The organism is Dehalococcoidia bacterium (genome assembly GCA_035310145.1).
Taxonomy (GTDB): Bacteria; Chloroflexota; Dehalococcoidia; order CAUJGQ01; family CAUJGQ01; genus CALFMN01.
Genome location: DATGEL010000080.1, coordinates 1 through 55,010 on the forward strand (window position 1 = coordinate 1; position 55,010 = coordinate 55,010).

Genomic DNA, 55,010 nt, shown 5'->3' on the forward strand with positions numbered 1-55,010 from the left:
CATGATCACCAGCGCCAGCGCGATCGAGCCGTAGACCGCGCCGCTGCTCAGGCCATTGATCAGTTGTTGCTGGTCGAAGACCACATCGGCGCCGCTCAGCGCCAGGGTGATCGCCCCGGCGTACAGCACGAGCATGAGCAGGACGAGCCGCCGCACCGGCGTGCCAAACGATCGCAGCCGCACAGGCTCCCTGCCCCGCTTTTCCGACATCCACGATGCCGCGTCCCCCAATCATGCGGCGAATGCGGCCATCAAGGGCAAGGCACGATGCATCGGCGCCAGATCGAGCAGGAGTCAGAATTGCCGACGCGCGAAGGCGATCGGCCGCGGGCGGGCCGCATGGCCTCACCCCCGGCCCCTCTCCATCGTATGGAGAGGGGAGCTTTGGATCGGAGCTGTGGAGCCGCTGCGCCTCGCCCTCAGCTCTGAGGCCGCGCGCCATGATCTCCCCTTCCCCACGCAGTAAGGAGCGGGGCAAGAGGAATGACTCCGGGCTGGGGCCCGGCCTCAGTCCGCCGCGGCGATGGCCGGATCGGCCTGCCTGGCTCGCTCGACCTCCTGCGCCAGCGTGGCGTGGCCCACGCGCTCGCAGAAGTCACCGAAGCCCTCGCTGCCGTGCCGTTCGATGCGGAACTTTTCGAACAGCGGGCGCAGCGTCGCGGCGACCTTCCGTGGCGGCACCAGCTCGGCCACAAGGCCGTTCAGGCGCGTGCCCTCGGGGTTGCCGCCCACGTAGACGTTGTAGGCGCCGCCCGTGCGCCCCACCAGGCCGATATCCGCCACCCAGGGCCGGGCGCAGCCGTTCGGACAGCCGGTCATGCGGATGCTGAGCGGCTCGGCGCCCAGGCCGAGGTGAATCAGCAGCTCCTCCACGTCGTCCACCACGGCGGGCAGGGCACGCTCGGCGTCGGCGATGGCCAGGCCGCAGGTGGGCAGCGCCGGACAGGCCATGGCCGCGCGGCGGGCCGGCAGCGGCGGCTTTACGCTCACGCCGTGCTCTGCCAGCAACGCCAGCAGCGGGTGCTCGTCCTCGCGGCGGATACTGGTCAGCAGCACGTTCTGCTGCGGCGTGAAGCGCAGATCGAGGTTGAAGCGTTGCACGGCCCGGCGGAGGGCCGTGCGCAGGTGCGCGTGCTCATCGTCGCGGATGCGGCCGTTCTCCACATAGAGGCCAAGGAAGAACCGGCCATCCGGCTGCTCGCCGCGCTCGAGGTGGTCGGCGATGCCGGTGATCGGCGGGTTCACCGGCCTGGCAGGGGTCTTGCCCAGCCGCTTGCCCAGCTCCTCGCGGAACGCCTCGACGCCCCACTCGTCGATCAGGTACTTGAGCCGGGCGCGCTTGCGGTCGGAGCGGTTGCCGAAGTCGCGCTGGATGGCGACCACGGCTTCCACCGCGGCGAACAGCTCATCCGCCGGCACGAAGGCGATCGGGCTCGCCAGGCGCGGGTAGGTCGTGCGCACGCCGAAGGACATGCCCAGCCCGCCACCGGCCAACAGGTCCCAGCCGCGCAACCGCCCGCGCTCCAGCACCGCCAGCAGGCCCAGGTCGTTGGTGTGCACGTCGATGCAGTTGTCGTGCGGCAGCGCCAGGCCGATCTTGAACTTGCGCGGCAGATAGGCGGCGCCGTAGAACGGCTCCTGCTCGGCGGCATCGGCAGCGTCGGCGGCAGCCGCATATGGCTCGCCGTCCAAAAACAGCTCGGCGTAGGCGCGGGTGCGCGGCAGAAAGTGGTCGCTGAGCGCGCGCGCCGTCTCCAGCAGCCGCAGCCGCTGGTTTTCGGCCGTCGGCGCCGGGCAGCAGACGACGTTACGCACCACGTCGCCGCAGGCGCCGAGCGTCGTCAGCAGCGCGTCGTTGATCTCACGCAGCGTGCGGCGCAGGTTGCGCTTCAGCACGCCGTGCAACTGGATGTCCTGCCGCGTGGTGATGCGCAGGCTGCCGTTGGCGTAGCGCCCGGCCAGCCGGTCGAGCTCCAGATACGCGGCGCCGCTGATCGCGCCGGCGGGCAGCTTGGTGCGCACCATGAACATGTGCTGCCTGCCGCCCTCGCCGGCGTGGCGCAGCTCGGCGCGGCGGTCGCGGTCGTCCTGCTGGTAGACGCCGTGGAACTTCAGCAGGCTGGCGGCGGGGCCGCCGAGCGCGTCGCCCTCGCGTGCCAGCTCGTCGGCGAGCGAGCCGCGCAGGGCATTGCTGCTGGTCTTGATCTGCTCAACTTTGGACGGTGCGCCGGCGACCGCCCGACCCGAGTCTGCCATGATGCCCTCCCGGCCTGTTCCGCAGCTCGCTATCTTGATTGAGTAAGTCAACTATATCAAGATTACGGGCGGAAGCAAGGCCAGGCCAGGGCACAGGGCGCAGCCCCGCGGGAGCGCGTGCCTCGGGCCGTCGCATCTGCCGACGCGACCGACCTCGCCTTCAGCCCCGACGCTCCCGATGGCGCTCTCCCCTTGACCGGTCATCGGGTGCCACGGGATGGACCGGGGCTGGAGGTCTCAGGCGCGGCGCGGGCCGCGTGCCGCATCGACCACGTAGCCGCCGTCTACCGTGATCGCCTGACCGGTGACGAACGAGGACTCGTCGCTCGCCAGCCAGAGCGCGGCCTGGGCGATGTCGAGCGGCTGGCCGGCGCGCCGGATGGGCTGGATCTGCGCCATGCCCGCCACCCGCACCTCGCGCGGGATCGTATTCTGGAAGCGCGGGTTGTCCAGCACCAGCGGCGTGGCGATGCCGCCGGGACAGATGCAGTTGGCGCGGATGTTCTGCTCGGCGTACTCCACGGCCAGCACCCTGGTGAGCTGGATCACGCCGCCCTTCGCCGCGCTGTAGGCGCCCAGCGTGGCGAAGCCGAGCAGCCCTGCGATCGAGGCGGTGGAGATAATCGAGCCGCCGCCGCGCTCCAGCAGGTACGGCAGGCAGTGCTTCATGCCGAGCCAGACGCCCTTCAGATCGATGGCGATGATGCGGTCGAAGTCCTCCTCGCCGGCGTCGCCGATGCGGCCCTCGTTGAAACCGATACCCGCGTTGTTGTAAACCACGTCGATGCCGCCGTACAGTTCGGCGGCACGGCGGAACATCGCCTGCACGTCCTCGCCGGCGGAGACGTCGGTGTGCAGGTAGGCCGCCCTGCCGCCGCCGGCGGCGATCTCGCGCGCCACCGCCTCGCCCTTCTCGTCCTGCAGGTCGGCGATCAGCACCGCCGCGCCTTCCTGCGCGAACAGCCGCGCCGTCGCCTCACCCATACCGGACGCGGCGCCCGTGATCACCGCGACCTTTCCCGCCAGGCGTGTCATCGTGGTACTCCTTCGTGACTGACTTGTCGGGCCGAGCGTCCGCGCGGCGCGTCCCGTGATTCTTATCGCGCTCTCAGCTTTCCCTCAACCGGCCCTCACCTTCGCGCTGTGAGATGTGCTCAGGGCAACGCGCGCCGCCGGCTGCTCGTGTTGAACTAGAGAGGGAAGCAGTCCGCCGGCAACCCGACCTCCGAGGGGAAACCGCCCGTCATGGATCTGTTTATCGTTCTCGTCGCCGTCGCGCTGTTCGCGACCATGTTGATGCCGCTGCCGGCGCCCGCCGCGCTGGCGGTCGTGCTCTGGGCGCTGGACTGCGGCGTGCCGCTGCCGCTCGTGCTCGCGCTCTACCTGGCGCAGGACGTGCTCTCCTACCTGGCGATCCAGCGGCTGCTGCCCGCGCTTACCCGCCGGCACCGTTCGCTCAGCGGCATCGTGGCGCGGGGTGCGCCGGCGTGGCTGCGCCGGCGCCTGAGCGGCGGCGTGCATGGCACGGCAAGCAGTCGCGCCGGCCTCTTCTCCGCGTCGCTGGTCAGCTTCTACGCGGGCGCAGCGCTGGCGACGCTGCACAACGGCGCCGCTCTGCGCTCCGCGGCCGTCGTGATCGCGGCGGACGTGCTCAAGTGGGCGAACGGGCTGGCGCTGGCGCTGGGCCTGGCCCACGCGCTGCCCGGCTCGCCCTGGACCACATTGGCCGCATCGGCCGCGGGGCTGGCACTGATCCCCGTGCTGCGCGCCCTGCCGCGCAGGCAGCGGCCGGCGCCGGCGTTGGCACCGGTTCGCGTGCAGTGAGCGTAGCCCCGTGATTCGCGGCTCGCGGCGGTGACAGCCCCGGCGGCGTGTGCGAAGATCGCTGCATGCGCATCGACGAATCGCTCACGCCCGGCAATCCGTCGTTTTCGATGGAGTTCTACACGCCGCAGACGCCCGCGGGCTGGCGCACGCTGTGGCGCACGCTCGAGACGCTGCGCGAGTTTCGCCCGCGCTACGTCTCCGTCACCTACGGCGCCGGCGGCTCGCAGCGCGGCGCCACCTTCGACGCCGTGGCGCGGATCAAGCGCGAATACGGCATCGAGGCGATGGCGCACGTCACCTGCCTCAGCCATACGCGCGATGAGCTGCGCGCGATTTTCCAGAAACTGCGCGACGACGGCATCGAGAACGTGATCGCCCTGCGCGGCGACCGGCCGCGCGATCTGCCCGACTTCCAACCTCCCGTCGACGGCCTGCCGCACGCCACGGAGATGATGCGCTTCATCCGCGAGGAGGGCTACGACTTCTGCCTGGCGGGCGCGGCCTATCCGGAGATGCACCCGGAGAGCCCCGACCGCGCCACGGACCTGGCGCACACGCGCCTGAAGGTCGCGGCCGGCGCCACGCTGCTGATCACGCAGCTCTTCTTCGACAACGCCTTCTACTTCGACTTTATGGAGCGGGTGCGCCGCGCCGGCATTGACGTGCCGGTGATTCCCGGCATCATGCCGATCGTCGATATCGCCCAGATCCGCCGCATTACCCAGGGCTGCGGCGCCACGATCCCGGCGCGGCTGGAGAACGAGCTGCAGCGCTGCGACACGCCCGAGGCGGCGCTGGCGCTCGGCGTGCGCTGGGCGACGATGCAGTGCGTGGAGCTGCTGGAGCGCGGGGCGCCGGGCATCCACTTCTACACGCTGAACCGCAGCCCCGCCACGCGCCTGGTGCTCGAAGCCCTGGGGTAGGAGTGCCGGCCGCGGCGTTCGGCCCTCATCCTCTCGTCTCTCCTTCGTTGGTTGGAGATGCCGTTCCACGGCATGGCGGTCCTGGCGGGAAGGAGACGATCCAGCCTGGAGCGTTCCGATCTCCGTACGGTTAACCCGACGGCGTTCGAGCCGCGCCGAGCTGAGTCTCCCCTCTCCCAGGATTGGGAGAGGGGCCGAGGGTGAGGGCCGAGAGGCCGGCGACGAAGTTCGGCACCACGGCGCTCGCTTCGCTCAGGTCGATCGTGCGCAACTCGGCGGCCAGTGCGGTGACATCCTGCCCCGCGGCCGCGAGCTCGGCCGCATCGTGCTCGGCGATGGCGGCCAGCACGGCGCCGCTGATCTCGGGGTGGAACTGCACGCCCAGCACGCTGCCATGCGCGAAGGACTGCACACCGTGGTCGCTCTCGGCCAGCAGCGCGGCGCCGGGCGGCAGCTCGCTCACCACGTCGTAATGACCCTGCGCGCCGCGGAAGACGTGCGGCAGACCGGCGAAGAGCGTGGGATGAGCGCGGCCCGCGTCCGTCAGGCGCAGCTCGCAAAAGCCGAACTCGCGCCCCAAAGGGTTGCGCACGACCGCGCCGCCCAGCGCCGAGGCGAGGATCTGGTGACCGAAGCAGATGCCCAGCACCGGGAAACCGGCAGCGTGCAGCCCGCGCAGGTACGCCTCCAGCCGCAGCATCCACGGCGCCCGTTCGTATACCGCCGCCAGGGAGCCGGGCACGATCGCGGCGACGAAGCCGGCCGTTTTCGGCAGCGGCGAGCGGCCGTCGTACGCGGGCACCCCGACAAGCTCGCTGTCAGGCAGCAGGCGACGCAGCCAGCCCGTGCCGTTCGACTCGGCGCCGAGCCAGCTCACGGGCGGCATCGTCTCCAGCACGAGGATGCGCCGGCGGCCGCTTTCTGAGGCCGGCGCATCGAGTTCGCGGCCCGGTTTCGCTGGTGCCGTCATCCAGTGTGATCCTCCATTTCTCGTCGTCGTGCTGATCTCGACCGGGGCCGGCGTCAGTCGTCCGGCTCGATCGTGCTGGTCAGGCCGAACTGCTCGAGCCGCTCGCGGTAGAACTCGGCGCGCTCTTTCGGCGTGACGATCACCAGTGCCACGCCCTCGCTGTGCGCCTCGAACATGATCGCCGTGGCCTCGTCCGGCGTCAGGCTTTGCACGGTCAGCAGCAGCGCGTAGACGACGTGCTCCATCGAGTTGTAGTCGTCGTTGTGCAGCATCACCCGCCACGGCGGCAGCAGCACCGTGGTGGTGGTGGTGCGCTCTTCGATATCCGGTGTGCTGACCGCCGCAGGACGCATCGTTGCCGCCTCCGGCCTCACGCGGGCCGCTCTGCTTCGGCACCATTCTACCGTGTGGAGCGTCGGGCGAAGCGTGCAGGCGGGGACGGGCGCTGGTACAGTACGGCCTGAAGCGGTCGCGCGGGCGGCCGCCCCCGGCCCGCGCCAACTCTGCTGAAAGAGGTCTCAGGATGTCCGCTGCCGCTCGTCCGATTCATTTCGGCGTCTCGCTGCCGCAGATCAGCCGTAGCTGGGAGGAGACGCGCCATGCCGCCGAGACCTTCGAGCGGCTCGGCTACGACTCGGTCTGGCTGAACGACCATCTCTACGGCGTGCCGCGGCCGGACATCCCGATCCTCGAATGCTGGACCACGCTCACCGCCGTGGGCGCGGTCACCGAGCGGGTGCAGCTCGGCACGGTTGTCTCGCCGCCGGGCTTCCGCAACCCGGCGCTGCTGGCCAAGATCGTGGCCACGCTCGACCAGATTACGAACGGCCGCGTGATCCTCGGCATGGGCGCCGGCTGGTTCGCGCAGGAGTTCCGCGGCTACGGCTTTCCTTTCCCGGAGACGAAGGCGCGGCTGGAGCAGCTCGCGGAGGCGGCGGAGATCAGCAAGCGCGCCTGGACCGAGCCCGGGCTCAGCTTCCAGGGCAAGCACTTCCAGACCGAAAACCTGATCCTCGCTCCCGCGCCGGTGCACCAGCCGCACCCGCCCATCCTGATCGGCGGCGGCGGCGAGAAAGTCCTGCTGCGCATTGCCGCGCGCTGGGCGGACATCTGGAACAACCCCGCGGCGCAGCAGACGCGGCTGGAGCAGAAGATCGACATCCTCAAGCGGCACTGCGCCGCCGTCGGCCGCGACCCGGCCGCGATCACCATCTCGCAGCAGTGCCTCGTGCTGATCGCGCGCAACGAGGACGAAGCCGGGTCCATGATCGAGCGAGCGACGAAGCTGTTCGGCGGGCACATGGGCGACGTGCACGGCCCGCTGGCGATCGCGGGCACGCCGGAGACGGTGGCGGCGCGCATCCAGCGTCACATCGACCTCGGCTGCACGATGTTCGTGATGGAGTTCTTCGGCCGCGACACGCGCGAGCCGGCGCAGCTCTTCGCCGAGACGGTGCTGCCGCGCTTCCGCGAGGGCGCCGGCAGCCGTGCGCCCGCGGCCGCCCGCGGCGCCTAACCCTGATTCGGCTTGCGCCGAGTCTGTCCCTTCCCGACGCTGGCAGGGACGCCTGGAGCGCTCCCGCTGTCGTGCGAGGGCAGCGGATCCTGGTGTCCTTGCAGGACGCGCGGCGCAAGCGTCGGAGGCCTCCAGTAACAGCCATCGCCTGCGAGGTCGGGGTAGGCGCAGCGGGTGAGCGTGGGCACGTCGTTCGCGCGAACAATACGGTACGATCGAAGCGGGCGGGCCGCGAACAGGTCCGCTCGTGGAGACAGGGCGTGTTCCTCGTAGGTCAGACCGGCCGCCTGCTGGACCTCGGCACGGCGGCCTTTCGCATCTTCTTCGGCTACATGGCGCTGCGCTGGCGCCGGCGGTACCTGCACCAGACTATCCCGCCCGAACGCTGGTCGCGGCAGCACGCGCTGGCGGCGGGCCTGCTCTACGGCGCCGCCGTTCGCCGCCAGGGGCTGCTGATCAAGCTCGGCCAGCTGATCGCGGCGCGGCCCGACATCTTTCCCAGCGAATATGTGCGCGAGCTGTCGCGCCTGCACGACCGTGTGCCGCCGCGCAGCTACGCGGAGATCGCGCCGGTGCTGCGGCGCGGCCTCGGCACGGCGCCGCAACGCGTGTTCAAGAACTTCGACCGCACGCCGCTCGCCGCGGCCTCGCTGGCGCAGGTGCACCGCGCCGTCTTGCAGGACGGGCAGGAGGTCGCGGTCAAGATCCAGTACCCGGGCATCGAGTCGGTGGTGAAGGCCGACCTCTTCGGGCTGAACGTCGTCAAGTGGGCGCTGGCGCGGCTGCTGCCCGAGCTGAACATCGGCGAGATCGTCGATGACCTGCGCGCCTCGATTCCGCAGGAGCTCGACTTCGTGCACGAGGGCCGCAACGCCGAGCGCGTGGCCCGCAACTTCGCCGGCAAGCCGGGCGTGATCGTGCCGCGCATCGTCTGGGAGCACAGCTCGCGCCGCGTGCTGGTGATGGAGTTCATCCGCGGCATCAAGATCACCGAAACGGAGAAGCTGCGCGAGGCGAAGATCGATCTGAAGGCGCTCTGCCGGCTCTTCCTTGGCATCTACTTCGATCAGATCATGGTGCACGGTTTCTTTAACGCCGACCCGCATCCCGGCAACCTGCTGGTCGTGCCGCGGAGTGGCGGCGAGGCGGAGATTACCCTGCTCGATTTCGGCCTGGTGAAGGAGCTGACGCCCCGGTTCCGCGTGGGCTCGGCCTATCTTTGCCGCGCGATCCTCACCTTCGACCCGATCGCCACGCGCGAGGCGTACCACCGCATGGGCGTGCGCACGCGCGACGACTCGCTGCAGACCTACGTCACCCTGGGCACACTCTTCCTCGGCTTGCCGGAACACATCCGCGGCGAGAAGAGCCTGTTCGACCAGCAGTCGTGGGAGCAGAGCGGCATCGACGTGCGGGCGATGTACCGCGCCGACCCCGTGATCAGCCTGCCGCCGGAGCTGCTGCTCGTTGGCCGGGCGATCACACTGATGGGCGGCGTGATGTTCGCCCTCGACATGTGGGCCGACATGTGGTCGATGATCCTCGACTACAGCAATCGCGTGATCGCTGAGTACGAGGCGGAGCGCGTCGCCTGACCCGTTCGACGCTCGCGCGGGCGGGCAGGCTGGTAAGATCGGCGTATGTGGGAGAGCGACGGACCCTACACGCCGGACGAGCTACGGGCGATGCGCCGCCTGATCGTCGCGTCCGGCATCGGCATCGCGGAGTGGGTGCAGCGCACGCGGCGCTCGGCCGAGTTCGTGCGCTCGCTCAGCGCCGAGCAGGCCGAGGTGATTACCACCGAGGCGCTGGCCGTTGCCGCCGAGCCGGACGACCTCGGCGGCGCGGTGGAGATGGCCGAGGCGATCGCCGTCTTCGCCGGCGTGGCGCCGGCGGAGCGGCAGAAGACGCTCTGGCGCCTGCTGCTGGAGTTCCGGCACCGCCATTATCCGCGGTCATGCGATGAATAACCGGGCTGGGTGGAGACGATGGCGAGTGACGCGGCCGGCGACGCGAACGGCGGCGGAGCGCCCGGCATGCTGCCCTGGCAGCGCCGCCTGAGCGAGCACCTGGCGGGCCTGAGCGCGGCGCAAACTGAAGCGTTGCACGCCGACGCCGTCAGCCGGCTCGACCGCGCCGCGCGCGCCCGGCCGCTGACGCTGGCAGAAACGGCGACGCTCAGCGCCCTGGCCGCCTATCTGGCGCCGCGTGTCGCGCGGCGCAGCGACGGCAAGCCCGCGATCGATGAAGCGGTGCTCTTCGGCCTGATGGCGGGCTACCAGCTGGCGATCGGCGAACAGTCGCCGCTGGAGCCCGACCCCTTCGCCTGACCTGCCCGCGTCGGCGCGAGCGTGCGTGGTGATTGCCGTGTCCGCTACTGCAGCGAGGCGTGCAGATCACCGCCCAGCACCGGCTGGCGCTGACCGTTGTCCGGCGTCGCCTGCAGCACGACGCTGAGGTGATAGCCCGCGCCCACGTTCCAGCGCGTCATATCGATCGCGCGGAAGGCGGAGCCGGAGCCGTCCGGCGTGAGGGCGCCGCCGTCCCACTTGTTGTCACCAGACGTAAACCAGATGTGATACTGCTGCCCCGCGGCGGCCGGCGGCAGGTGCTGCACCAGCACCACGCACTGCTTCTTCTCCGGGTTCCAGATCACGCCGCCGGTTGCCGTGGCGTTCTGCGCGGGGTCGAGCTCGCTGGTGACCGTGCCCTGGGAGGCCAGCAAGGTCAGCGCCGTCTGCGAGACGGGCAGAAAGCCCTGCGGCTGGCTGCGCGCCAGCGCCTGCTGGTGCTTCACGTCCGAGAGCTGGCCCTGCAACGAGAGCGACCACGCCGCCAGCCCGACCAGCGCCAGCAGCAGCGCCGCCGCCGCCAGCGCCGGCAGACGCGGCCCGCCGGCCAACACTCGCCGCCAGCGGCTGATCGGCACGGGCGCCCGACCATGCTCCGCGGCTGGCGGCGATCCAGACGGTGCGGCCGTTCGCGGCGGCGCGAACTCGCGCACGTTGTTTGCCGGTGCGGGCGACTGTGAGGCGCTGCCTGCCGTCTCCGCTGCCGGACCGGGCCTGCGAGCAAAGCCGGCGGCATCGACGCCCGCAGCCTCGGCGCCGACCGCGGCGAGCACGCGATCGCGCAGCGCCGCCGGGGCGCGCCTCGCCGGGGCGCTCAGCGGCAGACGCTCGACCACGGCGCGGGCAAGCCGCAGCTCCCGCGCGCAGGCCGCGCAGCCGGCAACGTGCTGCTCCGCCGCCGCCGTCTCCTCGGGAGAGAGGGCGCCCAGCGCCAGCGCCTCGACGTTTTCGCGAAACTCCTCGCAGGTCATAGGACGCCTGTGCTCTCTGTCTCCACTCCAAGTGCAAAGCGCAGCTTGCGCATGCCCAGCCGCACGCGCGTCTTGATCGTGCCCAGCGGCGTGCGCAACTGCTCCGCGATCTCCTGCTGCGTCAGGCCGCCGAAATAGGCCAGCTCGATCGCCTCGCGCTGCTCGACCGGCAGTTGCTGCAACGCCGCGCGGATTTCGCTCCGCTCCGACGAGAGCACGGCCAGCCGCGCCGGGTCGGCCGCGTTCTCGTCCACCGGGTCGTCGGCGCCCTCGGCGGGCGGCGACTCGTGCAGCCGCCGCCGCCCGCGCGAGCGGACTTCATCGACGGCGCGGTTGCGGGCCACGCTCAGCAGCCAGGACATGAACCGCCCTCGATCCGCGTCAAAGCTGGCGGGGAAGCGCCAGAAGCGCAGGAAGACGTCCTGCACCACATCCTGCGCCGCCGCCGGATCGGCCAGCACGCGCATCGCCACACCGTAGACGAGGTCGGCGTAGCGATCGTAGACGATGCGGAAGGCGATCTCGTTGCGCGCAGCAATGAGCGCGGCCAACTCCTCGTCCGTCCGCTCAAGGTCAGACACACCTGCACCCGTTCTCTCGACGCTGACCGACCCACGGCCAGGGCAGAGCAGAACGCGGCGTCCTGTCGGTAATACGCTGCAAAACGCCGCACGGATTGGCCGCGCCTGCCGGGCGCGCGACGCGACCGCCTCATTGTAGCAGCGTAGCAACGTAGCAGCCGCGCCACTCCCGGTTTCACAGTCTTTTAGCACCGCATTAACCGCCGGAGCCTAGGAGCGTGGCAGCGGCCGGCGTAGCGTGAAATGCAGAGAACCGCGCAGTCCGAAGGAGAGCATCTGTCGTGAATCATGCACGCTTCGCCGCGCTGGCACTGGCCGGCGTGGCCCTCGCGGCGTCGGTGGCCTGCACCGGCAAAGCCAAACCGGCCGCGACCAACAACGCCAACACCGCCGCCCCGGCGGCCGCGGCCAGCCCGGCCGCAAGCAGCGTCCGCGGCGCCGCGAGCACTGTCGCCGCCGGCTCATCCAGCAGTGCAGCGGCCGCTGCGACAGCCGCGCCGTCCTCGAGCGGCGCCGCGTCCGCCGCCAGCCCAACCCTGACCACGGCAACCAGTCCGGTGGTGAGCAGCGGCTCGACCACCGACGTGGTGAACGCGCTGCGCCCCAGCGTCGTGCGTATCCGCACCGAAGCCTCGCAGATCGGGCCGTTCGGCTCGATCGGCAACGCCTCGGGCACGGGCACCGGCATGATCCTCGACACCGACGGCCACGTGCTCACCAATAACCACGTCGTTACCCTGGGCAGCAACACGCCCGCGAACAAGATCATGGTGGATCTGGCCGACGGCGAATCGGTGCCGGCCACGATCGTGGGCCGCGAGCCGTCGGCCGACCTCGCGGTGCTCAAGATCAGCGCCAAGAGCCTGACGCCGGTGAAGTTCGCCGATCCGAAGTCGCTGCAGGTCGGGCAGGACGTGATCGCAATCGGCTACGCGCTCGACCTCGGCTCGACGCCGTCGGTGACCAAGGGCGTAATCAGCGCCCTCAACCGCCAGATCGATGAGACGCTGCAGGGCGGCAACGGCAGCCCCTTCGGCGGTGGCACGCCCAACATCGTCGGCGGCGCGATCCAGACCGACGCGGCGATCAACCCCGGCAACAGCGGGGGCCCGCTCGTTAACATGCAGGGCGAAGTCGTCGGCGTGAACACGGCGGGCATCTTCCGCAGCGACAACGGCGAGCCCGTCTCCGGCATCAACTTCGCCGTCTCGGTCGACACGGTGCTGCCGGTGACGAAGGCGCTGATCAGCGGCGGCAAGGTCGACCGCGGCTTCCTGGGTGTGAACCTGGTGCCGATCACGCCCAACGAGGCGCAGGCGAACAACCTCGCGGTGAACGACGGCGCCGGCGTGGCCAGCGTGGTGAGCGGCTCGCCCGCCGACCAGGCCGGGCTCAAGGCGGGGGACGTGATCGTGAAGCTGGGCAGCCGCGACATCCGCAGCGTTGGCGACATCCAGCAAGCGCTGATCGAGAACGGCCCCGGCAAGAAGGTCACGGTCGAGTTCTACCGCGGCAAGGACAAGCAGAGCGTGGACGTGACGCTGGGCTCGCGCCCCACGACCAGCCAGGGCGGCTAGCGACCAGCGCGGCACGCGGCAGCGGCCCCACCCTCCGCGATACCTGTGGAGGAAGGGGCCGCTGCCGCGCGCCGTGTCGCCTACCCCTCCCGCGCCGGACTGCTCGGACCTTCCCTTTCCACAGGGGAGGGCGGCCCGAGAGCTTTCGACAGCCCTCGAATGGCCCATTCATGTCGGGCCAGAGCGCAGCGCAACGGTTGCAGATGGGCGCACTGCGCCCAGGTCAAACGGAGACTTCGCACGCAGCCGCGGCGTTCTGCAGATTGCCGCTCCGCGGCGATGTTGAATCAAGGCGGGGGAGGCCCGGCCGCGCGTGCGCGTCTGCTACGCTGCCAGCGATGGGCCTGCGCCGCTCCCTTGCCGCCGCTTCGCCGATCTTCGGCAGCTCCGCGCCGCTCTGGACGGCGGCGTTGCCCGCCGTCGCCTTCGTGGCGGCCACGCTGCAACTCGCGCTTTCCGCCGTCGATCCGGACTACTGGTGGCACCTGACCACCGGCCGCTGGATCCTGGACCACAGCCGCATTCCCACCACCGACCCGTTCTCCTTCACGCACGCCGGCCAGAACTGGTACGCCCACGAGTGGCTCTCGGAGCTGGCGCTGGCGCTGGCGGACAAGATCGCCGGCTACAGCGGCGGCATCCTGCTCACGGCGGTGATCGTGGCGGCGGGCGCCTGGCTGCTGGGCCGCGCCGCGCGTTACTACGGCGCCACGTCGCTTGAGGCGTTTCTGCTGGTCTGCGGCGGCAGCTTCTTCATCCTGCCCAACATCGCCGTGCGGCCGCAGGTCTTCGGCTGGGCGCTGTTCGCGCTGGTGCTGCACGAGCTGGCGGCGCACGACAGCGGCGTCCGGCCCCGCCTCTGGCAGCTCGCGCCGATCTTCCTGCTCTGGATTAATGTGCATCTTTCGGCGCTGATGGGCGGCGGCGCCGTGGCGCTCTACGTGCTGCACCGTGCCCTGCGCTGGTGGTTCAGCCGCGGCTCCGAGCGCGGCTGCGAGTGGCGGCGCCTGCGCCACGCCTTCCTCGCCGCCGCGCTCGCGGCGCTTGCGCTCTGCCTCAATCCGCGCGGGCCGGCGCTGATCTGGTTCTCCCGCACCTATCTCAACCCCCATGCCGTGCGCCTGCGCTACATTGGCGAGTGGCAGCGGCCCAGCTTCTCCGGCGATGACCGCTGGCTGTTCGCGGCGGCGGCGGGCATCGTCGTGCTCACCCTCTTGACCGCGCTCTGGCAGCGGCGGCTGTGGCCCGGCGTGCTGGCGCTGGTTTTCGCCGCCTCGGCGCTGCGGGCCACGCGCTACGGGCCGCTGTTCGGCATCGTCGCCATCCCCGCCGCGGGCTGGGTGGTGGCGCGCTTCCGTCTGCGCCGCGGTCTTCCCGTCGCGCGGCCGGCGCCGCGCATCCTCTGGGCGGGGCTGGCGCTGTGCACGTTGCCGGCGATCTGGGCCGGCGCCTGGCTGCGCGGCCCGTCGCAGTTCCGCCGTGTCCCCGACGCGCACGTCGGCGGCTACCCCGTGGATGCCGCAGCCTGGGTGCAGCAACACCGACCCCGCCCGCGGCTGTTCAACGAGTACGGGTGGGGCGGCTTTTTGATCTACACGTTCGCCCCTGATCGCGCTGTCTACATGGACGGACGCGAGGAGATGTACGGCGAGCGCTTCTTCGACCACTTCGTGCGCACGATCGACGCCGAGCCGGGCTGGCAGCAAACGCTGCGCGATGCGAAGATCGATGCGGCGATCCTGGCGCCGGGCGGGGCGCTGGCAACGGCGATGGACAACGATCCCGGCTGGCGCCGCACCTATGGCGATGCCGTCGCCGTGGTCTACGTCCCGTCAGACACCACCGCGAAGCGGCCCTGAGTGAGTGACGGGAACGGACGCGTGGTCGATGACACGCCGGGGCGCTCGCCAGCGGATCTGGCGAAGCGCTTCCTGGTCTTCGCGGAGAACGAGTGCCGCGGCCGCTCGCCGCTGTACGAGCGGCTGAGCGTCGCCATCGCCGGGGATGAGGATCTGCTGCGGCTGGCGGCGGCCGCGCGCGAGCGCCAGCCCGTGCCAAACCTGCTCTTCGGCGCGGTGCAGCTCCTGCTGCTGAAGGGCGAAGGGCCGGAGCTGGCTCGCTTCTACCGCACGCTGGGCAGCGACCAGCCGCCGGAGATCGACCCGTTTCCAGCGTTCCGCGCCTTCTGCCTTGGACACGCGGACGCGATCGCCGCGATCCTGCGCGTGTGCATCGTGCAGACGGCGCACGCGCGGCGCTGCGCCCTGCTGCTGCCGGCCTTCGCGCTGGTCAGCCGCGGCTTCGGGGGCCGGCCGCTGGCGTTGATCGAGGTCGGCGCCAGCGCGGGGCTGAACCTGGTCTGGGATCGCTACGGCTACAAATATTCGAACGGGCGGCGCTGCGGCGATCCCGCCGCGGCCATGCAGCTCACCTGCGAGCTGCGCGGCCCACTGGCGCCGCCGCTGCCGGATGCATTGCCGGAGGTCGGCTGGCGTCTGGGCCTCGACCTCAACCCCATCGACCTCGGCGATCCGGAGGAGTCGCTGTGGCTGCGGGCGCTGATCTGGCCAGACGAGCCGGGGCGAGCCGAGTTGCTGCGCCAGGCGATCGCCGCCGCGTCCGGCGCCGGGCTTCCCCGTATAATCGCCGGCGACGCGCTGAAGACGCTGCCCGCCGCGCTGGCCGAGGCGCCGCGCGAGCTGCCGCTGTGCGTCTACCACAGCTTCACGCTCAACCAGTTCTCCGGGGACGCCCGCCGCGAGTTCAACGCCCTGCTCGCGGCGGCGGCACGCACGCGCGACCTCGCGGTCGTTTCGCTGGAAGCGCTGACACGGCTCACCCCGATCCCCGAGCTCACCCTGCGGCTGCCAGCGGACTCAGAACCGCGTCCGCTGGCGCACTGCGATCCGCACGGCGCCTGGCTGGAGTGGGCTGATTCCGACAGCGCCGTTCCCCGCGATACGGGAGCAGGAGCATGACCATGGACACCGCAAAGCGCGACGCCCTGATCGGCACGCCGCACACCGCCGTGCTGGCGACGCAATGGACGCGAGGCCGCGTGCACACGGCGCCGGTCTGGTATCTGTATGAAGACGGCGTGTTCAAAATCATCACGGAGCGCGGCTCGCAGAAGCACCGCAACGCCGTGCGCGCCGGCCGCGCCACGATCTGCGTGGACGAGCGCGACGGCCGCTTCGCCTACGTGATGGCCGAGGGGCCGGTGCGCGTGGTCGATCCGGTCTCCTTCGAGCAGCGGCTGGCGCTGCACCGGCACTACCGCGGCGAAGAAGGCGCCCACCGTGCCGTCGACGGCGGCGGCCATGAGAAGATGGTGATGCTGGTGGTCACGCCGGAGCGCTGGATCGGCTGGGGACTCTAAGCGCCGCTCAGCGGGTCGGTGAAGCTTCTGCGGCCCAGCCGGCGCGGCGCGGCAGCAGCGCGGCGAGCGGCAGGCACATCACCACGGCGATCAGGGCGAAGCCGGTGAAGGCCGGCGCGTAGCCGTGGCCGTTGTCGTAGAGCGCCCCGGCGATCACAGGACCGAGCACCAGCCCCGGTTGCAGCAGCAGGAAGAAGACGCCCTGAATGCGGCCCAGCGCCGCCGGGTCGAAGTCGCGCGCAAACAGCATCACCGCGAGGATGCGGATATTGCCGGCGCCGAGCCCGAAGGCGAGCACGAACAGCAGGAGCACGGGCAGCGACTGCGGCGCCAGCGCAAAGGCGAGCAGGCCGGCCGCCTGCAACGTGAAGCTGACGATCGCCAGCAGCAGCGGGTCGAAGGAGTCGGCCAGCCAGCCGCAGCCCAGCCGGCCGCCCGCGCCGAGCACGTTCACGGCCGTCACCGCCGTCACGGCCAGCGAGTCGGCCAGGCCCGCGTCTTTCAGGCGCGGCAGCATCAGCAGCAGCGCCGCCTGGTTGCCGGCCTGCACGCCGCAGGCCGCGATCGTGATCCACCAGAAGCGCCGGCTGCGCAGCGCCGCGCTCAGGGCGCCGCCACCCGTGCGAACGGCGCCTGAGGACGCCGTCCGCCAGCGTCCGGCGCGGGCAGGGCGCTCGCGCCGGGCGCCCGCGGCCGATTCTTCGCGGCCGAGCGGCAGCAGGCCGAGGTCTTCCGGCCGGTGCCGCAGCAGGGCGCAGGCGGGCAGGCTGACGATGAGCATGACAACGCCGGCGATCGCGAAGGCCGTGCGCCAGCCCGCGGCATCGACCACCGGCTTCCACACGGGCACGAGAAAGGCGCCGATCGAGCCGCCGCCGAGGATCAGCCCGATCGCCAGGCCGCGCCGGCGCTCGAACCAGAGGGCGGCGGCAGCCGGCCCCGTGCCCGAGGCCCAGATCCCGTAGCCGATCGAGACCAACGCCCACGCGGCCAGAAAGCCGCCCAGGGAGCTGGTGCGGCTGAGCGCCAGCAGCCCCAGTCCGCCGCAGAAGCTCGCCAGAATCAGCATGCGCCGCGGGCCGGAGCGGTCGAACCAGGCGCCGACCAGTGGCGCCACCACGCCTGTCAGCACGTTGGTGAGCGAGAAGATGAAGGCCAGCAGCGCCGCGCTCCAGCCGAAGGCATGGCGCACGGGGGTGAAGAACACGGTGAGGCCGTAGATCAGCGTGCCGGCCCAGTAAATGTTGAGCACGACGAAGCCAAGCACGATCCACCAGCCGTAGAACACGTGCCGGCTCGTCATCGTCTGGCTCTGCTCCGCCTGGCCCACGCATGCTGCCGCCGAGGGCAGGCAGCGCCGCGGCCAACGCTGCTAGCATGGGTGCACATCAGCCCCTACTGTAGCAGCCGTCGTGCCGTCGTAATGAGAGAAAGGACGCGGGCATGCGCTATCTGCCGATCGAGGAACACGGCGTGATCGGCGATATGCACACCGCCGCGCTGGTCGGCGTCGACGGCACGATCGACTGGCTGCCGTTCCCGCACTTCGATTCGCCCAGCGTCTTCGCCTCGATCCTGGACGCGAAGCAGGGCGGCTACTTCCGCATCTCGCCCGTCAACGACGGCGTGCGCTGCAAGCAGCTCTATCATCCGGACACCAACGTGCTGATCACGCGCTTCCTCTCACCCGACGGCGTGGGCGAGCTGGTGGATTTCATGCCGGTCCACACGTCGACGGCGACGGCGCGGCGGCATCTGCTGGTGCGCCGCGTCACCGTCGTACGCGGCAGCGTCCGTTTCCGCCTCGAATGCCGTCCGGCCTTCAACTACGCGCGCACCGAGCACACCTTGCGGCTGCACAAGGGCAGCGGCGCCTCCTTCCACACCGACGATCTCTCGCTTGGCCTGGCCACGGCGGTGCCGCTGCACCGCCGTGGTCCCCATGTATTCGCCGAGTTCACGCTGGAAGCCGGCCAATCGGCCAGCTTCGCCCTGCAACGCCTCGTCAAGGGTCACGAGGCCGCCGGTCCGCTGCTGTCGGACGACGAGTACGCGCACTTGTATCAGCAGACCGTCGGCTACTGGCGCACCTGGCTCTCGCGCTGCACCTACCGCGGCCGCTGGCAGGAGATGGTGCGCCGCTCGGCCCTGGCGCTGAAGCTGCTGACCTATCAGCCGACCGGCGCACTGGTCGCCGCGCCCACGACCAGCCTGCCCGAATCGATCGGCCACGGGCGCAACTGGGACTACCGCCACACCTGGATCCGCGACGCCAGCTTCACGCTCTACGCCCTGCTGCGCATCGGCTTCACCGACGAGGCCGAGCGCTTCATGGAGTGGGTCGGCGCCCGCTGCGCCGAGCTCAAACGGGACGGCTCGCTGCAGATCATGTACGGCATCGACGGCCGCCACGATCTGCAAGAGGAAACGCTCGACCACCTCGAAGGCTACCGCGGCTCGAAGCCCGTGCGCGTGGGCAACGGCGCGGCCCGCCAGTTGCAGCTCGACATCTACGGCGAGCTGATGGACAGCGTCTTTCTCTACAACCGCGACGCCGTGCCGATCTCGATCGACTTTTGGCACAACCTGCGCCGTCTGCTCGACTGGCTCTGCGACAACTGGCGGCAGCCCGACGACGGCATGTGGGAAGTGCGCGGCGGCCCGCAGCAGTTCACCTATTCGAAGATGATGTGCTGGGTGGCCTACGAGCGGGCGATGCGCATCGCCCAGCACCGCAGCCTGCCCGCCGACTGGGAGCGCTGGCGGCAGACGCGCGATGCGATCTTCGAGCAGGTGCTGCACGAGGGCTGGGACAAGCAACTGAAGGCGTTCACCCAGCACTACGGCAGCGCCGCGGTCGATGCCAGCCTGCTGCTGATGCCCGTGGTCAAGTTTCTCGGCCCCACCGATCCGCGCGTGCTGGGCACCTTGGACGCGGTGCTGGGCCAGCTGGTCTCCGACAGCCTCGTCTACCGCTACGACCCGCGCCGCGCCGCCAGCGACGGGCTGGAGGGGCAGGAAGGGACGTTCTGCATTTGCACCTTCTGGCTGGTCGAGGCGCTGACGCGCGCGGGCCGGCTCGACGACGCCCGGCTGGTGCTGGAGAAAATGTTCACCTACGCCAACCACCTCGGCCTCTACGCCGAGCAGATCGGCCCCTCCGGCGAGTCGCTGGGCAATTTTCCCCAGGCGCTCACCCATCTCTCGCTGATCACCGCGGCCTACAACCTGAACGCGGCGCTGGACCGCACGCGCGGGCGCCAGGGCGCGGAGCAGGAGAGCTGGACACAGGGATAGCAGCCGGGCGCCGCCTACGCCTCACCCGCCAGCAGGTCGCGGCCATCCGCCTGCGCCGGCGGCTCGATGCCCAGCAGCGCCGCCAGCGTGGGCGCCAGATCGATCGCGCGGGCGCCGGGCAGCCGCAGCCCTGCCGGCACGCCGGGGCCGGCCAGCAGCAGCGGTGGGCGCATGTTGACGTTCAGCCGCTCGTCGATCGCGTCCGGCAGGTAGCCGTGCTGGCCGAGCAGCGGCGAGGGGGCGATCAGCTCATGCGCGTCGGGCGCGTCGAACTGGTGCGGCGGCGCGGCGAAGACGACGACATCGCCGCTGCGGCCGGCAAAGCGCATCGTCGCCGGGCCGCACGAAGTCGGAATCGCTCCCGTCTCCTCGAAGCCGTAGACCGCGTCGATCGCACGCTCACCGTTGCCGTTCAGCGCCAGGAAGGCCGCCTTGATGCGCTCGCAGGTTGAGGCGTACGCGGCCGCGGGCACCACGCCGCCCGGCTCGCGCCCGGCCAAATTGACGTAGACGTTGCAGGTGCCGCCGGCCCAGAAGGCGACGGCGCGGCTCTGCGGCAGCGGCTGGCCAGCGGCGTCCGCGACCAGCAGGCCAGCGCGCTCCAGCACCAGATTGGCGTTGATCGAGCGCCAGGCGGCGCCGAAACCGTGGTCGGCGCTGACCGCAACCAGCGCGTCGTCCGGCATCTGCTCGAGCAGGAAGCCGAGCAGCCGGTCGGCTCCCGCGTAGGCCGCGCGCAGGTAGCGTTCATAGCGCGCCGCCTGCGCCGGGTCGTAGCCGGGGTAGGCCGGCGTGACGCAGGCCATGAACTGGTGTGAGAACTCGTCGGTGACGGGCGCCCCGGCGAAGAGCAGATCCGGCTGATACGCTTCGATCGCATGGCGGTAGACGGCCTCGACGTTGGCGTAGAACATCAACCCCTGCTCGACGTAGGTCTCGGCGTCGACCAGGCCGGCCTCGATCGGGCCGTGATCGGCCGTCTCCGGCACGGCGAAGACCTCGCTCGCCAGCAGATCTTCGAGGTCCGGCCGGCTGGCCCGCGCCCGTGAGATCGTGGTGAAGGCGAGCCAGCACTGCGCCAGGTCCGGCGCCAGCGCGATCAGCTTGAAGTGCAAGCCGGCCAGCCGCCCGTCGCTGAGACGCACACGCACCGGCGCCCACTCGCCCGGCCGCAGCGTGGCGACTTCGCTCATGCCGTCGCGCCGTTCGGCGATCAGCACGCGGTCGTAGCCGGTGGCGCTCGTCGCGTAGACATAGGCATGGTAGACGCGGTCCGGATTCTCCGCGGGCCGCGTGCTGGCGATGGTGAGCTCGGCCTCGCGCGGCGGCAGCGTGCTCGGCGGCGCGTTCCGCCAGCCCGTGGCGGGCGGGAAGTCGCTGCGCAGGTCCGCCAGTCCTAGCCGCGCCGCGATCTCCGAGCGGTAGCCCGGCGGGTCGTGCCGCAGCAGGGCGCCGCGGGCGGAATAGAAGGTGCGGAAGTCGATCACCGGGCCGGCACAGGTCGCGGGCAAAGTGCCCGGCCACTCGACGCAGGCGACGCTCAGGCCCTGCCGCTCCGCCGCCTGGGCCAGCGTCTCCGCCTGCAACAGCCGGGCATCGAAGCCGGAGGACGCCTCGGTGATCGGCGTGTCGGTGGCGTGGAAGACGTTGTTGATTGCGCCGCTGGTGCCGGACCAGGCGCCCGTCTGCAGCGTGGCCCAGCCGGCGCCCGTGTTGGTGGGCAGCGCCGGCAGGCAGCCGCCGGCGCCGCTGACGCCGCGCGCCAGCAGCCGCTGAAACACCGGCATGGCGCCCGCGGCAACGTAACGCGCCATCAGGTCGTGGCGCATCCCGTCTGAGGCGAAGAACAGCAGGCGGCGGGGACGGTCGGCCTGGGTGCTCATCTCGAAGAGTATACGACGGCCGGCTGCCGGCGCTGCTTCGCGCACACCATCGAAGCTACGACTCGGAAGGCGCCGCCTCCGCGGCGGGCGCCTCCGCCTCGGCCGGCGGCGCCTCGGCGGCGGCCTCCTCGACTTCCTCTTCCGCGGCCGCCTGGCGCGTGACGCTGGCAACGAGCAAGTCGGGGTCGGCCAGCAGCGTGACGTTGGCAGGCACGGGCAGGTCGCGGACGTGGATCTGCGAGTCGAAGCCGGTCATGCCCGAGATGTCGGCGGCGATGTGCTGCGGGATATCGCCCGGCAGGCACTCGACATCAACCCGATCCAGCGCCTGCACCACGAGGCCGTCGAGATCGGCGACCGGGGCGCTGCCGCTGAGGACAACCGGCACGGCGACGGACATCTTCTCCGTCATCGAGACCTGCTGGAAGGCGACGTGCTTCAGCTGGCCCGTCAGCGCGAAGCGCTGGATCTCGCGCACCACGGCCGTGCGCGGCGCGCTCTCGCCGTCCACCGTGATCGCGACCAGCCCTGTGTGGCCGGCGGCGTGCACCACATGCCTCAGCTCGCGTTCGCCGGCCTGCACCGGCGTGGACTGCTGGCCGCGGCCGTAGACGTTGCAGGGCACGAGCCCTGCGCGGCGCAACCGGCTGACTTTCTTGCCGAGCACAGTGCGCGGCTGCGCGGCGAGTTCGGTCGTAGCCATGACGGTGAAGGCTCCTTCAGGCCGGGCGCGGCGCCGCGGCGAGCGCAGACAACAGGGCCGGTGCCTGCAAATGGGCGTACTACAACGTGGGCGCGAAGCCCCACACACTGGCGGATCGTAGCAACGGCCCGCGTATTGCGTCAATTTCGCGCCTTCCGCACGCTCGAGCTGTGCGAACCGCCGACTTCGACTACGAGCTGCCGCCCGAGCTGATCGCCCAGACCGCCGCCGAGCCGCGCGACGCCTCGCGGCTGCTGGTGCTGCCCGCCGAGGGCGAGGCCGAGCACCGCGTCTTCCGCGACCTGCCCGGCTATCTGCGCCCCGGCGATGCGCTGGTGCTCAACGACACGCGCGTGATCATGGCGCGGCTGCGCGGGCGCCTGCTGCCCGGCCGCGGCGGCGTGGAAGCGTTGCTGCTGCGCGATCTCGGCGACGGGCGCTGGGAGGCGCTGGTGCGGCCAGGTCGACGCTTGCGGCCGGGGCGCGAGGTTGACTTCGACGGCCTGCGCGGCACGGTAGACGAGGCGCGCGGCGAGGGCTTCGCCGTGCTGCGCTTTCCGCCGGGCACGGATCCGACCGCGCACGGCGCCCTGCCGCTGCCCCACTACATCCACGAGCTGCCGGCCGACCCGGAGCGCTACCAGACCGTCTACGCCCGCGCGCCCGGCAGCGCCGCCGCGCCCACGGCCGGCCTGCACTTCACGCCGGCGTTGCTCGACCAGCTTCGCGGGCGCGGCGTCGGCGTGCACTTCCTCACGCTGCACGTCGGGCCGGGCACCTTCCGGCCCGTCTCGGTCGACGATCCGGCCAGGCACCCGATGCACGAGGAGTGGTTCACGATCGCGGAAGAAACGGCGGCGGCGCTGAACGCGGCACGGGCGTCCGGCGGGCGCATCGTGGCGGTGGGCACGACCGTGGTGCGCACATTGGAGCAGGTGGCGGCCGACACGCCCGACGGCGCCCTGCGCGGCGCCCGCGGCTGGACACGGCTGCTGATCCTGCCGGGCTACCGGTTCAGAGCGATCGACGCGCTGATCACTAACTTCCACCTGCCGCGTTCGACGCTGCTGATGCTCGTCTCCGCCTTCGCGGGGCGCGAACGGGTGCTGGCCGCCTACGCCGAGGCCGTGCGCCGGCGCTACCGCTTCTACTCCTTCGGCGACGCGATGCTGCTCTTCCCAGCACGCGGCGGCGAGCCGGCGATGCGCTGACGCTCGCTACGCCGGCAGCGGCGCGGGCACGGCGGCGCCGAGCACACTCTCGCACCAGGCGGCCACGCGCAGCAGCGCCTCATCCGCCCGCGGCCGGCCGACGAGCTGCAGGCCCAGCGGCAGGCCCTGGGCGTCGCGGCCGCCGGGCAGCGCGATCGCCGGCGGGCCGAACATCGTCCAGGGCGCGTTGAACGACGGGTCGCCGGTGAAGTCGAGCCCTTCAGGCGCCGGGCCGGCCGCCGCGGGCACGAGCAGGGCATCGAAGCGCTGAAGCAGCGGCAGCGTGCGCTGCAGCAGGTCGGCGCGCACGCGCTGCGCCTCCAGATAGGCCGTGGCGGGCAGCAGCAGCCCCGTCTCCACCAGGGCGCGCAGGCGCGGCGGATACTCGGGCAGGTGTTCGCCGTAGGTGCGGCTGTGAAAGGCGGCGGCCTCGGCGGCCATGATCACGTGGTGCGCCTCCAGCGTCAGTTCAAACTCCGCCGGCAGCGCCGCCTCCTCCACCCGCGCCCCGGCGCTCGCCAGGCGCCGCGCCGCCGCGGCCAGCATCGACTCCATCTCAGCGTGCAGGCGGTTGGGGAAAAGGCGCGGCACGACGCCAAGCTGCGGCGCGGTGTCCGGCCTGCCGCCCTCCGGCTCGGCCACCCACTCGGGACGCGTCATCACGTCGAGCAGCAGCGCCGCGTCGGCCACGGTGCGGGTCAGCGGCCCCAGCGTATCGAGCGACCAGGCGAAGGGGATCACGCCCTTGCGGCTGATGCGGCCGAAGCTCGGCTTGAAGCCGACGACACCGCAGAACGAGGCCGGCCGCAGCACTGAGCCGGCCGTTTGCGTGCCCAGCGCGGCTGGCGCCATCGCCGCGGCCACGGCAGCCGCCGAGCCGCTGCTGGAGCCGGCCGGCGTATGTGCCGGGTTCCAGGGATTCACCGTCTCGGCCGGATCGCCCATGGCGAAGGTCGTGGTCGCGGTCTTGCCCAGGATCAGCGCCCCGGCCTTGCGCAGCGCCGCCACCGAGGCCGCATCGCGCGCCGCGGGTGGCGCGTCCGCGAGAAAGGCGGCGTTGGCGCGCGTGGGCAGGCCGGACACGTCGTAGATGTCCTTCACGCCGACCGGCACACCGTGCAGGGGGCCGCGGAAGGCGCCGGCCCGCGCCTCACGGTCGAGCAGGGCGGCCTCGGCCTCCACGGCCACGCGGTCGATCGCCACCCACGCTTTCAGGCGGCCGTCAAACGCGTCGATCCGTTCGAGCGCCGCCGCGGCGATCTCGCCGGGCGAGACGGCGCCCTCGTGCACCAGGCGGCTGAGCTGGGTGGCGCTGTGCGAGAGCAGGCTCGAGGTCGTGGTCATCGCCCGCCTTCCTCTCCCCGGCCCTCCCCCGATCCCTCGGCGGAGAGAGTAGGCGGCTCAACGCCCGGATCGAGCGCATAGCCACGCAGGGCGGCGCAGGCGCGGGCCGTGCGCTCGACGCTCGGGCGCAGCGCGACGGCGCGGGCCTGGCCGTAGGCGGCCCGGGCGGCGGCGAGCAGCGAAGGCAGGGAGGCGCGGTCGGCAGCAGGCAGCTCGTTCATGGCCTGCACTCTACCACGGGCGCGCCTGGGGCCGGAGACGCGGCTCACTCGATCGCGCGCATCTCGCCGCCCGCGGCCCAGCACGCCGCCAGCGCCGCGAGTCCGAGCAGCCCGCTGCCGGTGACGGCCGCGACCGGACCGCTCGCTTCGGCGATCGCGCCCAGGGCGAACATCGCCAGCGGCAGCGTGCCGATCGCCATGCTGAGCACACCCATCACGCGGCCGCGCACGTGCTCCTCGGAGACGGAGAGCACCAGCGTCGCCTGCATCGTCGAGAACCCCGACATCCCGACACCGGCCACGATCAGCGCCCCGAACGCCATTGGATACATCGTGGCCAGGGCGAAAACGATCAACGCCGACAAAGCGATGCCGACACCGCCGGCGTAGAGCCGCACGCGCCAGGCGCGCCGGTCTGCCGCCGCGATCAGGCAGGCGCCCAGCAGCGAGCCGCCGCCCGCGGCGCTGCCCAGCACGCCCGTCCAGAAGGCGTTGACCCCGAGTCCCTTCGCGAAAACGGGCACCAGCGGCAGGTAGGTGAAGTAGAAGACGTTCATCACCACGGAGATGGAGAGCAGACCGAGCAGAGCGCGGTGGCGCGCGGTGTAACGCAAGCCCTCCGCCAGTTGCGCCCGCAGCGCCGCCCGCGCCGGCGCGACGCGGGCGCGCGCCGGCACGCGCACGCCGATCAGGCAAACCGCCGCGAGCGCGCAGCAGAGGCCGCTGGCACAGAAGGCCACGCCGCTGCCGGCCACGTTGATGATCGCGCCGCCGAGCAAGTTGCCGATCAACGTGCCGCTGGTCTGGTTGATCGCTTCGAGAGCGAAGGCGTTGCCGAGCAGTTCGGCGCCGGTGAGATCGCCGATCAGGGCGCGGCGGCAGGTGAGGTCGGCGACGCCGCCCAGGCCCATCAACACCATCGCCAGGTAGATCTGCCAGGGCTGCGAGCGCCCGGCCACGACCACGACACCGATGACCAAAGCGACCGCGACCAGCAGCCAGAACTGCAGGCGCAGCACGCGCAGGCGGTCGAAGCGATCGGCCACCACACCGCCGGCCAACCCACCCACGAACAGTGGTGCGAAGTAGGCGGCGCCGACGAGCTGCACCAGCAGCGTCGAGCCGCTCTGGTGATAGACGAGATAACTGCCGGTGAACAGGCTCAGCCAGCGCGCCGTGTTCCAGAAGAAGCCGCTGACGAAGAAGCGTGGATAGGTGGGCAACGCCAGGGCGCGCAGGGCGCCGTCCCGCCGTGCGGTTTCGGCAAGCGGTTGCGCGGTGCTGCGGATCGAGGCCATCCTGCCCAGCATGCCGGCCGCCGGCCCGAGCGTGCAACGGGAATGGTTTCGCCGCCGGGCGCGATCGACGTCAGCGTGCCGGCGTGGCCGCGGGCGGCGGCGAAAGCGCCAGGATCGTGACCTCGACTTTGGCCGGCGTCACGCCGTCCTTCTCCAGCCCGACCGGCAGCGCGACCTTCGGCTCCAGGCTGTAGCTTCCGGGCGAGAGGCCGCTCAGATCCACCGTCGCAGTGATCTGCCTGGCGATGTCGTCCGGCTTCAAGGCGAGGATCTGCGGCAACGGCCCAGAGAAGGCCACCGTCACCGTCGTGTTCTGCGTCTGCACCTGCGTGCCGGGCGCGGCATTGACGAACCTCGGCGCCACCAGCACCGAGCTCGAACCGCGGATCGGCTGGACGGAAACGGTGGCCGTCACCGTCGTCGCGTCCACGACCGTCACGCCGGCGGGCGGTTTCAGCGCGACGACGCGCTTCACGTCGCCCGTGGCGCCCTCCACCTCGAGCGTGTCGGTCGCGATCGTCGTGACGCTGTTGAGCACGTCGAGCGTGCCCTGGATCGTCACACTCGGCGGATCGGAGGCGACGCCCACGACCTGGTAGCCGGGCGCGGGCTTGCCGTGCGTCTGCACGCCGACGTACGCCTCCTGCGAGAAGACCGCGCGCCGGATGGCGACGTGGATCGTCGCGGTTGCCGGCTGCACGGTCGGCCCGCTGACCGTGCGGCCGTCGCTGCTGCGCGCGATCAGCGGCACGGTGACCGTGGTGGAGACCGAGAGGCCGGTCAGATGCAGATCGGCGTACACACTGTCCACTGCGTCCACGTTCTGCTTGAGGCCGACGACCTGCGCCTGCGCGGGGTCGGAGGTGGGCGCCGAGGCCAGCTCGAAGCCGACGGGTAATGAATCGACCTGGTTGATGCGGATCGGCACCGTTTGCTGCGCTTCCGGCTGCAGCGTGACGAAGACGGTCTGCGGATCGACTTCGGCGCGCACGCCTCGGCGTTTCACGTTGGCGTGCACGGGCACGAGAAATGTCTCGCTGGTGCCGTCGGTGCGCGTGGGCTGGGAAACGCCGGCCATGTCGGCGAACAGGTCGATGTTGTTCGTCTGCACCGCCTGCACGTCGGAGTTGGCGCCGATCAGCGTCAAATTGATCTGGTTGGGGCTGATGCTCGTCGGGATGAAGCCCTTGGGCGCGTTGTGCAGCTGTCCCTGGTCGGTGGCGAGCTGCAAGGACGGGAAGGGGCGCCGCGTTGTGGGGTTCTCCTCGTTGGTGACGTAGACCCAGAGCACCGTCGCCAGCGCCAGCGAGAGCAGCATCAGCGGCGAGTTGACCAGCAGCGTGCGGCCCGCGCGTCTCCCGTCCTGCCGAAACCAGTGCCAGATCCGCTCAGCCCACGCCACCGCCGCTGCCACCCCGTTGCAGGTCTTCCACCGTCTCGCCCGGCCGGATCAGCCGCAGCGTCGCGCCCTCCGTTTGGCCGGCGTGCTGCTGCAAGACGCTGCGCAGCCGGTCGGCGCCGAGCCCCGGCAGCAACTGGCCGTTGAAGGCGACGGAGATCGCGCCCGTCTCCTCGGAGACGACGATCACCACCGCGTCCGTCTGCTCGCTGATGCCCAGCGCCGCGCGGTGGCGCGTGCCCAGGTGCCCCGGCATCACCGCTTCGGACGGCGGCAGGATGCAGCGCGCGGCGGCGATGCGGTTGTCGCGCACGATCACCGCGCCGTCGTGCAGCGGCGAGTTGCGCCAGAAGATGTTGATCAGCAGGTCCTTGGTCGGCACGGCGTCCACCGTGGCGCCGGAGCGCAAGAAGTCGTCCAACCCCGTCTCGCGCTCGATCACGATCAGGGCGCCGAGGCGGCGCGCCGACATCTCGATCGCCGCCTCGGAAAGTGTCGTCAGCACGGGCGCGGAGGCGCGGCGGTGGCGGCGGGCGGCGACGCGCGAGCGACCGAGGCGCTCCAACGCCCGGCGAATCTCCGGCTGGAAGACGATCGGCACGGCGACGAGCAGCGCCGGCAGGGAGTTGCGCAGCACCCAGTCCACCGCGTGCAACTGGCTGCCGAACAGGCTGGTGAGCGCCACGCCGCCGGCGACGATCACGGCGGCGCCCTTGACCATGGACATACCGGAGGCGCCCTTGAGCCAGACGAGCGCGGCGTAGATCACGATCGCGATCAGCAGGATGTCGAGCACGTTGAGCGCGTCGATCCGGCGCAACGTGTCGATGAAGGTCTGAATCGACTGCGGAGCCTGCGGCATCGTTCGCTGTCTTGCTGGCCCGGCCAAGCCGGCCTAGCGCATGAACGCCTCGTCGCGCACGCCGCCCAGCATCAGCGCGAGCAGGGCCTGCTCGGAGTGCAGCCGGTTCTCCGCCTGATCGAAGACGATCGAGCCGGGCGACTCCATCACGTCGTCGCTGATCTCCTCGCCGCGGTGCGCGGGCAGGTCGTGCATGATCAGCACGCCGGCGGGGGCGCGGGAGACCAGCTCCATATCCACAGTGTACGGCGCGAAGACCTCCCGGCGAATGGCCGTCTCGCGCTCCTGGCCCATGCTGATCCAGACATCGGTGTAGATGATCTGTGCCTCGCGCACCGCCTCGGCGGGCTCTGCGACCTGGCGGATCGTGCCGCCGGAGGCGGCGGCGAAGACTTCGGCGCGGGCCAGTGGCTCGGCCGGCACCTCGTAGCCCTCCGGGCAGGCGAGGGCGACATTCAGCCCGGCCATGGCGCAGGCCTGCACCAGCGAGGCGGCGACGTTGTTGCCGTCGCCGATGTAGGCGAGCTGCACGCCTTTCAGCTCGCCGGTGTGCTCGCGGATCGTCATCAGGTCGGCCAGCGCCTGGCAGGGATGCTCGGTGTCGGAGAGGGCGTTGATCACGGGCACGGTGGCGTACTGCGCCAGCTCTTCGACCGTGGCCTGCGCCATCGTGCGGGCGGCGATGATGTCGTACATGCGGCTGAGCACGCGGGCCACGTCTTTGACCGGCTCGCGCACGCCGAGGCCGACCTCGGCGCCGGAGAAGTAGGTGACGTCGCCGCCGAGCCGCTTCATGCCGACCTCGAAGCCGGCCTTGGTACGCGTGGAGGGCTTCTCGAAGAGGAGCGCGAGCTGGCGGCCGTCCAGCAGCCGGCCGGGACGGGCGCGCTTGAACTCCGTCGCCACGTCGAGGATGCGCAGCAGGTCGCGTACGTCCAGATCGCCCACGGTCAGCAGATGGCGGCCGCGCATCGTCACCCCCGCGTCCTCCGGGTAGGTGCGAGATCCATGGACAGCATGAAGCGCGCCGCTCGCGCAGCGGCCAGCCGATTGTAGCACGGGCGGGCGGCGGGTTGAGGGCGCGGGGCGCAGGTCGTGGGGAAGAGTTGGCGAGAGCCGGACAGTCCTCCGTTCCCATACCGTTCCCGTTTGCGTACTAACGCGGAACCGGATACCGCTTGACAGGAAACGCGCGGGAGGGGTAGCGTTCCCGGCACTGGCCCGAGCCAAAACCGCTGCGGAACTTTGCCGTGGGCCGTTCGCGTCGGCGCCTGGTGTTGATCCTCGCCGCGAGCACGGCCCTGCCCTTCGGCGCCGCGGTGGCCGTCTCGTCCGCCCAGTAGAGCCCGCCGGCGCCCAGCACCGCGCACCGCGCCCCCACCGTGCCGCCGCAGGTCTTGCCCTACCATCTACCTCCGCATGACCTTACGCCGGCGCCCCGCGAGCACGTGCCCGCCAGGAACGCGCGCCCCCACTCGCTGCCAGACCGCACGGGCCCGTAACGCCGCCCGCCGCGAGGTGTTGCATGCCGTCCCTGCCCGGCCGCCCGGCCAGGTTCCTGCTCCAGATCGTCGCGGCGCTGGGCCTCGCGCTGGGCCTTGCCGCCGCGCTGGCGGCTTTGCCCGCCGTGGGGCAAAGCGGGGCGCCGGGCGTGCCGACTATGGTCTCGCCCGCCGAGGGCTCGCAGGGCAACAGCCTCACCGCCACCATGTCCTGGCAGCAGCCCAGCGGCGCCGTGGCCGGCAGCACCGTCTACAGCGTGCTGCTGGTCGACGCCGTCACCGGGCAGTGGCTGGCGATCCAGAGCACGACCGCCCTCAGCTACGGCTTCGCCAGCACCGAGGGGCTGCAGTACGGACGGGAATACTACTGGACCCTGCAGGCCTGCAATGGCGGCAACTGCAGCGCCTGGGCCCGCGTCTGGGGCATCTGGACGCAGACACCGCCGGGGGCGCCCGGCTTCCCGCCGCTGACCACGCCCGCCGTGGGCGCCACGGCGACCGGCACCACCCCCACGCTCGCCTGGACCGCCCCCGGCGGCAGCACCAGCGGCAGCACGACCTACGCCGTTGGCTTGATCGACGCCGCCACCGGCGCCCCGCTCGCCGCCCTGCAGCCCACGACGGCGACCAGCATCGCCGTGCCGCCGGGCGAGAACCTGGCGCTGGGCCACACCTACGACTGGAACGTGACCGCCTGCAACGGGGCGCTCTGCTCCGGCTACGGCCCCTGGTCCTGGTTCGCCACCTCGTCTGCCCCTGGACAGGCGCTGCAACTCTCCCCCGCGAACAACAGCACGAACGTCAATCCGAGCGGCTATCCACTCCTCTCCTGGAACCAGCCCGCCGGCGCGATCTACGGCAGCACGACCTACACCGTGAGCGTCTGGGATCCGTACGGCGACCCGAACGGCCACCTGCTGGCGGACCTCGCCGCCGGCACGGCGCTCAGCGTCGCCATTCCGCCCGGCGAGGGGCTGCTCTACGGCCAAGACTACTACTGGAACGTCAACGCCTGCACCGGCAGCAGTTGCTCCGGCTACAACAACACCTGGTGGAAGTTTACGACGGCGCCGCAGCCTCCGGCCTCGGCAAGCCTGGCCGCGCAGCAGAGTGTGCCCAACGGCGACTTCGGCGGCAGTCCGCCCACGAGCTGGACCACGCCGGTCGTCGCCTGGACCAGCACGGCGCCCACCCAGCAGGATCCCAACACCTGGACGCTGACGCAAACCACGCCGATGACGATCACCTTCCCCAGCACGTGCAGCGGCGGCGGCTCGTGCGCCCTGTTCCACATCGGCTACACATTCCCCTCGGCCGCGGCGGCGCTGTTCGTGAACTGGGTGGTAGGAGGGAGCGCGACGCAAGCGTATGCCGACTACGGCATGAACTACGGCAGCTACGGCACGTGGCTGGAGGCGGTCTTCGGCATCCCTTCGACGGCGGCCTCGCCCGGCTCCGTGCAGATCGCCCTCTCCAGCGGCGCGCAGATCGCCTATCTCGAGCGCACCGATGTGCCCAGCGCGCATGCGATCCCGCGCGTGGGGCTCGCGGCCGAGGCGCGCTTCCCCAAGGTGACCTCGGCCTTCGCCGGCGCCGGTGTGGATACGGTCACCGGCGCGTTTGGCGACGCCGCGGCCGATCTCAGCCTCGCCGGGCTGAGCGGTCCGCTGGGCTTCAGCCGCGCCTACCACAGCCAGGCGCTGATCGCGCCGATGGCCACGGGTACGCTGCCGGCGCCGCTGGGCAACCGCTGGACCCACAACTGGCAGGCGAGCCTGATGCTGCTGAACGCCGGCGGGGCGATCGTACGCACGCCGGGCGGCGGCGCCTACAGCTTCAGCGGCAGCGGCCCCTACACGCCGCCCAAAGGGGTGGGCGCGAGCCTGGTGAGCGGCGGGGCGGGGGTGCTGGTGCTCACCACCGCCGACCAAATGCAGTATGTCTTCAGCAACGTCGGCGCCGGCGGCGGCGTGGTCAGCGGCGCGGCGCCGCCCTGGCCGCTGACCGCGGTCAAGGACCGTAACGGCAACACCACCGCGCTCAGCTATGATGGGCAGGGGCGGCTGACGACGATTGCCGATGCCAACGGCCGTTCGCTCAGCCTCAGCTACCAGCCGGGCTCGCCGCTGATCCAGACTGTCTCGGACAATGCCGGGCGCACGGTGAGCTTCGGCTACACGGCCACCAGCGCGGGAGGCGACGACCTCACCAGCGTGACCAACGTGCTGGGCGGCGTCACGCACTACACCTACACCACCCCGGCGAACGGCGACTGGCTCGCACAGATCACCGACCCGCTGGGCCACGTCGTGCTGACCAACAGCTACGACGGCAGCGCCCGCGTGGCCACGCAACAGGACGGGGCCGGCGGCACGATCACCTACCATTACCAGACGCCAAACGCGGGCATCACGCAGGTGGTGGACCAGCGCGGCCAGAGCTGGACCTACTATTTCAACGCGGCGCTGTGCACCACGGACGTGGTCAGCCCGGCGGGGGTGCGGGCGAGCTGGACGTACGACAGCGACAACAACGCGATGAGCAGCGCCAACACGCAGAGCGTGACCGGCGCCTACACGTATGACACGAGAGGCAACCGGCTGACGAGCGAGGACGCGCTCGATTACATCACGACCTCCACCTACGACAGCTTCAACGACGTGTTGACGGTCACCGACCCGAAGCACGGCGTGACGACCAACACGTTCAACGCCTACGGCAACCTAACCAGCACAAGGAACGCGGGCGGCAACACCACCAGCTATACCGTCAACAGCCTGGGGCAGGTCACCGCCGTGACCACGGCCCGCGGCTTCACCACCCAGTTCGGCTACACCAATAGCTATCACGACCGCACGACGGTGACCGACCCCTGGAATCTGGTCACGAGCACGGGCTACGACGCCGTCGGGCGCGTCACCAGTGTCACCGACCCGCTCAACCACACCACCTCCTACAGCTACACGCTCGGCAGCGGCGAGACCGACAAGGTGATCGACGCGCTGGGCGACACGACGACCACCACGCTGAACGCGGCGGGCCAGACGGCAAGCGTGCAGGACCCGGACGGCCACACCACCAGCTACGCCTACGAGGGCCGCGGCCTGTTGCACACGGTGACCGACGCCCGCGGCGGCGTGACGACCTACGGCTACGACGCCGGCGGCAACCGCACGAGTGTGCAGGACGCCAACGGCTCCACGACGAGCTACACGTTCAACGCCGACGGCCAGGCGCTCACGGTGACGGACCCGCTCGCCCGCACGCTGCTGACCTTCAGCTACGACACGGTTGGCCGCACGGCGACGCGGCGGGATGGCCGCGGCCTGACCACGAGCTACGGCTACGATGCCCGCAACCTGCTGACGAGTGTGCAGTACGCCAGCGGCGCGGCGAACGTCGCCTACGGGTACGACGCGCTCGGCAACCGGACGTCGATGGCGGACAGCACGGGCACCACGAGCTACCAGTACGACGCGCTGAGCCGCCTGACCAGCGTCACCTTCCCCGGCAACCGCACCGTGCAGGACGCCTACGATGCCGACAACAACCGCACGACGATCTACTACAGCGGCAGCCAGCGCCCCGTCAGTTACACCTACGACCAGTTCGACCGGCTGAGCACGGTGACCGACTGGACCGGCGCCGTCTTCAGCTACTACTGGGACAACGCCGGGCGCTCGCTGGGCGTGGTGCTGCCTTCGAGCACGGGCATCGCCAGCACGCTCGCCTACGACAACGCCAACCGCGTGACCGGCATCTGCTGGTACCGTAACTCGACCTGTCTGACCGCGGCGAACTATACTCTCGACGCCGCCGGCAACCGCACGAACAAAACGCTCACGGGCAGCTACTTGCCGGCCGCCTCGACGGGCACCGAATCCTACACGCTGGACCCGCTGAACCGTCTCACCAGCGCGGCGTATCCCAACGGCGGCGGCACGACGAGCTACAGCTACGACGCCGTGGGCAACCGCCTGAGCCTGACGACCGCCGCGGGCACCACAAGCTACGCCTACGACCACGCGGACCAACTGCTGAGCGTCACGCCGCCGGGCCAGGGCGCCATCAGCTACGCCTACGACCCAAACGGCAACCAGACGGCGCGCGGCGCCGACAGCTTCAGCTGGGACGCGGAGAACCGGCTGACGGCGGCGACGGTGGCCGGGCAGGGCGAGACGAACACCTATAACGGCGACGGGCTGCGCCAGAGCCGCACGGCGGGCGGCAACACCAAGAGCTTCGTCTGGGATGTTGGCAACACCCTGCCGGTGCTGCTGGACGACGGCAGCCAGTACGTCTACGGCCTCGGCCTCATCAGCCGCGTCATCGGCAACCAGACCTATTACTACCTGACGGACGGCCTGGGCTCGACGCTGGCCGTGGTGGACAGTGCCGGCACCTTGCAGCAGAGCTACGCCTACGACGTCTTCGGCGCGGTGACCAGCCAGAGCAGCAGCCTGGGCAGCGAGCCGCAGTTCGCCGGGCAAGAGACCGACCCGGACGGGCTGCAATATCTCCGCGCCCGCTTCTACGACCCCGCCACCGGGCGGTTCTTGAGCCGCGACCCCAGTCCCGGATGCGTGTTTGACCCAGCGCACGTCCAACCGTATGTCTACGCCGGCGACGACCCGGTCGGCGCGGTGGATCCGTCCGGCCTGTGCCAGGTATCCCTTGGCCATAGGCCGTTGAGAGGCGTCGCCTACGAACCTACGGCAGAAGTCTCACACCTGGCGGTCCGGCTGTATGACCCGACCACGAAGACGACAACATATTGTGAAGGTTACGCCGATAACGGGCCCTCAGGCGTGATCGCTGGAAATCCTGGCAATGTCTACGGGCAATGCGGCGGCCGCCTTACGTCGCCCGTGAGCGAATGGCAGGCTCTAGGGCCAGACGACGGAGGATCCTGCGATGCGCAGCTAGACGCCATCAATGCGTACTATCGTGAACTTCGTGCCGCAAATGTACCGTACGACGTGCTCAACGCCAACAGCAATACCGTAGCGTACTACACGCTGATCTCGATCGGAATTAGCCCGCCAGACCTCGGCGCTCTCTTCCCTCCTGGCACTCCTATACTCATTCCAGGCCCACTCGGGCCAATACCGCTTGGAGGGAGCCCGTCGGTCATAGCGCCTGGTTATGCGCCGACTCCGACATTCGCGCCTGGAAGGGTGACGCCGATGTGTGCCCCTGACCCGTACTGCGGGATGCCCATTGCGCAGTCGCCCTGATCATGCAGCAAGTTTTGCTCGTGCTGTTCTGGAAACTTACCGTATTGATTGCTCTGATTGTGGCCGCGTTAGGCCCAGCAGGTGCAGCGGCTTGCTATGCGCTGTCCCGGTACAGAGAAGGCAGACTCTGGCGACACCAGCGAGTCCTGGTGACGATTGCGGCTTGCTGGTGTGTCTGCATAGCCGGGTGTTGGCTGTTCCTCTGGTGGCTCGCGTCCGATCTCTGAGCGTTCTTGAAAAGTCGCGCCGGCCAAATCAATGCCGGAGGGACGCCGAGAACCGCCCGACCGCGGCCACGGTGGGCGGGCGGCCCAACGACTACCTCACGGACGGCCTCGGCTCCGCGATCGCGGAAGTCATCAGCACGGGCACGAACGTGCTGAGCCGGCAGTACGACGTCGTCGGCGCGGTGCTGAGCACCATCGGCAGCCTCACCGACGAGCGCCAGTTCGCCGCCGGCGAGCAGGCGGACCCCACCGGGCTCACCTACCTGCGCGCCGTCAGCTCGCCCGGGGCGACACCGGCGTGGGCTGCAGGCGGGTGACGCGCACTTTGCGGATGCGCCGGCCGGTGACGGAGAGCACGCGCAGGCGCAGGCCGTCCACGTCCACCGTGTCGTTCGGCGCCGGGATCTTGCCCAGCCGGTTGATGATCAGGCCGCCCACGGTGTCGAAGTCGCCCTCCGCGACCTCCACGTCGAACAGCTCTTTCAGCACGTAGACGTTGGCGCTCGCGTCCACCACCGCGTCGTCGTCGCCGGCGCGCACCCAGCTCGGCTCGCCGTGGTCGTACTCGTCCTCGATCTCGCCGATGATCTCCTCCACCAGGTCTTCGATCGTCAGCAGCCCCGCCGTGCCGCCGTACTCGTCCACCACGATGGCGATGTGGATCTTGCGCGCCCGCAGCTCCTTCAGCAGCTCGTCCACCGGCTTCGATTCGGGCACGAACACCGCCTCGCGCGCCAGCGTGCGCAGGGGCACCTCGCCGCCCCCGCGCGAGAGGTGCGCCAGCAGGTCTTTGGCGTAGATCACGCCGATGATGTTGTCGATCGTGCCGTCGTACAGCGGAATGCGGCTCAGCCCCTTCTCGGCCACCAGCGCGGCCACGGCGGCGATCGTGGCGCTCACGCCCACGCCGATGATGTCGATGCGCGGCACCATGATCTCGCGCGCCGTCGTGTCCTCCAGCTCGATCACGGCGCGGATCATCTCGCGCTCTTCGGCCTCGATGCCGCCTTCGCTCTCCTCGCGCTCCACCAGGCGCAGCAGCTCCTCGTCGCCCTCCTGCGGCTGCGGCGCCGGGCGCAAGGGCGGCAGCTTCAGCAGGGCGCGGCCGGGCAGATCGGCCAGCATACCGGGCAGATAGAACAGCAGGCGCAGGGCATTGACCAGCGGACTGAGCACGGGCAGCCAGCGCTCGGGGTTGCGGGTGATCAGCACGCGCGGCACGCCCTCGATCAGGCAGGCGGCGGCGATCGCCAGCACACCCGTGGCCACAACAGGCTCGGCCGAGACGCCCGTGCGCCGCACCACCAGCGCTACCGCCGCCGCTACGCCGATCACGAGCCAAACCGTGCGCGCGACGATCAGCGCGGCGGTCAGCCGTTCACGCTCGAGCACGAACTGGCTGGTGCCTTCCGGCCGCGGCTGGCGCGGGGCAGGCGGGCGTGTGCGGCTGCGCAGGGCGATGAGGCCGGCCGCCTGGGCCGCGGCCGTGAGGAAGAGCGCGAGGGCGGCGCCGGCTACCAGGCACGCGCCCAACCAACTGTCTGCGTCCAAAGCGGACGGATCACCTTACGAACGGCGCCGGAAGTAGCAGCATCCGGCCGCCAAAATTGACGGTTCCATTCTACCGGCTCGGAAGGTGGCCGGTCAAGATACATCGGAGCCGCATTGCTTACATAGTGACCGCCTCGCCGCGCCGACACGCGGGAAGCCAACCGGCACATGCTATACTCTGAAAACCTTGCAGCTACCACCTATCCGGACGGCTCGCTCGTGATGGTAAATCCGGGCGAAACCGCATACATCGAGGCCTTTCCGTGTCCAGCGGACTCAGCGACGACGTTCGTGCCCAGTTTCTGCGCTTCTTTGAAGATCGCGGGCACCGCAGGGTCGCGTCGGCGGGCCTCGTGCCGATCGACGACCCCACGCTGCTCTTCACCAGCGCCGGCATGGTGCCGTTCAAGCCGTACTTCATGGGCCGCGCCGTGCCGCCGGCGCCGCGCCTGACCACCGCGCAGCGCTGCTTCCGCACCACGGACATCGACTCCGTGGGCGACATCAGCCACAACACCTTCTTCGAGATGCTGGGCAACTTCAGCATCGGCGACTACTTCAAGTCGGATGCGATTCCCTGGGCCTGGGAGCTGGTGACGCGCGGCTTCGGCCTGCCCAAAGAGCGGCTCTGGAACACCGTCTACACCGACGACGACGAGGCCTTCGACCTCTGGGTGAAGCAGGGCCAGCGGCCGGAGCGCGTGCTGCGCTACAGCGAAGCCGACGGCAACTACTGGCTCTCCGGCGATATCGGCCCCTGCGGCCCCTGCTCCGAGATCTTTTACGACTTCGGCGAGGAGCTGGGCTGCGGCCCCGACTGCGAGCCCAAGCACGACTGCCCGCGCTTTCTCGAGATCTGGAACCTCGTCTTCATGGCCTTCTATCAAGAAGCGCCGGGCAAGCGTACGCCGCTGCCGAAGAAGAACGTCGACACCGGCGCCGGGCTGGAGCGGATCACCCGCGTGCTCGCCGCCGTGCCATCTTCCTACGACACCGACGTCTTCCAGCCGATCCTCAGCACGATCGGCGGCGTCACCGGCGCCGAGTACGGCCGCGACGACGACACGACGCGGTTGATGCGCATCATCGCCGACCACACCCGCGCCGTGACCTTCCTGATCGCCGACGGCGTGCTGCCCGCCAACGAGAAGCAGGGCTACGTGGTGCGCCGCCTGATTCGCCGCATGATGTACAGCGGCCGCCTGCTCGGCCACGAAGGGCCGTTTCTCGGCACGATCGCCGACGCGGTGATCGACCGGCTGGGCGACGTCTACCCGATCGCGCGGCAGCAGCAGGAGAACATCCGCGCCGCGCTGCTGGCAGAAGAGCGTCGCTTCGGCGCCACGCTCGAAGCCGGCACCGAGCGGCTGGAGGCGCTGATCGCGGACCTGAGCGGCAAGGGCGACGCGCTGCCCGGCGAGGAGGTCTTCCGCCTCTACGGGACGTACGGCATTCCCCTGGAGCTGACGGAGGAGATCGCCGCCCGCCACGGCCTGCGCATCGACCGCGAAGGGTTTGAGCACGAGCTGGAGGTCGAGCGGCAGCGCAGCCAGGCGGAGGGCAAGTTCCGCGACGAGGTCGTGAGCGAGGCACGCGTGCGGCTCGCCGGCGCCGGCCGCGGCGGCCGCTTCGTCGGCTACGAGACGCTGCGCACGGAGACGTCGATCGAGGGCATCCTCGCCGGTTCCGAGCTGCTGGAGCGGGCGCACGCCGGCCGGCAGGTCCAGGTCGTGCTGCACGAGACGCCGTTCTACCCGGAGGGCGGCGGGCAGGTGGGCGACGCGGGCGAGATTCGCACCGAGTCCGGCACCGTGCGCGTCGAGGACACCCGCCGCGACGAGGGGCTGATCCTGCACAGCGGCGTGGTGGTCGACGGCACGATCGCGCTGGAACAGCGCGCCGAGGCCATTGTCGACACCGCGCGCCGGCAAAACACGACGCTGAACCATTCCGGCACGCACCTGCTGCACGCCTCGCTGCGTGCTGTCCTGGGCAGCCACGTGCGCCAGATGGGCTCGCTGGTGGCGCCGGAGCGGCTGCGCTTCGACTACCAGCAGCCCGAGGCGCCGACGGCCGAGCAGCGCCTCGCCGTCGAGCGGCTGGTGAACGAAAAGATCCGCCAGGACATTCCGATAACTACCAGGGTGATGAACCGCGAGGCTGCGCTGGGCGAGGGCGTGCTCGCCTTTTTCGGCGACAAGTATGGGGACGAAGTCCGCGTCGTGGAGATGAACGACGGCTCACACCGCTTCAGCGCCGAGCTGTGCGGCGGCACGCACGTGCACGAGACGGGCGAGATCGGCATGTTGCTGCTGGTGGGCGACGCCAGCATCGGCGCCGGCATACGCCGTGTCGAGGCGCTTACCGGCAGCCACGCCGAGCGCTACGTGGAGCACCAGATCCACCGGCTGGAGCGGATCGCGCAGACGCTGGGCACGCAGCCGGAGGGGATCGAGGCGCGCCTCGAGTCGCTGATGGCCGATCTCGACCGCGCCCGCAAGCAGCAGGCCGAAACGCAGCGGCAGAGCGGCCGCCAGACGGCCGACGAGCTGGCGGGCGCCGCCGAGCGCGTGGGCGATGTGGGCGTCGTGGCGGCGCGAGTTGACGGAATCGGTATAGACGGTATGCGCGAGATCGGCGACGGTATCCGCCAGAAGCTGCACCGCGCCGCGATCGTGCTGGGCTCGGCAGGCGACGGGCGCGTGCAGTGCGTGGTGATGGTCTCGCCGGAGCTGGCGCCGCCGCTGGATGCACGCGAGATCTTGAACCAGGGGCTGGCGACCGCGGGTGTACGCGGCGGCGGCCGGCCACAACTCGCCCAGGGCGGGGGCACGAACCCGGCCGCACTCGACCAGGCGCTGGCCGCGGCGCGGCAGTTCATAAAGGAGCGCCTCTCTGGCTGAGGATACCGCTTCGCAGAGCCACGCCCCTTCGCCACTCGGCTCGCGCCCGCGCCCGCCGCAACCGGAGCCGCCGAAGCCGGACATTCGCACGGTCGCCGGCGCCAACGGCGCGGCGCTGGTTGACGCGCCGCCGCCCGATCCGCCGGATCCGCCCGATCAAGATGAGGCCTCCACACTGAGGTCCGTGTTGGCCGGCGATGCTGCACCCGACGCCGCGCCCGCGCCGCGCCTGTCTCGCCGCCGGGCGTCTGCGCGTTCCGTCGCGCCGCCGCCTGACGAACGTGAGTCCGACGACACCATCGGAGCTGAAGCGCCCCAGCCGGATCCGCCGCCGGCCGCCGTCGCGGCGGGCAACGGCGTCCTGCCCCATGCCGATGCCGAGGGCAGCCAGTCGGTTGCCGAGACAACGCGGCTCTCGCTTGACGCGCCGCCCGCCGCAGCCGCGCCGGAGGCAGAGCAGCCGGAATTCGTGGAGCCGCCGCTGCCGGCGCCGGTGCGCCGGCCGGCTCGTCTCCTGCCGCGCGCTGAGCAAGGCGTAGAGGCGCCGGCGAAGCCGGGGCTGATCGCCCGCATCCTTGCGCCGTTCACCGGTCAGAAGCCGCCGCGTCCGGCGCCGTCGCGCGCCCTGCAAGTGGCCGAACCCGCCGCCGCGCCGGCCGCGGCACGGCCCAGCCGCCGCGCGATGCGGCCGCTGCCCTGGGGCCGCGACTTTGCCGCGGCCGTGATCCGCCGTGAGGACTCGCTGACGGCGATCTTCGGCAAGCTCGATGCGGCCGATTCGCCGCGCGTCGCCCTGGTCGCGCCGCGCGGCAACGAGGAGCTGGCCCGCGCCCTCGGCATGCGTCGCCTGCGCCGCCACGTCGACACGACCGGCAAGGACGTGATGATCGTCACCCACTCCGGGGCGCTGCGCGGGCGGGCGCGCGAGGTTGGACTGGCGACGGTCGGCAACGTCAAGAAGGTGGACTTCGAGCGCTACGGCCGCGGCGGCGTGCGCGTCGGCGGCGTGATCGTGCCGCTGCCGGGCGTCGGCCTGATCGTGCGGCTGGCGGCGTTCGCCGGCGCGGTGGCGCTGCTGGCGGCGGCGGTGCTGCTCTATCTGCCGCAGGCAACGGTGCAGGTCTACCCGCAGCTTCAGCCCTTCGCCAATACACTCTCACTCACGCTGGCGACCGACGCGCCCGCGCTCTACAAGCCGGGCGGCGAAGTCCTCGCCCATCTGCAACGCGCCTCGATCACCCGCACGATCGACTTTCCCGTGAGCGGCCAGGCGACGGTCAAGGCGCCGGACGGCTCCGACAAGCAGGTTGCGGCTGCCAGCGACGACGACATCAAGCGTGGCACGGCCTTCGCCCAGCAGGTGCTGCTGCGTGAAGGCCGTAAGTCGCTGGAAGACCGCAACAAGGACCAGGCGCTCTTCCAGGACAGCGCCACGCTCAGCGCCTTCGAGTCGAAGGCCAGCGCCAAGGCCGGAGAGGCGACGGATCTGCTGGAGATCACAGCGTCGGGGCAGATCTCCATGCTGAGCGCCGACAAGAGCCTGCTGCGCTCGGTGCTGGAGCAGTCGGTGGCGCCGAACGTGGACAAGAACCTGCAGTTCGTGCCCGACACCTTCCAGGTCGCGGTGCTGAGCGCGGGCCAGTTCGACAAGGCGAACAACCGCATCGCCGTACAGGTGAAGCTCAGCGAGGGCGCCACCCGCGCCTTCAGTGTGCCCGCGCTGCGCAAGGCGCTCGCCGGCAAGAGCCGCCATGACGCACAGCAGGCGGTGGTCGAGCGCGTGGACCAGAGCGCCCCGGCGAAGATCGGCGTGCAGCCCGGCTGGGCGCCCTGGCTGCCGCGCTTCACGGGCCGCATCGATGTCAAGGTCGGCACGCCGACGCCGTCGCCCACGCCATCGCCGACCGCGGCGCCCACCCCCGCGGCCACGCCAGCGCCGCGGTGAGCTTTCGGCCCTCATCCCCCGGCCCCTTCCCCCAATCCTGGGGGAAGGGCGATCCTTGAGGACTGGGCGAGAGGGTCTCGAATTAACCGTTCCGGCTCCGGAGCGCCCGACGCCGGATCACCCGCTCCCAGGATTGGGAGAGGGAGGGGTGAGGGCCGATGCCCCGGCTGCTCGGCGTGGACGCGGGTGAGGAGCGCATCGGGCTGGCCGTCGGCGACGAGGGCGGGCTCATAGCCGTGCCGCTCGCTATTATTGAACGGCGCGGCCGCGCCCTCGACCGTGTGGCCGAGGAGATCGCCGCACGCGCGCACGCCGAAGCAGCGGAAACGATCATTGTCGGCCTGCCGCTCAACATCGACGGCACGGAAGGGCGGCAGGCTAAGCGGGCGCGCGGCCTCGGGCGGCGCATTGCCGCGGCCAGCGGTCTGCCGCTGGCGTACTGGGACGAACGCATGAGCAGCTTCATCGCCGAGAGCCGCCTGGCGGAGGCGCGGGCGGCCTCCGTCCGTCGTGGCCGCAGGCACGTCGACGACCTGGCCGCGGCCGTGATCTTGCAGTCGTACCTCGACGCGCGGCGAGGAGGCGGCGCTTGAAGGCGTTCCTGATCGTCGTGGCCGGCTTTGTCGTGGCGGGCGTGTTCGTGCTGGTCGGCTGGCGAGCGATCGCAAACGTCGGCGGCTGGGCACTGGCAAGCCCGCAGCCGGTCGCCGTCGGCACCCCAGCCGCCGGCAGCGGCCAGACGATCACGATCAAGATCGACAAGGGTGAGAACGCCCGCACGATCGGCGACAAGTTGCAGAAGGCGGGTGTGGTGCGCAGCGCCACCTGGTTCCGCATGCTCGCCGAGATCGACGGCATCCAGAGCGACCTCGCCGCCGGCAGCTACACCTTCCAGCCCGACACCGACACGCAGGCCGTGCTCGATCGCATCAAGGCCGGCTTCTATCAGCCGCAGATCCTGGTCACGATCCCCGAGGGGCTGCGCATCGAGCAGGTGGCCGACCTGCTGCAGAAGAAGGGTGTGATCCAGGCGCAGCCGCTGCTCGACGCGATCCACGCCGGCCAGGCGCCCGCCGATCTGCCCGCCCTCGGCGACCTGCTCGCCGACCGGCCGCAGGGCATCGGCCTCGAAGGCTACGTCTTCCCCGACACCTACTACTTCCCGATCAAGGCAACGCCCGCCGACGTCATCAAGGAGATGCTCAACGCCCTCGGCGACCGCTTCGACCCCGAGCTGCGCGCCGCGATCAAGGCCGAAGGGCTGACGGACTACCAGGCGCTCACCCTCGCCTCGATCGTGGAGCGCGAAGCGCAGGTGCCGTCCGAGCGGGCGATCATCGCCTCGGTCTATCTCAACCGGCTGAAGGCGGGCATGCCGCTGCAGGCCGACCCGACGGTGCAGTATGCGCTCACCCAGGATGCGAACAGCGTTTCTTCCTTCGGCTGGTGGAAGCAGGAGCTGACCCAGGACGACTTGAAGGTGCAGTCGCCGTACAACACCTACGTCAACGCCGGCCTGCCCGCCGGGCCGATCTGCAACCCCGGACGCGACGCGATCGCCGCCGTCGCCCACCCCGCGCAAACGACGTTTCTCTATTTCGTGGCCAAGGGCGACGGCAGCCACGCCTTCGCGACGACACTGGCCGAGCACAACGCCAACGTGCAGAAGTACCAGAGGCAGTAGGCGTATGCCGCAGCCCGCCCTGATCGGACTGATCGGCGACCCGGTCGGCCACTCGATCTCGCCCGTCTTCCAGCAGGCCGCGCTCGACGCGCTCGGCATCGCCGCCCGCTACGAGCGCTGGCAGACACCGGCGGCGGACCTGCCGGCCCGCATCGCTCTGCTGCGCCACGAGCCCTACCTCGGCGCCAACGTGACCGTGCCGCACAAGGAGGCCGTGCTCGCGCTGCTGGACGAGGTCGATCACCTTGCCCGCCGCGCCGGCGCCGTGAACACGATCCGGCGCGAGGGCGATCGGCTGCTCGGTTTCAACACCGACGTGGCCGGCTTCCGCCGCGCCCTGCGCGAGGCCGGCGGCTTCGACGCGGGCGGCAAGCGCGTGATCGTGCTCGGTGCGGGCGGCGCGGCGCGGGCTCTGATCCTGGCGCTGGCGCAGGAGGGCGCGGCCACCGTCGCCGTGGCCAACCGACATGCCGAACGCGCCGAGCGGCTGGTGCGCGAGCTGCGCTCCGACGCGGCGCCGGACCTGGTCACGTTGCCCTGGGCGGAAGCGACGAACGCGGCGGCGCTGCGCGGCGCCAACCTTTTGCTACACTGTACGACGCTGGGCATGGCCGGATCGGACGGCGCGGACGTCTCGCCCGTGGCGGCGGAAGCGCTGCACGCGCGGCTGTTCGTCTGCGACATCGTCGCCAATCCGCTTGAGACGCCGCTGCTCGCGGCGGCGCGCGCGAAGGGGGCGCGAACCCTGGGCGGGCTGCCGATGCTGGTCTACCAGGGCGCCGCCGCCTTCACCCTCTGGACCGGGACCGCGGCGCCGGCAGACGTGATGCTCGCCGCCGCCGAGCGGGCGATGGCCGGACCGGCTGCGAAGTCTGGTATAGCCTGACCTGGCCGCGGAGCGGCGGCCATCTGAGAAAGCGCGGGAACCGTGGGCTGGGGCATTCTGATCGTCACCTTGATTAGCCTGTTCTTCGGCTTCGCCATCGTGCAGGAGATGTTTCGTCAGCGGCACTGGCGCGGCCTGGTGAACAGCGGCGACCGCTGGGCGATCAAGACGCTGGTGGAAGAGGAGATCGGCCGCTGGCGCAACCAGCGCATGCCGAAAGGCATGAACCCGCTGCTGTGGCACGGCATCCAGACCGCCGAGGTGATCAGCGTCGGGCGCGAGGTGATCACGCTGATGGCCACGACCGAAGCCGAGTACCGCGTGATCGCGGGCCGGCCGCAGCAGGTCAGCCCGCCGCTTGAAGAGGGGATGAAGGTCGCCGCCGCGCTGATCGAGCGCATGCTGTACGACGTGCCGAACGTGCGCCTCGCGCTGGTGCGCATCGATGTCTACACCACCTTTCGCGCGGAAGACGGTACGCCCGACCAGCAGTGCATCCTCAGCGTCACCGCCGATCGCGCCGTGGCCGATCGCATCCCCTGGGAAGAGTTGACACCGGCAGAGATCGTCGGCCGCTTCGAGGGCCGCTCTCTGGTCGGCGCCAACGGCGCGGCGCTGGCGGTAGACCCCGGCCCGCCGCTGAGCGACAGTGAAGATGAAGGCGCCGGCGGCGAGGGTGGCGAGCCGCCGCCGGGCATGTCGCTGCCGCCGTCGCGCAACGGCCACGGTCCGTTGACGCCGGACCATACGACCACCGACTGAGCGGCCCTCGCCGGTCCGCCGCCCGGAGGCGCGTTCATGGTCAATCGCCACGCGCCGCAGCGCATCGTGCTCGTCGGCCTAATGGGCTCGGGCAAGACGGCAGTCGCCCGGCTGCTGGCGAAGCGGCTCGGCCGCCCCTGGTCCACGATCGACACCGACGACATGATCGTGGCCGACGACGGCCGCCAGATCCCGCAGATCTTCAAGGAGAGCGGCGAGGCGGAGTTCCGCGCCCGTGAGCGCACGGCGATCGCGCGGCTGGAGAGCAGCGAGCAGATCGTGATCTCCACCGGCGGCGGCGCGCCGCTGGACCCGGTCAACCGCCGCCGGCTCTGGCAGGGCGCGCTGGTGATCTACCTCAAGGCACGGCCGGAGACGCTCGCCGGCCGTGTGAGCGGCGGCGGCGGCCGCACCACCGAGTCGCGCCCGCTGCTGGCCGGCGGTGAGGCGCTGGCGCGGCTGCGCGAGCTGGCCGAGCAGCGGGCGCCCGTCTACGAGCTGGCCGACTGGACGATCCAGACCGACGCCCTCTTCCCCGACCAGGTGGCGGACGAACTGCTGCACGTGCATCAGCGCTTCGGCGAGCAGCTTGCCGCCCGTGCCGGCCGCGAGCGCGCCTGGCAGGATGACGAGCAGAGCGAACACGACCCCAACTTCGCCGCGCGCGTGACCACCCCTACGGCCGCGTATCCCATCTACACCGGCCCCGGCGAACTGGGCCGCCTCGGCGAGCGCATGCGCGCCGCGGGGCTGAAGGGCCGCGCCACCGTCGTCGGCGACGAGCGCGTGGCGGCGCTCTACGGCGAGCCGGCGCTGGGGGCGCTGCGCGGCGCTGGCTTCGAGGCCGAGCTCGTCTCGATCCCGACGGGCGAAGAGCAGAAGCAGCTCGGCACCGTCGCACGCGTCTACGATCGCCTGATCGAGCGGCGGGCAGAGCGCGGCGACCCGATCGTGGCGCTGGGCGGCGGCGTGGCGACCGACCTCGGCGGCTTTGTGGCCGCGAGCTATCTGCGCGGCGTGCCGCTGGTCCACGTGCCCACCAGCCTGCTCGGCATGGTGGACGCCGCGATCGGCGGCAAGGTCGGCGTGGACCACGCCCGCGGCAAGAACCTGATCGGCGCCTTCTACCAGCCGCGGCTGGTGCTGGCCGACACGAACCTGCTGCGCACCCTGCCGCCGCGCGACCTGACCGCCGGCTGGGCGGAGGTGATCAAGCACGGCCTGATCCTCGACCCGGGCCTGCTGCACGCGATGGAGCGCGACGTGGCACAGGCGCTGGCGCTCGAGCCGGAAGTGACCGCGAGCATCCTGCGCCGCAGTGCCCAGATCAAGGCGAAGGTCGTCTCCGGCGACGAGCGCGAGGACGGCCAGCGCATCACGCTCAACTACGGGCACACGATCGGCCACGGCCTCGAGGCGGCCACCGGCTACAGCGCCGTGCTGCACGGCGAGGCCGTGGCCGTCGGCATGCAGGGCGCGGCGGCGATCGCCGTGCGGCAGGGGCTGCTCTCGCCCGAAGTCGCGGAGACGCAGCGGCGCGTGCTGGAGCGGTACGGCCTGCCGCTGCGCTGGCCGGGAGTCGATCCCGCCGCCGTCTTGCAGGCGATGACGCTGGACAAGAAGGTCGCGGCGAAGAAGCAGCGCTGGGTGCTGCTCACGGGCGTCGGCCGCACCGTGATCCGCGACGACGTGCCGCCCGAGCTGGTGCGCGATATCGTGGCGGAGCTGCTGGCCCCGTGATCGCCTTCCGGCTGGAGGCCGGCGGCGACGGCCCGCGCGCCGGCACGCTGACGACGCCGCACGGCGAGGTGCCCACGCCCGTCTTCATGCCCGTGGGCACGCAGGCGACGGTGAAGACGCTGACGCCCGCCGATCTGCGCGAGATCGGCGCCACGATCATTCTCGGTAACTCCTATCACCTCTACCTGCGCCCCGGCGCGGAGCGCATCGCCGCGGCGGGCGGCCTGCATCGCTTCATGGCCTGGGACGGGCCGATCCTCACCGACAGCGGCGGCTTCCAGGTCTTCAGCCTCGGCGGCCTCAGATCGCTCGACGACGCGGGCGCCACGTTCCGTTCGCACCTCGACGGCTCCGAGCACCGGCTCACGCCGGAGAGCGTGGTGCAGGCCGAGGAGCGGATCGGCGCCGACATCATCATGGCGCTGGACGAGTGCCCGCCGGCAGATGCCGACCGCGCCCACGCCGAGGCCGCCACGGAGCGCACCCACCGCTGGGCCGAGCGCTGCCGCGCGACGCACACGACCGACTCGGCGCTGTTCGGCATCTGCCAGGGCGGCATGTTCCCCGATCTGCGCCGCCGGTCGGCGGCGGCGATCGCCGCGCTGGACTTTCCCGGCTGCGCGATCGGCGGGCTCAGCGTCGGCGAGTCGAAGGCGCTCACCTGGCCGCTGCTGGAGGCGAGCGTTGCCTGCCTGCCCGCCGATCGGCCGCGGTACCTGATGGGCGTCGGCTCGCCCGAAGACCTGGTCGAGGGGGTGCGCCGCGGCGTGGACATGTTCGACTGCGTGCTGCCCACGCGCCTGGCGCGCAACGGCGCCCTGTTCACGCCGGAGGGCCGGGTGAACATCCGCGCCGCCCGCTTCGCTGCCCAGGACACGCCGCTCGATGCGGACTGCGACTGCTCGACCTGCCGCACCTTCACCGCGGCGTACTTGCACCACCTCTTCCGTTGCGAGGAACTGCTCGGCTACCGGCTGGCCACGATCCACAACCTGCGCTTCTTGATTCGCCACATGCAGCGCATGCGCACCGCAGTCCTTGGCGGCGGCTTCGCGGCCTACGCCGAAGACTTCCTCGCCCGTTACCGCGTGGTTGATGAATCGGTGCGCCAGGAGCAGCGCCGCCGCTGGTCCGCGGCGCGCGCGGCGAACTCCGCGCCAGATCGATCGAGTCGACGTTGATCGTTCCCTGTTGTTCCTATCCCTGTACGGCGTGACAGCAGAAATTCCGTTCGGGTAGTATGGCGCCCAGCGTTATGTGGATCCTTCGCCGGTGACGGCCGAACGCGGTGAACGCCGCGAGCAGACGTTGCACGCGATCGTGCATGGCCGCGTGCAGGGCGTCGGCTACCGCGACTTCGTGCAGCGCACGGCACAACGGCTCGGCATCAGCGGCTGGGTGCGCAACCGCGACGACATGCGCTCGGTCGAAGTGGAGGCGAGCGGCGAACGCGTGGCGCTGGAGCGGCTGGTCGAACGGCTGCGCGAAGGACCGCGGCTGGCCTACGTCACGGAGTTGGAAACGGCCTGGTCCGAAGGCGGCAGGCAAGTTTCGGGCTTCGAGATCCGATACTGATCGCAACCGAAGGAGCTGCGACGACGCGATGGCCAGGAGCTGGACCCGCCACGGCTCAGGTAACGGTGGCTGGCGCGATCCGCGCCTCCGTGGCCGGCTGCTCGGCGGCCTTGCGATCGCGGCCGGCAGCATCATCATGCTGCTGCTCTACCGCGCCTACGGCCAGCCGTCGAGCAACCGCAGCGAACTGGTGATCCGCAGCGCCCCGGCGACGGCCCCCCCGGCCTCGACCGGCGCCGTCACGCCGCTCACGGCCCCGGTCGAGGCGCCTACGGCGGCGCCGCCTGCCACGGCGGCTGCGCGTACCATGCCGGCCACGGCGGGACTCCTGCGACCCGGCGCGACCTCGACCGGGCGGCTCGACCTCTCGCTCGACGGCGCAAGCCCCGGCCAGGTCGCGGTCGCCAGCCGCTACACGGTGACCACCGGCTGCGAGCCGGTCTTCGCCGATCTCTTCGCGCTTCGCGATGGCCGCTGGGGCCGTGTCTGGAGCGCGAACGATGACGGCGCCTTCGGCCCGCTGCTGCCCCCGCCGCAGCCGAGCGCCTCCGGCTGCTACCCACAGCTCAAGCTCTTCGCCGCCCAGCCGACCGCCAACGGCGCTGCCGAGCTGCTGCTTTCCGCCGCCTACGCCGACGGCAGCGCCCGTTTCGTCGCACTCGGCTGGGATCAAGCGAAGGACGCGCCCGCACCGCTCTTCGACTGGCGCACCGGGCCGAACGGCCGCGTGACGCGCTCGCCCGACGGCCAGCGCGTCGAGATCGCGGAATCCGTGCTCCCCCCGGCGCTGCCGTTAGAGCTGCAGTTCGCCGGCGACAACGGCCGGCTGACGCAGCTCGTCTCGTTCGAAAGCGGCGCACCGGCAGTCGTCTCGCGCAAGCTTGCCGCGAACTGCGACTACGGCCAGATCACGCCCGGCAGCGTGGCGAGCTGGCAGGGCGGCGCGCCGGCGCTGCTGGTGATTGACTGCTCAAGCGGCGAGCACCAGGTCGTGGCGGCGAGCGCGGCGCCGGCGCTCCAGCCGGCCGGCATCGGTTGGCAGGATCTGCGCGACGGCGACACGGTGCAGATCGACTACACGGCGGACTCGCTGGAGCCGCCCGGCATCGAGGCCGCCGTACCCGCCGCCGCCGCGATCGTCGACTACGCCGCCAACACGCGTCGCACCGCGGCGCAGCGCGGCGCCCAGACCAACACCCCGCGGTCCCCTGCGCCGGCGGCGCCCGCCCGCCAGTCCCTGCCCGCCGGCGGTTCAGGCAATCGTACGCAGGGCAGCAGCTCGACGCGCACCGGCACGAGCAGCGGCACGACGAGCGGCAGCACAAGCCGCTCGGCCACCGGCAGCACCGGCTCTGGCAGCACGAGCAGCACGCGTGCACAGCCCGCAGCCACCCGTTCCGCCCCACCGGCGCCACTGGTGACGCCACCGCCGCCGCCGCGCGGCCTGCCCGGCGCCGCGCCGCCATCGCCATAAGTCCATCCGTAAGGGCGCGCCCGCCGCTCGCCGGTCGTGGCGCTGCCGGCTCCGCCACGAAACGTGCTCCGCATTCCACCGCGGCCGCAGCGGCGGGCGCAGCATCAGCCGCCGAACCGGCTGCACGGTACCCGGTGAGCGCAACGAGCCGCATGCCCGCGCCGGGTGAACATGCGACGGCTCAGGCAGCGGCAACCGGAGCCCGGGCGCCGAGGTAATCGACCTTTTCGACGCCGTCGCGCCGCGCGCTGGCGCCGTCGCGCACGACCAGTCCGTCTCGCACCGTGATCGTGCGCCGCGTGAAGGCCGCGACCTCCGGCTCGTGCGTCACCAGCACCACCGTGATGTGCTGCTCCGCGTTCAGCTCCGCGAACAGATTCATGATCTCTTCCGACGCGCGCGTGTCCAGTGCCCCGGTGGGTTCGTCCGCCAGGATCAGCGACGGCCGCGAGACCATGGCGCGGGCGATCGCCACGCGCTGCTGCTGTCCACCCGAGAGCTCGTTCGGCCGGTGTTGCAGCCGATCGCCGAGGCCGACTCGCGCCAGTGCCTGCGTCGCTGGTTCGCGGCGCTCACGCACGCCGGCGTAGAGCAGCGGCAGCTCGACCTGCTTGATCGCCTCGACGCGCGGCAGCAGGTTGAACGACTGAAAGACGAAGCCGATCTTGTGCAAGCGCACCCGCGCCAGCTCGTCGTCCGCCATCTGGCTGACCTCCAGGTCGTCGATCTGGTACGAGCCGGACGTCGGCGTGTCGAGACAACCGATGATATTCATCAGCGTCGACTTGCCCGAACCCGACGGCCCCATGATCGCCACGAACTCCCCATCCTCGATCGCGATATCCACCCCTCTGAGCGCATCGACGACGACGTCGCCCATGACGTAGCGCTTGGCGATCTGGCTCAGACGCAACATTCCGCACCTCCACGTCTCCTGACACAAGCGTAGCGGCGCTGGATTGGAAGGCGCTGAATGCTGGCGAAGAAGCTTCTCAGCATGAGCGTTCGCTCAGCATGTGAACGTTCACATGCACGCGCAACGTTCGTCACATCTCGGGTCAATATCGTGAGTTCAGAGACAGGTTGCGCATGGGTTGGAAGGGGACGTGATGGATCTCGTTGAAACGCTGCGCACGGCGCTGGCGTCGCTCGCGGCGAACAAGCTGCGCTCGGGGCTCACCATGCTCGGCATCGTGATCGGCGTGGGCGCGGTGATCGCGCTGATGTCGATCGGCAGCGGTGCCCAGGCGGCGATTGCGCAGAACATCAAGAGCCTGGGCGCCAACCTGATTACCATCACCCCCGGCGCCGTCAGCACGGGCGGTGTCTCGCAGGGGAACGGCAGCGCCCAGACGCTTACCACAACCGACGCCAGCGCGATCGCGGGCAACGCGTCCGATGTGGCCGACGTCTCCCCGGAGCTCAACCTCGGCCAGAACGCACAGATCGTCTATCAGGGACAGAACGTCTCCACCAAAGTCAACGGCGTGACGCCGGCCTACGCCGACGTGCACGACTTTCAGGCGACGCTGGGCGCCTGGTTCGCGGACAGCGACGTGCAGGCCAAGTCGCGGGTGGTGATGCTCGGCGCCAACGTAGCGCAGGCGCTGTTCGGCGCCGCCGATCCCACCGGCCAGCAGGTCAGCATCCGCGTCGGGCCGCGGCCGGTTGCGCTCACGGTCGCGGGCGTGCTGCAAAGCAAGGGCGGTGGGCCGCTGGCCAACGTGGACGACCAGGTGCTGATCCCAATCACGACACTGCAGTCGCAGTTCTCCAACCCGCGCAACCCTCAGGGCAGCGCCCAGGTCTCGCAGATCGTTGTGAACGCGACCAGCAGCAAAACGATCGACGCGGCGAAGCTGGAGATCACCGACATCCTGATCGCGCAGCACGGCAAGGTGGACTTCCTCGTGCAGACGCAGAGCGATCAGGTGGCGGCGCAGGCGGGCACCACCCAGGTGCTGACCATCCTGCTCGGCGCCGTCGCCGGTATCTCGTTGCTCGTCGGCGGCATCGGCATCATGAACATCATGATCGTCTCCGTCACCGAGCGCACACGCGAGATCGGCATCCGCAAGGCGATCGGCGCGCAGCGCGGCCAGATCCTCGCCCAGTTCCTCAGCGAATCGCTGCTGGTGAGCGTTTGCGGCGGGCTGAGCGGCATCGTGATCGGCGTCGGCGCCTCGCGGCTGATCGACGGCGTCAAGCTCAGCGGCCAGCCGCTGCAAACGTTCGTCTCCACCGGCTCGGTGCTGCTGGCGGCCAGCGTCTCCGTCGCGATCGGCCTGGTGTTCGGCGTCTACCCCGCCTGGCGCGCCTCGAACCTGCGCCCGATCGAAGCGCTGCGCTACGAGTAAGCAAACGCAGCCCCGCCCCTGGGGGCGGGGCTGCGTTGAAGGAATGGACGGATCGTCATGCCCACCCTGCAGCCGCCCCATCGTCAGCGGCGCCGAGCAGAACGCAGCAGGCTCGCCGGCCAGATGTGCTCAAGCGCAATCGCCGTCGGCGTGCTCGTGATCGTGCTCGCCGGTATCTTCCGCTTCGCCACCGGCGAGTCGCCCTGGCCGATCTTCCTGCTGGTGGAGCTGCCAAGCGCCGCCACGGCGTTCGCCCTGCTGACGCTCACGGCGCCGCGCTGATCTAGCAGCACGGCGAGGCGCGGTCTCGCCGCGCTGCCGATTCAGGGAGAGCCGGGCGGGGCGATCGCCGCCGCCGGCCGGCGCAGCGCCACACCGGTGCGGCCGGCTTCGGCGGTCTGCGCGTCGAGCTGCAGGCCGAAACCGTCGGCCAGCCGCGTCAAGTAGTTGAAGATGCCGACGATGTGCGCGACCTCCAGCAGCGCCTCGTCGTCGCAGCCGAGGTCGCGCAGCGGCTGCCAGTCGTCGCGTGTCATGCGCGTGGGCGTGGCGCTCAGCTTCTCCGCCACCGTACACAGCGCCCGATCGCGCGGAGCCAGATCCGGCAGGTCGCGCCAGCGCCGTTCTTTGATCGCCTGCACCAGCTCGGGCTCGCCGTCTTCAACACGCAGAAACTCCGCGTGCGACTGCGTTCAATAGGTGCAGTCCTGGGCGCCGGCGGCCACGGCGGCGACCATCTCCTTCTCGCGACGGCTGAGCGCGCCGGGGGCGAACATCACCTGGGCAAACAGGCTGAGGAACGGCTGCCCGAAGCGCGGGTGGGCGCGCAGCAGCCTGCCCATGTTGGCGACAAAGCCGAAATCGTAGCCGCCGCGCTTGCCGGGCGGAGCGCTCGCCTCGATCGCGGCCGCGCTCGGCAGTGTCACCCAGGCGGCATCTTGCTCGATCATCGCTCGGATCCCCTCGCTTCCGCGTCGCGCTGTCGCCAACGCCGATCAGCGCGACGTGCCACAGCAATCACACCGCGCAGCAGACGTTCGCACAAGCCGCGGCGCCGATCGGCGCCTGGCGGCGGCTTATGTCTGTGCCCTCAGACCGCCGTCTTAACAGCATCACGGGCATCATGTTATAAGATAACAGACCGCCGCGCCGGGGTTCGCCGGCGGTGCGCCGACCAGCGATCGCAGCAGCACCGCGTAGCGGCGCGGCCGGCAGTGCGCATCGCTCGCTCGACGGTCGTACGACGCGAACCCTGAGGGAACCAGCATAGCCCGATTCAGAAAGGAGAGGGGGATGAAGGTGAGGGGAAGGAGCGCGGGCCCGATCGCGCTGGCCGCCGCCCTGGCCTTGTTGGGCGGCGTGGCCGGCGGCGCGCTGCCCGCCGCACAGGCACAGTCGGGGACGCCGACTCCTGCGGCGAACGTCGGCGGCCCGTCGGCCGTGCCCTCGGCGCGGTTCTTCGGATCGGTGAAGGTGGGCAACAGCAACCCGCCCGATGGCACGACGGTGGTGGCCTCCGTGACGGGTGTCGCCTGCGGCTTCGGCACCGTCGCGAACGGCCAGTACTTCGTCGACGTGCAGGCGATTGCCGGCTGCACCACGCCAGGAGCGAGCGTCAGCTTCGCCGTCGGCGGCCAGACGGCGAGCACCACCGGCACCTTGCCGGGCGTGCCCGGTGCGGTCCAGCTCAACCTTTCCGTCAGCCAGGCCACACCCACGCCGGCGCCGGCGGCGACCTCCGCGCCAACACCGCCGCCACCGCCCAGCCGGCCGACGACCGCGCCGCCGCCGCCGCCCCCACCGCCACCAACGAGTCGCACGGCAACGCCGCGTCCCACGACCGCAACGCCGCGGACGCCGACGCCCGCCGCGGCACGCCGTCAGGCCGTGACCGGCCAGAAGCCGGCTGCCGCACAGCCCGCGGCGCGGGTCGCCCTGCCAAAGACCGGCGCCGGCGGCGCGAGGACGGATCACGACGGGCTACTGGCCGTCGTCGCCGGCCTCCTGGGCTTGAGCCTCGCCGGCATCGGACTGCTGCGCCTGCGCCGCTCGTCATAGACGGGCGCGGCCGGCGGCGCCATCGAGATTTTGCCCGAAGGCAACCCGCGGTTGAGCAGGGAGCGGAGCCGGTGCGAACGCCGGCTCCGCTCTTTGTATCCTCGCCCGGCAGCAGCGGGTGGTCGCCTGCACCCGACGGAGTAATCCGCCGGCGAATCGCTGCCGCCGATCCGTTAACCAATCGCAGGATTTCGCGTTGTACGAAATGGACCGCCGTAGCCGCGGGCCGTTGGCGCGAGCGTCGGCCCATGCGGTAGCGTAGCCTCGTTGGCTTTTCCATGAGAGGAGAGCACATGCGCGAAGGGCAACAGGCGGCATGCGCCCATGTTGCCGGGTTCAGGCAGGCGATCGACTCGTCGACGAGCCTCGCATCCCGCGAGGCTGCGATAAGAGCTTTGACAGGAGTAGCACCTTGAGTATCCGCAAGCGGATTCTCGCGTTGGTGGGAGCGGGGGCGCTGGCCGTGGTGCTGGGCGGGGTGGTGACGAGCCACCGGGCCAGCCATGTAGAGGCGGCGGCGCCGACGCAGGCGGCGATCGG

The 55,010-nt window shown here is 70.8% G+C and carries 47 protein-coding genes; 27 read left to right on the forward strand and 20 right to left on the reverse strand.

Going from position 1 to position 55,010, the window contains the following annotated elements:
* From VKV26_15185 to VKV26_15195, 3 genes are all read right to left on the reverse strand, one after another.
* Positions 1–183, reverse strand: a 183-nt coding sequence (locus VKV26_15185) for a hypothetical protein (protein HLZ71244.1), incomplete at its 3' end; no start/stop codon positions are given.
* Positions 184–507: 324 nt separating this feature from the next.
* Positions 508–2,256, reverse strand: coding sequence for an NADPH-dependent assimilatory sulfite reductase hemoprotein subunit (locus tag VKV26_15190; protein HLZ71245.1), 1,749 nt, complete (start codon positions 2,254–2,256; stop codon positions 508–510).
* A gap of 237 nt (positions 2,257–2,493) precedes the next feature.
* Positions 2,494–3,291, reverse strand: a complete 798-nt coding sequence (locus VKV26_15195) for a glucose 1-dehydrogenase (GenBank protein ID HLZ71246.1) — start codon at positions 3,289–3,291, stop codon at positions 2,494–2,496.
* Positions 3,292–3,501: 210 nt separating this feature from the next.
* Here VKV26_15195 and VKV26_15200 point away from each other — a divergent pair, with 210 nt between their 5' ends.
* On the forward strand, positions 3,502–4,080 hold the full coding sequence (locus VKV26_15200; protein ID HLZ71247.1) for a hypothetical protein: 579 nt from the start codon (positions 3,502–3,504) through the stop codon (positions 4,078–4,080).
* Positions 4,081–4,145: 65 nt separating this feature from the next.
* Positions 4,146–5,006 carry a methylenetetrahydrofolate reductase [NAD(P)H] gene (metF, locus tag VKV26_15205; protein ID HLZ71248.1) on the forward strand — a complete coding sequence of 287 codons (861 nt, stop codon included), beginning with the start codon at positions 4,146–4,148 and terminating at the stop codon, positions 5,004–5,006.
* 130 nt (positions 5,007–5,136) lie between these two features.
* Here the strand turns inward: metF and VKV26_15210 are convergent, their stop codons facing one another.
* Complete coding sequence (locus VKV26_15210) at positions 5,137–5,976, reverse strand: gamma-glutamyl-gamma-aminobutyrate hydrolase family protein (GenBank protein HLZ71249.1); 840 nt, start codon at positions 5,974–5,976, stop codon at positions 5,137–5,139.
* Between the two features lie 53 nt (positions 5,977–6,029).
* The gene (clpS, locus tag VKV26_15215) at positions 6,030–6,329 is read right to left on the reverse strand and encodes an ATP-dependent Clp protease adapter ClpS (GenBank protein ID HLZ71250.1); all 300 of its coding nucleotides are present in this window, start codon (positions 6,327–6,329) and stop codon (positions 6,030–6,032) included.
* A 170-nt stretch (positions 6,330–6,499) separates the two neighbouring features.
* Here clpS and VKV26_15220 point away from each other — a divergent pair, with 170 nt between their 5' ends.
* The 4 genes from VKV26_15220 (at position 6,500) to VKV26_15235 (ending at position 9,822) form a co-directional block, all read left to right on the forward strand.
* Positions 6,500–7,492, forward strand: a complete 993-nt coding sequence (locus VKV26_15220; GenBank protein HLZ71251.1) for a TIGR03560 family F420-dependent LLM class oxidoreductase — start codon at positions 6,500–6,502, stop codon at positions 7,490–7,492.
* A gap of 260 nt (positions 7,493–7,752) precedes the next feature.
* Positions 7,753–9,087 (forward strand): ABC1 kinase family protein, encoded by a 1,335-nt coding sequence (locus tag VKV26_15225; GenBank protein ID HLZ71252.1) that lies wholly within the window; start codon positions 7,753–7,755, stop codon positions 9,085–9,087.
* A 45-nt stretch (positions 9,088–9,132) separates the two neighbouring features.
* Positions 9,133–9,462 (forward strand): hypothetical protein, encoded by a 330-nt coding sequence (locus tag VKV26_15230; protein ID HLZ71253.1) that lies wholly within the window; start codon positions 9,133–9,135, stop codon positions 9,460–9,462.
* An 18-nt stretch (positions 9,463–9,480) separates the two neighbouring features.
* Positions 9,481–9,822: a hypothetical protein gene (locus tag VKV26_15235; protein ID HLZ71254.1), complete on the forward strand. Its 342-nt coding sequence runs from the start codon at positions 9,481–9,483 to the stop codon at positions 9,820–9,822.
* 44 nt (positions 9,823–9,866) lie between these two features.
* On the opposite strand, the gene VKV26_15240 is transcribed toward VKV26_15235, so the two are convergent.
* Positions 9,867–10,814, reverse strand: coding sequence for an anti-sigma factor (locus tag VKV26_15240; protein HLZ71255.1), 948 nt, complete (start codon positions 10,812–10,814; stop codon positions 9,867–9,869).
* Positions 10,811–11,395, reverse strand: coding sequence for a sigma-70 family RNA polymerase sigma factor (locus VKV26_15245; GenBank protein ID HLZ71256.1), 585 nt, complete (start codon positions 11,393–11,395; stop codon positions 10,811–10,813). The genes VKV26_15240 and VKV26_15245 overlap by 4 nt, the downstream gene beginning before the upstream one ends.
* A 281-nt stretch (positions 11,396–11,676) precedes the next feature.
* Here VKV26_15245 and VKV26_15250 point away from each other — a divergent pair, with 281 nt between their 5' ends.
* The 4 genes from VKV26_15250 to VKV26_15265 all read left to right on the forward strand — a co-directional run bounded on the left by VKV26_15250 (position 11,677) and on the right by VKV26_15265 (position 16,351).
* Complete coding sequence (locus VKV26_15250) at positions 11,677–12,972, forward strand: trypsin-like peptidase domain-containing protein (protein ID HLZ71257.1); 1,296 nt, start codon at positions 11,677–11,679, stop codon at positions 12,970–12,972.
* A gap of 338 nt (positions 12,973–13,310) precedes the next feature.
* On the forward strand, positions 13,311–14,831 hold the full coding sequence (locus VKV26_15255; GenBank protein HLZ71258.1) for a hypothetical protein: 1,521 nt from the start codon (positions 13,311–13,313) through the stop codon (positions 14,829–14,831).
* Between the two features lie 21 nt (positions 14,832–14,852).
* Entirely contained in the window at positions 14,853–15,950 is a 1,098-nt protein-coding gene (locus tag VKV26_15260; protein HLZ71259.1) for a DUF2332 domain-containing protein, read from the forward strand.
* 2 nt (positions 15,951–15,952) lie between these two features.
* Positions 15,953–16,351 (forward strand): pyridoxamine 5'-phosphate oxidase family protein, encoded by a 399-nt coding sequence (locus VKV26_15265; protein HLZ71260.1) that lies wholly within the window; start codon positions 15,953–15,955, stop codon positions 16,349–16,351.
* A gap of 7 nt (positions 16,352–16,358) precedes the next feature.
* Here the strand turns inward: VKV26_15265 and VKV26_15270 are convergent, their stop codons facing one another.
* On the reverse strand, positions 16,359–17,654 hold the full coding sequence (locus VKV26_15270) for an MFS transporter (protein HLZ71261.1): 1,296 nt from the start codon (positions 17,652–17,654) through the stop codon (positions 16,359–16,361).
* Between the two features lie 140 nt (positions 17,655–17,794).
* Between VKV26_15270 and VKV26_15275 the strand changes: the two genes are divergently transcribed.
* Positions 17,795–19,648 (forward strand): glycoside hydrolase family 15 protein, encoded by a 1,854-nt coding sequence (locus VKV26_15275; GenBank protein ID HLZ71262.1) that lies wholly within the window; start codon positions 17,795–17,797, stop codon positions 19,646–19,648.
* A gap of 14 nt (positions 19,649–19,662) precedes the next feature.
* On the opposite strand, the gene VKV26_15280 is transcribed toward VKV26_15275, so the two are convergent.
* Together VKV26_15280 and VKV26_15285 are read right to left on the reverse strand one after the other, a co-directional pair.
* Positions 19,663–21,531 carry an alkaline phosphatase family protein gene (locus tag VKV26_15280; GenBank protein ID HLZ71263.1) on the reverse strand — a complete coding sequence of 623 codons (1,869 nt, stop codon included), beginning with the start codon at positions 21,529–21,531 and terminating at the stop codon, positions 19,663–19,665.
* 55 nt (positions 21,532–21,586) lie between these two features.
* Positions 21,587–22,234 carry a 50S ribosomal protein L25 gene (locus VKV26_15285; protein HLZ71264.1) on the reverse strand — a complete coding sequence of 216 codons (648 nt, stop codon included), beginning with the start codon at positions 22,232–22,234 and terminating at the stop codon, positions 21,587–21,589.
* A 170-nt stretch (positions 22,235–22,404) separates the two neighbouring features.
* Here VKV26_15285 and queA point away from each other — a divergent pair, with 170 nt between their 5' ends.
* Positions 22,405–23,445 carry a tRNA preQ1(34) S-adenosylmethionine ribosyltransferase-isomerase QueA gene (gene queA / locus VKV26_15290; protein ID HLZ71265.1) on the forward strand — a complete coding sequence of 347 codons (1,041 nt, stop codon included), beginning with the start codon at positions 22,405–22,407 and terminating at the stop codon, positions 23,443–23,445.
* A gap of 6 nt (positions 23,446–23,451) precedes the next feature.
* Here the strand turns inward: queA and VKV26_15295 are convergent, their stop codons facing one another.
* Genes VKV26_15295 through argF form a run of 6 tightly spaced genes read right to left on the reverse strand, consistent with a single transcriptional unit; the run spans position 23,452 to position 29,541 of the window.
* Positions 23,452–24,789 carry an amidase gene (locus VKV26_15295; protein ID HLZ71266.1) on the reverse strand — a complete coding sequence of 446 codons (1,338 nt, stop codon included), beginning with the start codon at positions 24,787–24,789 and terminating at the stop codon, positions 23,452–23,454.
* The gene (locus tag VKV26_15300; GenBank protein HLZ71267.1) at positions 24,786–25,010 is read right to left on the reverse strand and encodes a hypothetical protein; all 225 of its coding nucleotides are present in this window, start codon (positions 25,008–25,010) and stop codon (positions 24,786–24,788) included. The genes VKV26_15295 and VKV26_15300 overlap by 4 nt, the downstream gene beginning before the upstream one ends.
* A gap of 44 nt (positions 25,011–25,054) precedes the next feature.
* Complete coding sequence (locus VKV26_15305) at positions 25,055–26,320, reverse strand: MFS transporter (GenBank protein ID HLZ71268.1); 1,266 nt, start codon at positions 26,318–26,320, stop codon at positions 25,055–25,057.
* Positions 26,321–26,378: 58 nt separating this feature from the next.
* A complete protein-coding gene (locus VKV26_15310) occupies positions 26,379–27,710 on the reverse strand; it encodes a CdaR family protein (GenBank protein ID HLZ71269.1) in 1,332 nt (443 codons plus the stop codon).
* Positions 27,697–28,569, reverse strand: a complete 873-nt coding sequence (cdaA, locus tag VKV26_15315; protein HLZ71270.1) for a diadenylate cyclase CdaA — start codon at positions 28,567–28,569, stop codon at positions 27,697–27,699. Before cdaA ends, VKV26_15310 begins: the two co-directional genes overlap by 14 nt.
* A 33-nt stretch (positions 28,570–28,602) precedes the next feature.
* Positions 28,603–29,541, reverse strand: coding sequence for an ornithine carbamoyltransferase (gene argF, locus VKV26_15320; protein ID HLZ71271.1), 939 nt, complete (start codon positions 29,539–29,541; stop codon positions 28,603–28,605).
* Between the two features lie 553 nt (positions 29,542–30,094).
* Between argF and VKV26_15325 the strand changes: the two genes are divergently transcribed.
* Together VKV26_15325 and VKV26_15330 are read left to right on the forward strand one after the other, a co-directional pair.
* The gene (locus tag VKV26_15325; protein HLZ71272.1) at positions 30,095–35,308 is read left to right on the forward strand and encodes an RHS repeat-associated core domain-containing protein; all 5,214 of its coding nucleotides are present in this window, start codon (positions 30,095–30,097) and stop codon (positions 35,306–35,308) included.
* Between the two features lie 298 nt (positions 35,309–35,606).
* Positions 35,607–35,852, forward strand: coding sequence for a hypothetical protein (locus VKV26_15330; protein ID HLZ71273.1), 246 nt, complete (start codon positions 35,607–35,609; stop codon positions 35,850–35,852).
* Here the strand turns inward: VKV26_15330 and VKV26_15335 are convergent.
* Complete coding sequence (locus VKV26_15335; GenBank protein HLZ71274.1) at positions 35,809–37,086, reverse strand: hemolysin family protein; 1,278 nt, start codon at positions 37,084–37,086, stop codon at positions 35,809–35,811. The genes VKV26_15330 and VKV26_15335 overlap by 44 nt on opposite strands.
* Before the next feature lie 263 nt (positions 37,087–37,349).
* Here VKV26_15335 and alaS point away from each other — a divergent pair, with 263 nt between their 5' ends.
* From alaS to VKV26_15385, 10 genes are all read left to right on the forward strand, one after another.
* Positions 37,350–39,989, forward strand: a complete 2,640-nt coding sequence (alaS, locus tag VKV26_15340) for an alanine--tRNA ligase (GenBank protein ID HLZ71275.1) — start codon at positions 37,350–37,352, stop codon at positions 39,987–39,989.
* 187 nt (positions 39,990–40,176) lie between these two features.
* Positions 40,177–41,934, forward strand: a complete 1,758-nt coding sequence (locus VKV26_15345) for a hypothetical protein (protein HLZ71276.1) — start codon at positions 40,177–40,179, stop codon at positions 41,932–41,934.
* Between the two features lie 158 nt (positions 41,935–42,092).
* Positions 42,093–42,527: a Holliday junction resolvase RuvX gene (ruvX, locus tag VKV26_15350; protein ID HLZ71277.1), complete on the forward strand. Its 435-nt coding sequence runs from the start codon at positions 42,093–42,095 to the stop codon at positions 42,525–42,527.
* Entirely contained in the window at positions 42,524–43,618 is a 1,095-nt protein-coding gene (mltG, locus tag VKV26_15355; GenBank protein HLZ71278.1) for an endolytic transglycosylase MltG, read from the forward strand. The genes ruvX and mltG overlap by 4 nt, the downstream gene beginning before the upstream one ends.
* 4 nt (positions 43,619–43,622) lie before the next feature.
* Positions 43,623–44,504, forward strand: a complete 882-nt coding sequence (gene aroE / locus VKV26_15360; protein ID HLZ71279.1) for a shikimate dehydrogenase — start codon at positions 43,623–43,625, stop codon at positions 44,502–44,504.
* 42 nt (positions 44,505–44,546) lie between these two features.
* Positions 44,547–45,266: a hypothetical protein gene (locus tag VKV26_15365; GenBank protein ID HLZ71280.1), complete on the forward strand. Its 720-nt coding sequence runs from the start codon at positions 44,547–44,549 to the stop codon at positions 45,264–45,266.
* Between the two features lie 36 nt (positions 45,267–45,302).
* Positions 45,303–47,006: a 3-dehydroquinate synthase gene (gene aroB / locus VKV26_15370; protein HLZ71281.1), complete on the forward strand. Its 1,704-nt coding sequence runs from the start codon at positions 45,303–45,305 to the stop codon at positions 47,004–47,006.
* The gene (gene tgt, locus VKV26_15375) at positions 47,003–48,187 is read left to right on the forward strand and encodes a tRNA guanosine(34) transglycosylase Tgt (protein HLZ71282.1); all 1,185 of its coding nucleotides are present in this window, start codon (positions 47,003–47,005) and stop codon (positions 48,185–48,187) included. Before aroB ends, tgt begins: the two co-directional genes overlap by 4 nt.
* A 91-nt stretch (positions 48,188–48,278) precedes the next feature.
* A complete protein-coding gene (locus VKV26_15380) occupies positions 48,279–48,581 on the forward strand; it encodes an acylphosphatase (GenBank protein ID HLZ71283.1) in 303 nt (100 codons plus the stop codon).
* A gap of 28 nt (positions 48,582–48,609) precedes the next feature.
* On the forward strand, positions 48,610–50,055 hold the full coding sequence (locus VKV26_15385; GenBank protein ID HLZ71284.1) for a hypothetical protein: 1,446 nt from the start codon (positions 48,610–48,612) through the stop codon (positions 50,053–50,055).
* Positions 50,056–50,236: 181 nt separating this feature from the next.
* Here the strand turns inward: VKV26_15385 and VKV26_15390 are convergent, their stop codons facing one another.
* Positions 50,237–50,971, reverse strand: a complete 735-nt coding sequence (locus tag VKV26_15390; GenBank protein ID HLZ71285.1) for an ABC transporter ATP-binding protein — start codon at positions 50,969–50,971, stop codon at positions 50,237–50,239.
* A 193-nt stretch (positions 50,972–51,164) separates the two neighbouring features.
* Between VKV26_15390 and VKV26_15395 the strand changes: the two genes are divergently transcribed.
* Both VKV26_15395 and VKV26_15400 read left to right on the forward strand, forming a co-directional pair.
* Positions 51,165–52,412 (forward strand): ABC transporter permease, encoded by a 1,248-nt coding sequence (locus tag VKV26_15395; GenBank protein HLZ71286.1) that lies wholly within the window; start codon positions 51,165–51,167, stop codon positions 52,410–52,412.
* Between the two features lie 57 nt (positions 52,413–52,469).
* The gene (locus tag VKV26_15400; GenBank protein ID HLZ71287.1) at positions 52,470–52,694 is read left to right on the forward strand and encodes a hypothetical protein; all 225 of its coding nucleotides are present in this window, start codon (positions 52,470–52,472) and stop codon (positions 52,692–52,694) included.
* A 41-nt stretch (positions 52,695–52,735) separates the two neighbouring features.
* On the opposite strand, the gene VKV26_15405 is transcribed toward VKV26_15400, so the two are convergent.
* Both VKV26_15405 and VKV26_15410 read right to left on the reverse strand, forming a co-directional pair.
* Positions 52,736–53,053, reverse strand: a complete 318-nt coding sequence (locus VKV26_15405; protein HLZ71288.1) for a hypothetical protein — start codon at positions 53,051–53,053, stop codon at positions 52,736–52,738.
* Between the two features lie 51 nt (positions 53,054–53,104).
* Positions 53,105–53,362 carry a hypothetical protein gene (locus VKV26_15410; GenBank protein ID HLZ71289.1) on the reverse strand — a complete coding sequence of 86 codons (258 nt, stop codon included), beginning with the start codon at positions 53,360–53,362 and terminating at the stop codon, positions 53,105–53,107.
* Positions 53,363–53,705: 343 nt separating this feature from the next.
* On the opposite strand from VKV26_15410, the gene VKV26_15415 reads away from it, so the two are divergent.
* Positions 53,706–54,470, forward strand: a complete 765-nt coding sequence (locus VKV26_15415) for a hypothetical protein (protein HLZ71290.1) — start codon at positions 53,706–53,708, stop codon at positions 54,468–54,470.
* Positions 54,471–55,010 lie beyond the last annotated feature (540 nt).

What these genes read in the sequence shown, in the direction of transcription:
- VKV26_15190 (HLZ71245.1), bottom strand. Translation starts at nt 2,256, where the DNA reads ATGGCAGACTCGGGTCGGGCGGTCGCCGGCGCACCGTCCAAAGTTGAG.
- VKV26_15195 (HLZ71246.1), bottom strand. Translation starts at nt 3,291, where the DNA reads ATGACACGCCTGGCGGGAAAGGTCGCGGTGATCACGGGCGCCGCGTCC.
- VKV26_15200 (HLZ71247.1), top strand. Translation starts at nt 3,502, where the DNA reads ATGGATCTGTTTATCGTTCTCGTCGCCGTCGCGCTGTTCGCGACCATG.
- metF (HLZ71248.1), top strand. Translation starts at nt 4,146, where the DNA reads ATGCGCATCGACGAATCGCTCACGCCCGGCAATCCGTCGTTTTCGATG.
- VKV26_15210 (HLZ71249.1), bottom strand. Translation starts at nt 5,976, where the DNA reads ATGACGGCACCAGCGAAACCGGGCCGCGAACTCGATGCGCCGGCCTCA.
- clpS (HLZ71250.1), bottom strand. Translation starts at nt 6,329, where the DNA reads ATGCGTCCTGCGGCGGTCAGCACACCGGATATCGAAGAGCGCACCACC.
- VKV26_15220 (HLZ71251.1), top strand. Translation starts at nt 6,500, where the DNA reads ATGTCCGCTGCCGCTCGTCCGATTCATTTCGGCGTCTCGCTGCCGCAG.
- VKV26_15230 (HLZ71253.1), top strand. Translation starts at nt 9,133, where the DNA reads ATGTGGGAGAGCGACGGACCCTACACGCCGGACGAGCTACGGGCGATG.
- VKV26_15235 (HLZ71254.1), top strand. Translation starts at nt 9,481, where the DNA reads ATGGCGAGTGACGCGGCCGGCGACGCGAACGGCGGCGGAGCGCCCGGC.
- VKV26_15240 (HLZ71255.1), bottom strand. Translation starts at nt 10,814, where the DNA reads ATGACCTGCGAGGAGTTTCGCGAAAACGTCGAGGCGCTGGCGCTGGGC.
- VKV26_15255 (HLZ71258.1), top strand. Translation starts at nt 13,311, where the DNA reads ATGGGCCTGCGCCGCTCCCTTGCCGCCGCTTCGCCGATCTTCGGCAGC.
- VKV26_15265 (HLZ71260.1), top strand. Translation starts at nt 15,953, where the DNA reads ATGGACACCGCAAAGCGCGACGCCCTGATCGGCACGCCGCACACCGCC.
- VKV26_15270 (HLZ71261.1), bottom strand. Translation starts at nt 17,654, where the DNA reads ATGACGAGCCGGCACGTGTTCTACGGCTGGTGGATCGTGCTTGGCTTC.
- VKV26_15275 (HLZ71262.1), top strand. Translation starts at nt 17,795, where the DNA reads ATGCGCTATCTGCCGATCGAGGAACACGGCGTGATCGGCGATATGCAC.
- VKV26_15280 (HLZ71263.1), bottom strand. Translation starts at nt 21,531, where the DNA reads ATGAGCACCCAGGCCGACCGTCCCCGCCGCCTGCTGTTCTTCGCCTCA.
- VKV26_15285 (HLZ71264.1), bottom strand. Translation starts at nt 22,234, where the DNA reads ATGGCTACGACCGAACTCGCCGCGCAGCCGCGCACTGTGCTCGGCAAG.
- VKV26_15295 (HLZ71266.1), bottom strand. Translation starts at nt 24,789, where the DNA reads ATGACCACGACCTCGAGCCTGCTCTCGCACAGCGCCACCCAGCTCAGC.
- VKV26_15300 (HLZ71267.1), bottom strand. Translation starts at nt 25,010, where the DNA reads ATGAACGAGCTGCCTGCTGCCGACCGCGCCTCCCTGCCTTCGCTGCTC.
- VKV26_15305 (HLZ71268.1), bottom strand. Translation starts at nt 26,320, where the DNA reads ATGCTGGGCAGGATGGCCTCGATCCGCAGCACCGCGCAACCGCTTGCC.
- cdaA (HLZ71270.1), bottom strand. Translation starts at nt 28,569, where the DNA reads ATGCCGCAGGCTCCGCAGTCGATTCAGACCTTCATCGACACGTTGCGC.
- argF (HLZ71271.1), bottom strand. Translation starts at nt 29,541, where the DNA reads ATGCGCGGCCGCCATCTGCTGACCGTGGGCGATCTGGACGTACGCGAC.
- VKV26_15325 (HLZ71272.1), top strand. Translation starts at nt 30,095, where the DNA reads ATGCCGTCCCTGCCCGGCCGCCCGGCCAGGTTCCTGCTCCAGATCGTC.
- ruvX (HLZ71277.1), top strand. Translation starts at nt 42,093, where the DNA reads ATGCCCCGGCTGCTCGGCGTGGACGCGGGTGAGGAGCGCATCGGGCTG.
- aroE (HLZ71279.1), top strand. Translation starts at nt 43,623, where the DNA reads ATGCCGCAGCCCGCCCTGATCGGACTGATCGGCGACCCGGTCGGCCAC.
- aroB (HLZ71281.1), top strand. Translation starts at nt 45,303, where the DNA reads ATGGTCAATCGCCACGCGCCGCAGCGCATCGTGCTCGTCGGCCTAATG.
- VKV26_15385 (HLZ71284.1), top strand. Translation starts at nt 48,610, where the DNA reads ATGGCCAGGAGCTGGACCCGCCACGGCTCAGGTAACGGTGGCTGGCGC.
- VKV26_15390 (HLZ71285.1), bottom strand. Translation starts at nt 50,971, where the DNA reads ATGTTGCGTCTGAGCCAGATCGCCAAGCGCTACGTCATGGGCGACGTC.
- VKV26_15395 (HLZ71286.1), top strand. Translation starts at nt 51,165, where the DNA reads ATGGATCTCGTTGAAACGCTGCGCACGGCGCTGGCGTCGCTCGCGGCG.
- VKV26_15400 (HLZ71287.1), top strand. Translation starts at nt 52,470, where the DNA reads ATGCCCACCCTGCAGCCGCCCCATCGTCAGCGGCGCCGAGCAGAACGC.
- VKV26_15410 (HLZ71289.1), bottom strand. Translation starts at nt 53,362, where the DNA reads ATGATCGAGCAAGATGCCGCCTGGGTGACACTGCCGAGCGCGGCCGCG.
- VKV26_15415 (HLZ71290.1), top strand. Translation starts at nt 53,706, where the DNA reads ATGAAGGTGAGGGGAAGGAGCGCGGGCCCGATCGCGCTGGCCGCCGCC.